The sequence below is a fragment of the Polaribacter sp. HA6-7 genome (assembly GCF_055693625.1).
In genome coordinates, this window is the sequence record NZ_CM146338.1 from 2,830,071 (window position 1) to 2,887,741 (window position 57,671).

Consider the following 57,671-nt stretch of genomic DNA (forward strand, 5'->3'; position numbering starts at 1 on the left):
CATCTTCTAATGTTTTATATTGATTAAACTCGGATACGTCTTGACAAGAAATCATCAAAAAGAAAAAACCTACAAAAAGTAATATTTTATTTTTCTGAATCCTTTCCATTCTTAGGCGTATTGTTTTTACGATTTCTATTATTTCTTCTTGGTTTGTTTAGTCTTTTACCTTCTACCTTTGGTTTGTTTGTATTTGCATTCGCTTTTGCAACAGATTTTGTAGCATCTGTATTTTTAGCAACAGGTTTTTGCCTTGGCTTAGATTTCTGCTTTGGTTTATTTGGTTTTTGCTGCCCTTGTGCTTGCCCTGGTTGTTGTGGCTTATTTTTTTGTGGTTGCCTGTTTCCTTTTTTTGCGGCGGGTTTTGCTTGCGGTTTCTTTCTAGCGTTTGGTTTTTGTTGCGTTGTGCTTGCCGCAGCTGCAACAGGTTTTTCTTTTTCTTGTTTCTGTTATTTCTTCTTCTTTTGCTAGTTTTTGGCGCATCAAACCTTGTTAAACTATCTTGCCCAACAGCATCTTCAAAATCTACTTTTACAGGAATTTCTACATCAGACTCATATTCTTCTAACGTAGCAGATTTTTCGTTATTTTTATTTAAATCTATAATTTCTAAGACTTGATCTAAAGTCAAACGAAACCACTTGAAACGCTCTTCTTTATAAGTGTACCAAAGATGTCCTTTAAAAATATCCATCTTTACAAAAACGGCATCTCCTTTTTCTGTCTTTAAAACTACATCTTGTTTCGGAAACGCTTTTAAGGCATCTAAATACGTATCTAATTCAAAATTTAAACAGCATTTTAATTTTCCACATTGTCCTGCTAACTTTAGCGGATTTAAAGATAATTGCTGATAACGCGCTGCAGATGTTGTTACTTTTCTAAAATCTGTTAACCAAGTAGAACAACACAATTCTCTACCACAAGAACCCACACCACCAAGTCTTGCTGCTTCTTGTCTTGCACCAACTTGTTTCATTTCTACACGAATAGAAAATGCACTTGCCAAATCTCTAATTAATTGTCTAAAATCTACTCTTGCATCTGCTGTGTAATAAAAAGTAGCTTTGTTACCATCTCCTTGATATTCTACATCAGATAATTTCATTTGCAAACCTAAGCGACCTAAGATTTCTCTTCCTCTTCTTTGAGTTTCTTCTTCTTTACCTCTTGCTTGTTGCCAAATATCGATATCTCTTTGACTTGCTTTTCTGTAGATTTTTTTAACGTCTTCGTGATCTGCGGTAATTTTGCGCTTTTTCATTTGCACTTTTACCAATTCTCCTGCTAAAGAAACGGTACCAATATCGTGCCCAGGATTTCCTTCTACAGCAACAATATCTCCCATTGTTATGGGTAAATTATCTACATTTTTATAAAAATGTTTTCTTCCGTTTTTAAAACGGACTTCAAAAATATTAAAACGTTCTTGTCCGGTTGGTAACGTCATGTTAGAAAGCCAATCGAAAACAGCTAATTTATTACTACCACTTCCGCAGGTTCCACTACCACAATTACCATTACTCTTACATCCTTTTGGTACACCATTTTCTGTTGTACCGCAACTTCCACATGCCATGTGATTTATATTTTATAATTTTTAACTCTTAGTAATTAAACGTTTTACATCAAAAAACCTCTTTAAATTACATAAAAATTAAGAATCTTTAAGTTCATAATTTTGATTATCAAGCAAGTATAAAAACACCACTTAATTTTGTCTAATTCGTAAATATACGCATTCTTAAAGAATGAAAAAATAGCTTTTTATAAGTTTAAGAGAACTGATATTTAATTTTAAAACGAAATTACTATAAACAGAAGCTTTAATTTATCTGTTATTAGAATTTGTAGGTAAATAATTAGTAAGCGTATAATTTAATTTCACTGATAATCTTTTTTGAATTCAGATATATTTTAAAATTTAATCCATAAAAAAAGCTCTCAAAAATTGAGAGCTTTCAAATATCGTTTTTAACTTTACTTCTTAAACTTTAATTTCTCAGAACGTCCTTTTTTAAAGATTTTATTGCTATTTCCCTTCCCTTTTCGAAGTTCTTTTTGTTCTTCGTAAGATAACTGAATAATTTCTTGGCAATCTGTAGAACAGGTGTTTTCCATCTTTTCTGAACATTCATCACATTGTATAAACAATAAATGACATGCTTCATTGGCACAATTTGTATGCTCGTCGCACGCTTTACCACACTGGTGACAATTAGAAATTACATCATCTGTAATACGTTCTGCTCTTCTATGATCGAATACAAAGTTTTTACCAATAAATTTATTTTCGATTCCTTCTTCTTTTACCTGACGCGTATATTCTATAATACCGCCTTCTAGTTGAAATACGTTTTTAAAACCTTTGTGTTTGTAATATGCAGATGCTTTTTCGCAACGAATTCCGCCGGTACAATACATCAATAAATTCTTATCTTCTTTGTTGTCTTTTAAATCTTCTTCTATAATATCTAAAGAATCTCTAAAAGTATCTACATCTGGCGTTACAGCACCATCAAAATGTCCAATTTCACTTTCGTAGTGGTTACGCATATCTACACAAACCGTGTTTGGGTTTGCTAGCATTTGGTTAAACTCCTTTGCGTTTAAGTGCACTCCTTTGTTAGTTACATCAAAAGTCTCATCATTCAATCCATCGGCAACAATTTTGTTTCTAACTTTTACCTTTAACTTTAAAAACGATTTATTGTCTTGCTCTACCGCAACATTTAAACGTATGTCTTTTAAAAATGAAATACTATCTAATTGTTCTTTTAAAGCATAAAAATTTTCTGATGGTACCGATAATTGTGCATTGATACCTTCGTAAGAAACATAAATTCTACCAAGAACATCTAAGGCGTTCCATTCTAAAAATAATTTATCTCTAAATAATTGTGGATTCTCTATCTTGAAGTATTGATAGAATGATATTGTAAGACGGTCTTTACCAGCCTCATCTATTAATGCAGCGCGTTCTTTTGCGCTTAACTTATTGTACAGTTGCATGCTATACTTTTTAGGTTAAACTATATATTTTTTGCAAAGTTAGTTTTTTAAACAATCATTTCAAAGCAAAGACTGCAATAGAAAAGACCAATTGTATGCAAATAGTTTAGCCCTGATAGAGCGGTCTGTTTGAGCTCTTTTTTGCTTTTTCTGCAAAAAAAGCGAGTAGCGAAAGCAGGAAATAGCTTCAAAATTAACTTACAAATATAATTTTATATCAATTTGTTTAATTTTAAACAACAGGAATTATATTGGTAAATTTTTATTAAAAGAATGGCTGGTTACTAATTTGTTAGCATCTTTGTAGTATCATAAAAATTATTAAATAGAAATACCGATGAAAATAGCTGTAGTTGGAGCAACTGGAATGGTTGGAACTGTAATGTTACAAGTTTTAGAAGAACGTAATTTACCTATAACTGAGTTAATACCTGTAGCATCTGAAAGATCTGCCGGTAAAAAATTATCTTATAAAGGCAAAGAATATACTATTGTAACCTTAGCAGATGCTGTGAGTTTAAAACCGGATGTGGCTTTATTTTCTGCCGGTGGCGATACTTCTTTAGAATGGGCACCAAAATTTGCAGAAGTTGGTACAACGGTTATAGATAATTCTTCTGCTTGGAGAATGGATCCGACAAAGAAATTAGTAGTTCCGGAAATTAATGGTGATGTTTTAACTGCTGATGATAAAATTATTGCTAATCCAAACTGTTCTACAATACAATTGGTAATGGCTTTAGCGCCGTTACACTCTAAATATACCATGAAACGTGTTGTAATTTCTACGTATCAATCTGTTTCTGGTACTGGTGTAAAAGCAGTACAACAACTAGATAATGAAGAGGCTGGTGTAGACGGAGAAATGGCGTATCCGCATAAAATTGGTAGAAATGCTTTGCCACATTGTGATATTTTCTTAGAAAACGGATACACTAAAGAAGAAATGAAATTGGTTAAAGAGCCAAAGAAAATTTTACGTGATGATTCTTTTTCTGTAACTGCAACCGCTGTTCGTATTCCTACTGCTGGTGGGCATTCTGAAGCTGTTAACGTGCAGTTTGAAAATGATTTCGATTTAGCAGAAGTTAGAACTATTTTAAGCGAAACACCTGGTGTGATTGTAGAAGATGATTTGGCCAACAACGTGTATCCGATGCCAATTAATGCGCATAATAAAGACGAAGTTTTTGTTGGTAGAATTAGAAGAGACGAATCTCAAGAAAATACCTTAAATTTGTGGATTGTTGCAGACAACCTTAGAAAAGGTGCTGCTACCAACACAGTTCAAATTGCCGAATATTTAATTGCGAATAATTTGGTATAATACATATTTAAATGGCAACATTTTACAAAGTAAACATACAAGAAGTAAAACATGAAACCGCAAACGCGGTTTCTGTTTTATTAGAAATACCTCAACATTTAAAAAACAGTTTTAATTTTGTTGCAGGACAATACATTACTTTACAAAAAGTAATTAATGGTGAAGAAATAAGAAGAGCATATTCTATTTGCTCTGCACCAAAAAGCGGAGAAATTAGAGTTGCGATTAAAGCTGTAGAAAACGGTGTGTTTTCTACCTACGCAACATCTAAATTAAAAGCTGGCGATGAAATAGAAGTTTCTGAGCCAGAAGGTCGTTTTTTACTAAATCCGCAGGCTAATAAAAACTATATCGGTTTTGCTGCAGGTTCCGGTATTACGCCAATTTTATCGATGGTAAAATCAGTTTTAGAAGAAGAAAACACTTCTAACTTTACTTTAGTTTATGGTAATAAATCTATTGCAGACACTATCTTTTTTGATGAATTAAACGCTTTAAAAGAAACGTATTCAGAACGTTTAAATTTGCATTTTATATACAGTAGAGAAAACGTAAAAAACGGTTTGCGTGGTAGAATAGACGAAAACGTAACAAAGTATTTCGTTAAAAACATGTACAAAGAAACTAGTTTTGATGCTGCTTTTTTATGCGGACCAGAACAAATGATAGAAGAAGTTTCTAAAACTTTAGCTGCTAATAAAATTAGTAAAGAAAATATTCATTTCGAATTATTTACAACTTCTATTGATAAAGAAGCTGCTGCAGAAGTTAAAGAAGGCGTTACAGAAGTTAAAGTTCTTTTAGACGATGAAGAAACTACTTTTTCTATGCAACAAACAGACGATCTTTTAGCGGCAAGTTTACGCAATAACTTAGATGCACCTTACTCTTGTCAAGGTGGTGTTTGTAGTTCTTGTATGTGTAAAGTTACCGAAGGAAAAGCTGTAATGGTAAAAAATTCTATACTTACAGATAGTGAAATTGAAGAAGGTTTGGTTTTAGCATGTCAAGCATATCCAACAACACCAAAAATTACAATTGACTTTGATGATGTTTAAATTTCCGTATTTTTGCCAATATGGATATTTACGACTTTAAAAATGCTTTTTTAATAGGTTTTTTCATGGCTTTCATGATAGGACCTGTTTTTTTATGTTAATACAAACTAGTATTTTAAAAGGCGCTAGAGCTGCAATTGTTTTTGATTTAGGTGTTATTTTAGGCGATTTATCCTTTATTCTAATTGCTTACTACGGAAGTAGATCTCTGCTAGAAAAAATTAAAGACGATCCGCGATTATTCTTTCTTGGCGGCTTGGTACTTATAATTTATGGTTTAATTACGTATTTAGAAAAAGAGAACAAAAAAGAAGCATTAGAATCTGCTAAAATTGTAGATGTACCCATAAAAAACAACTACTTAAAATTATTTTTTAAAGGATTCTTTTTAAACTTTATAAACGTAGGTGTTTTAGCTTTTTGGTTAGGTACTGTTCTTGTAATTGGCCCTACCTTAAAAATGGATCAAAATGCTATATTTTGGTATTTTGGTACTGTTTTAATAGGTTATTTTGTAACCGATTTAGGTAAGATTTTTTTAGCCAAACAATTAAAATCTAAAATGACACCACAAGTAATTTTTAGAGTGAAAAAAATTATGGGAATTATATTGATAATTTGTGGTGTATTCTTAATGTTGAAAGGTTTTATACCAAATGATAGAATTGAAGATTTTATCAACTAGATAACAATAAAAAAGCCTCATCATAAATTATGATGAGGCTTTTCTCTTTTTTGTAGAAGTATTATTTTACTTCGTAAAAGTTATTATCAGCATTAACATCTGCCATTAGTTTACTTTTATCTATTGTTACAGATTTAACCGCTTTCGATGCGTTAAAAGTATATGTTGGCATTGCCCAACCCCAATCTGTAATAACAGTTGCTGTTGTTGGCTTATTACCTCTCATTATTCTTAATGGTATATTAAAGTTTTCTACAGAACCATCAACATAAGTAACTTCTAAATCGATAGGCATTGGCATTTTACCAATTCTCTCTAAAGTAATCGTTTTATTGTTTACAGATTTTACACCATAATCTATTGTATGTATAGTTTGTGTCCACTCATTTAAATACCAATCTAAATGAATACCGAAACTTTTTCCATAGAACGCTTTACATCGTTTGGTGTTGGGTGTTTAAAACTAAAATCTGTAAAGTATTTTTTTAATCCTTTTGCTACATTATCTGCACCAATTACATATTCTAATTGCGATAAAAACATGCTTCCTTTACCATAACTACCAGTACTATAAGCTGCATTAGTATTATATCTATCTGCATGTGTAGTTAAAGGTTCTTCTATATTATTTTTTACTAAATAGTTGTAACCTCTATATGGACCTGCATTTGGATTTTTGTTTCCTCTTTTTAAAATTTCATAAGATGCTTTGTTAGAAATATAAGATGTAAAACCTTCGTCCATCCAAGGGTGTTTACTTTCGTTGGTAGCTAACAAAAACTGAAACCAAGTGTGTGCCATTTCATGAGAAGTAACACCAAAAAGACTACCAAAACTTCTTTTTCCTGTAATTAAAGTAGACATTGCATATTCCATACCACCATCTCCACCTTGTATAACAGAATATTGTTTATATGGATATTGACCAACATGCTTACTAAAATAAGACATTAATTCAGCTGTTTTTGGCTGTAATTCTTTCCAGTTTCTTAAATACTTTGCCTCTAAATCTTTCTTATATAAAAAGTGTAAATCAATTCCGTTTGCCATTTTTAAAACATCATGATTGTAGTTAGGATCTGCTGCCCACATAAAATCATGTACATTTGGTGCTTTAAAATGCCAAGTTAATTTCTCTGTACTTGGCACGTTTAACTGCTTTGTTTTGTCTTCATAACCGTGTCCTATTTCTTGCGGATTTTGTAAGTAACCTGTACCACCAACAACGTAATCTTTATCAATAGAAATCTTCACATCAAAATTACCCCAAATTCCGTGGAATTCTCTAGCAATATAAGGTGGAGTATGCCAACCTTCAAAATCATATTCTGCCATTTTAGGATACCATTGAGACATTGAAAGTGCGACACCTTCTTTATTATTTCTACCAGTTCTTCTAATTTGAACAGGAACTTGTGCATCAAAATCCATATCTAAAGTAACTGTTTCACCGGATTTAATTGGCGTATTTAAAGTTACTTCTAAAATAGTGCCTACAGTTTCATAAGTTACCGCTGTTCCGTTTTGTTTTAGAGAGTTTACTTTAATATAACCAATTTCATCAGCATTTAATTTGCTAATTCTATCTCTAACTCTTCTATCTGGATCTTTGATGTTTAAAGATCTAACATCCATTTGAGAACCTGGTTGAAAAGCATTAAAATATAAGTGGTAATAAACTTTATCTAATTGATCTGGAGAGTTGTTTGTGTACACCGCTTTTTGTGAACCTTTATATTGATACTTTTCTGTATCAACATCAATATCCATTGTATAATCGATGTGTTGTTGCCAATAAGTAGTAAACTTAGTGTCTTCTTTTTGCTGATATGTTGCTTCTTTTGTTTGGGTACAAGAAGCAATTATAGCAATTGCAAAAAATAAAAGTAGGTTTTTTTCATGTGATAGTTAATTAAATTTGAATATAAAAGTAAAAAACAGCAATCAAAAGATTGCTGTTTGTAATTATTATTTTTTTCCGTTTACAATTCTATCTGCCATAATTAACGCATTATAAGCATTAACTACTCTACCGAAAACTGATAAATCTGAGAATGAAACTTTTTCGTCTTTAGTACCTGGTTTGATAACATCAAAATTAACTTTTAAACCAGAGTTCATTAAAATATGCTTTACTTGACTTGCAGATAACTGCGGATAATACGAACGCACTAAAGCCGCTACACCAGCACTTGAAGGTGCTGCCATAGATGTACCACTAATAGCTTGATATTCGTTTTTAGGAAATGTTGCATAAATATCTACACCTGGTGCAAATACATCTACATTCATTTTACCATAATTAGAAAAAGTAGCTGGCAAGTTTTCATCATAATGTAAACTCATTGCTCCTATTGTTAAAACATTATCAGCAATTTCGTTTACTAAATCTTTAGAATCATTTGGGTATGTTTTTTCGATATCAATATTCTTACCATCATTACCAGCAGCATTTACAATTAAAACATCTTTACTTTCTGCATATTTAATAGCGTCATAAACCCATTGTTTATTTGGTGAATATGCTTTACCAAAACTTGTATTTATAATTTTTGCACCATTATCAACTGCATAACGAATTCCTAAAGCAATATCTTTATCGTGTTCATCGCCATCCGGCACAACTCTTACTGCCATAATTTTAACATTGCTAGCAACACCGTTTACACCTTTATTATTATTTCTAGAAGCTGCAACTATACCTGCAACGTGTGTACCATGACTTTCTAAATCTTTAGAACCAATTACATTATTGTTACCGTAGAATTTATCGTTAATATCATATAAATCATCGTCTAAAGTTTGTCTAGCATTAAAATCTAAATCGTAACTTTTAGAAGCGTCTTTACCTTTCTTATAATCTAATAACTGCTTCTTATAATCTAGCAAACCTTTTTCGCTCATACCTCTAGATAACATGTTAGAAACATCGGCAATTTTTGCTGCTAATTGTGCACTTTCCGGTTTTGCACTTTTTAAATCTTCTATAGTAAAATCTTCTTTTCCTAAAAATTCTTTTACATCTTTAAAATTTTGCTCTATTTGTGTAATTCTTGTCTCTGTTTGCTCAAGATTGAATAATTCTTGTTTATGAGCAGCCACAGATTGTGTATACTTTTCTTTTAACTTTAAAAATTCTTGAAATTCAGCTTTATCGGCATCTGCAATCTCAGATGCTTTTTTATCGCCAAATTTGTCCATTCCTTTTTTAACAATTCTAGTTAGTTCTAGTTGATCTGCATTTACAATTTTACCTTCTTTATTTCCAAGAAAATTCCATCCGTGTACATCATCTACATAACCGTTGTTATCATCATCTTTATTATTATTTGCTACTTCTTTAGGGTTAACCCAAGCAACATCCTTTAGATCTTCATGCTCTACATCTATACCGGAATCTGCAACAGCAACAATTACCCGCACTCCTTTTTTACCTTCTAAAAATTGATATGCTTTTGCAATACTCATACCCGGAATCGAGTCTGTTTGTAAATCCATATGACTCCAAACCTGCACTTCTTCTTCTGTTAATGCTCCTTTTTTAGCAGGAATATTTATTACATTTTCTGCACCATTTGGTACCGGAATTGTATTTATTGATGTTTTACAACTTGCAAAAACAACACTAGCAACCGCTGTATAAATAATTGGCTTTAATACTCTCATCTCTCTTCTCTTAATTAAATATATCTGTAAATTTATGTGTATTTTTTAATCTTACTCCTTTTTCTGTATGCTTAACCGTACAAAGTTCGTTATACGCATCGTGTTCTAAAAAAGGTAATAATTATTGTCTGCAGCTTCGTTTAAAAAAGCTGCTTTTTCTTTAATTGTTAATAAAGGTCTTGTATCATAACCCATTACATATGGTAAAGGAATATGCCCAATTGTAGGTAATAAATCTGCCATAAAAACAATTGTTTTACCTTGATATGTTATTTTTGGTAACATTTGTTTTTCTGTATGACCATCCATAAACAAAACATTAAATCCTATTTGGTCAATTGCATTTCTATGGATAAAATTAAGCTGACCACTTTCTTTAATCGGATTTATATTTTCTTTTAAAAATGAAGCTTTTTCCCTGGCATTTGGTTCTGTTGCCCATTGCCAATGATTATCGTTCGACCAAAATTTTGCATTCTTAAAAGCAGGTTGTAATAAAGTTTTTTGTGAATTCCATTCTATTACACCTCCACAATGATCGAAATGTAAATGTGTTAGAAAAACATCTGTTACATCGTCTCTATGAAAACCATATTTAGCCAAAGAACTGTCTAAAGAAAAATCTCCAAACAAATAGTAATAACCAAAAAATTTATCCGATTGCTTAACACCTAATCCTGTGTCTATTAAAACAAGTCTATCTCCATCTTGTATAAGCATACAACGCATGCTCATGTCTATTAAATTATTTGAATCTGCAGGGTTTGTTCTTTGCCAAATACTTTTAGGTACAACACCAAACATTGCACCACCATCTAGCTTAAAATTACCTGTTTCTATAGGATATATCTTCATTATATAAAATTAAAAAAATCATTAAAAATTAATATTTAATGATTTTATAAATAGTAAACTACAAAAAATATAATTTACAGCCTACAAATATGAAGAAAAAAGTGTAATTTTCTGTTAATAAAAATCTAATTCTTAAGAAGTAAAACTTGGCTTTACAATTTTAATTTTACTTAAAACCTTAGCAACTTTAATTATTGCAAAAACTCCTATTGCTAATCCTAAAACAACAAAAAGTAATTGATTATCTATTACGGTTTCTGTAGCTGTTGTTGCGTATGCATCCGGTGGTAAAATTTGTAAAAACATAGTTTGCAGTGTTTTGGTTTGGTTGTACAAATGTACATTTACAAGCCACCCAAATTTTTAATTTTTCGACAAACGACTATTTTCTTACGTTAAACTGCATTTAATAAATTAGTTCTTGTGATTATCATCAAAAAAATAAAAAAGCCTTAATCAAAAGATTAAGGCTTTTTAGAGGTGTCTAGCGGATTCGAACCGCTGTACATGGTTTTGCAAACCATTGCCTAGCCACTCGGCCAAGACACCTTTTTATTAAAACAATATAAATATATATCGTTTTAAGGATTGCAAATTTACGCAAATTTACAAGTATTGCAAGTATTTTTTTATCTTATCTCTTTTTTGTTAAAATAATAGCTACTTCTTCTACGTTTCCGCCTATTGGTGGGTTAATTTTTGCTACAGAAACTTTAGCTCTTCTAATCATTCTAATTTCTCTAAAAAATCGATCTAAGATTCTTTGTGCAACCTCTTCTAATAATTTAGATCTAATTGCCATTTCTTCTTTTACAATGTGATTTAGATGTACATAATCTACAGTATCTGCTAACTCATCTGTTTTTGCAGATTTTCTTAAACTTGCCTTTACCTCTACATCTACTCTATATTCGCTACCAATTTTTGCTTCTTCATCTAAACAACCATGATAAGCGTAAAGCTTAATATTATTTACTTGTATTATTCCCATTTTAAGCTTCGGCTTTGTTTCTGTTGTTACTTTTTCCCACATTTTATCAGAATTTAATCTAAAAGAACCTTTATACTCTAAACTCCATTCGCTTGGTTCTATTATAGACAAAAATAATTCATCTTTTTTATTTAAGTAAAGATGATATGTTTCGCCAATTATTGGTTCGAAACCAAACTTTGCATTATAAAGCATATCATTGTAATGAAATTTCTCCATTAACAATTCGTACTCTCTTCTTACTTCTTCAAATTTTCCCTTTAAAATTTTATTTGTGCGTCTTACACCATCGGCGGTCCAAGTTGCCGTGTTTGTAGGCTTAATTACTGGCGAACTTGCAGATGTACCATATGGTTTTAAAGCTGCATCGTATTTTTGAGTTTCCTCATTAAATACAACTAAATCGGGCTTTTTTTCTCCGTCTTTCTTCATATTACAAAATTACGACAAAAAAGAGGCAATTTTATAGCTTTTGAAAAAAATTAGTTGGTGAAAAAGTCAAAAACATTACTAATAGCACTTGTTTTTGTTTTGTAAAATTCTGTGTATGTGCAACGCTCGCAAGTAACACTTGTAAATTTCTGATTTTGAATATCAAAAATTTTAGACAATGTACCACCGGTTGCCCTCATTTGTCCTAGTTTATAAGTTTTACTGTTACATTTAGGGCAAGTGTAATTTTTAATTTGATCGCTCATAATAAATTGTGTTTATCTATTAGATGCAAATTTTACAATTTTGTTACAAAACTCTTAATACCAATGAAGTATTTTATGTAATTTTGTTTCTTAATTTTTTCATATAAAACGATGTCTGAAGAGAAAAAATCGCTCAATTTTTAGAGCATATTATAGAAGAAGATTTAGCAAACGGAATGCCAAAAGAAAATTTACGTTTTCGTTTTCCGCCGAGAACCTAACGGTTATTTGCACATTGGTCATACAAAAGCTATTGGTATTAGTTTTGGTTTAGGTGAAACTTATAATGCGCCTGTTAACTTACGTTTTGATGACACAAATCCTGCTAAAGAAGAGCAAGAATATGTAGACGCAATTAAGAAAGACATTTCTTGGTTGGGTTACACTTGGGCTAATGAATGTTATTCTTCAGATTACTTTCAGCAATTATATGATTGGGCAATTTTATTAATTAAAGACGGTAAAGCTTATGTAGATTCTCAATCATCAGAAGAAATGAGAGTACAAAAAGGTACGCCAACTTCTGTAGGTACAAATAGTCCTTTTAGAGATAGAACCGTAGAAGAAAACTTAACCTTGTTTCAAGACATGAAAGATGGTAAGTTTAAAGAAGGCGAACATACATTGCGTGCAAAAATAGATATGAGTTCTCCTAATATGTTAATGAGAGATCCATTAATGTACAGAATTATGTACAAAGCACACCACAGAACTGGTACAGATTGGTGTATTTACCCAATGTACGATTGGACGCATGGTGAAAGCGATTATATAGAACAAATATCACATTCTTTATGTTCTTTAGAGTTTAAACCTCATAGAGAATTGTACAATTGGTTTCGTGATAATGTATATGATTTTAGCAAATCAGAATATCCAAATCCACCAAAACAAAGAGAGTTTTCTCGTTTAAACTTAAGCTATACAATAATGAGTAAGCGTAAGTTATTAACTTTAGTAGAACAAGGTATTGTATCTGGTTGGGATGATCCAAGAATGCCAACTATTTCTAGCTTAAGAAGACGTGGTTATACACCTGCTTCTATTAGAAGTTTTGTAGAAACTGTTGGGGTTTCTAAACGTGAAAACGTAATAGATGTTGCTTTATTAGAATTTAAAATTCGTGAAGATTTAAACAAAACAGCACCTAGAGTAATGGCTGTTTTAGATCCTGTTAAAGTAGTAATTACAAATTATCCTGAAGGAGAAGAAGAATTACTAGATGCTAATTACAACGATTATGAAGATGGTTTTGGTAGCAGAAAGGTTCCTTTTTCTAGAGAAATTTATATCGAAAGAGAAGATTTTAGAGAAGAAGCAAATAAAAAGTTTTTCCGTTTAAAATTAGGTAAAGAAGTTCGTTTAAAAAACGCTTATTTTATTACTGCAAATAGTTGCACTAAAGATGCAGATGGTAATATTACAGAAATACAGTGTACTTACGATCCGTTAACAAAATCCGAAGTGGTACACCGTGAAAGCTTGCGTAAAGTAAAAGGAACTTTGCATTGGGTTTCTGTAAAACACGCTATAAAAGCAGAAGTAAGAGCGTATGATAGACTATTTTTAGATGAAGCACCAGATTCACATAAAGACAAAGATTATATGGAGTTTATCAACCCAAATTCTTTAGAAATTATTGATGCTTATTTAGAACCAAGTTTACAAACTGCAAAAATAGGAGAGCGTTTTCAGTTTCAAAGAATGGGATATTTTAATGTTGATGATGACTCTACAACAGAAAATTTAGTTTTTAATAAAATAGTTGGTTTAAGAGATTCTTGGGCTAAAAAATAAAGCATGAAAAAAATACTTTTAATAGCAATCTTAATTTTTACAATTTCTTGTTCTAATAAAAAAGAAGTTAAACAAGTGGCAGCTATTTCTTGCGGACAGTGTAAATTTGATTTAGATTCTGAAGAAGGTTGCAGCTTAGCTGTAAAAATTGATGAGAAAGCCTATTTTGTAGATGGTTTTAATATTGATGATTTTGGCGATGCACACGACAAACATAATGGTTTTTGCGAAGTTATAAGGCAAGCAGAAGTTACTGGTGTAGTAGAAAACAATAGATTTAAAGCTACAGAAATAAAGCTTTTAGAGATAAAATAATTGTATTTTAAAGCATAAAAAAATCCGAAGTAATAATTACTTCGGATTTTTTTACGCTAATATTTAGTTCTATTAATTAAGGTGCAGGATTTGGTATTGCCGCATGTACTGCTTCAATTTCTTTTAAAACATCTTCAGATAAATTAATATTTATTGAATTAATATTTTCTTTTAACTGACTCATTTTTGTTGCTCCAATAATATTACTAGTTACAAACGGTAACTGATTGATAAAAGCAAGTGATAATTCTGACAAGGTTAAATTGTTCTTTTTCGCAATCGTTTCATACCTCTTAACTGCTTCTAAAGAACCATCGCCCATATAACGAGCAATAAATCTAGGAAACAAAGTTCCTCTTGCTCCTTTTGGTTTATTACCGTCTAAGTATTTACCGAGACAAAACACCTTGCGCCAATGGCGAATATGCCAACAACCCAATATTTTCTCTTAAAGAAACCTCACTCATTCCGTATTCGTAAGCTCTATGAATCATAGAATATGAATTCTGTATTGTAACGGGTCTTACTAAATTATTTGAATCTGCCGTTTGCAAATACTTCATTGTTCCCCAAGGAGTTTCATTAGAAAGCCCGATAGCTTTTATAGTACCAGCTTTTACAAACTCATTTAAGGTTTCTAAAATTTCTAAATGATTTTCTGCCTCTTTAGATGATGTTTTATATGGATAGTCTCTAGTACCAAAACAATTTACACCTCTATCCGGCCAATGCAGCTGATATAAATCTAAATAATCTGTTTGTAATCTTTTTAAACTAGCTTTAACAGCTTCTGTAATATTTTTTCTATTAAAACCACCTGTTCTAATATGTTTTGTATAATCGCCACCACCAGCAATTTTACTTGCCAAAACTACTTTTTCTCTATTGCCTGTTTTTTGAAACCAATTACCAATAATTCTTTCGGTTTCTGCATAAGTTTCAGGCGTTGCTGGTACAGGATACAACTCTGCAGTATCAAAAAAGTTTACACCTTTTTCTAAAGCATAATCCATTTGTTCAAATGCCTCTTCTTGTGTGTTTTGTTTTCCCCAAGTCATGGTTCCTAAACAGATTTTAGAAACTTTTATCGATGTATTACCTAGTTTTGTATACTTCATTTGTATGAATTGTAAATTTTAAATTAAATGTTTTAAAACAATAAATTATGCACGAATTTAAAGCTTAATCTATAAAAAAACAATAAGCGTATAATTTTAAAAATTATACGCTTATCAATAAAATATATTAGTTTCTTATTTTAAAACAGCTTCTATACCCGGTAATGTTTTTCCTTCTAACATTTCTAGCATAGCGCCACCACCTGTAGACACGTAACTTACTTTTTCTGCAAAACCAAATTGCTTAACTGCAGCTACAGAATCTCCTCCACCTACTAAAGAGAAAGCTCCGTTTTTAGTTGCATTATCAATAGAATGTCCTAAGGCAATTGTTCCTTCAGAAAATGTTTCCATTTCAAAAACACCTAACGGCCCGTTCCATAAAATGGTTTTACATTTGTTTACAACAGCATCAAAATTTTCTCTAGATTTTGGTCCTGCATCTAAACCTTGCCAACCATCAGGAATTTGAGTAATATCTAAAACTTTAGTATTTGCAGCGTTATTAAAATCATCCGCAGCAATTACATCTACAGGTATATGTACTTCTACACCTTTTTCTTTTGCTTGCTTTAAAATATCTAAAGCTAAATCCATTTTATCATCTTCACAAATAGAGTCACCAACTGTGCCACCTTGTGCTTTGATAAATGTAAAACTCATACCACCACCAATTATTAAGTGATCTACTTTGTCTAAAATGTTTTCTATTACTGTAATTTTAGATGAAACTTTTGCGCCTCCTAAAATTGCCAAAACAGGTTTTTCTGAATTGTTTAATACTTTATCTATACTTTCGATTTCTCTTGCTAATAAATTTCCGAAGCATTTATTTTCTTCAAAAAATTGTGCAATAATTGTTGTTGATGCATGCGCTCTATGTGCAGTACCAAAAGCATCATTTACATAAATATCACCAAACTTAGATAGTTTTTCTGCAAAAGCAACATCTCCTTTTTTCTCTTCTTCGTAAAAACGTAAATTTTCTAATAATAAAATTTCACCAGATTCTAAATTTGCAACTGCCTCTTCTACTTTATCACCAATACAATCTTCTACAAACTTTACATTACAACCTATAATATCTACTACAGATTTAACAATATGTTTTAAAGAAAATTCTTCTTGAAAACCTTTTGGTCTTCCTAAATGAGACATTAAAACACAACTTCCTCCTTGTTCTAAAATATCTATAATTGTAGATTTAGCTGCTTGAATTCTTGTAGTGTCTGTAACTTCAAATTTATCATTTAAAGGAACATTAAAATCTACACGAATAATTGCTTTTTTATTTTTGAAATTAAAATCTTTTAGTGTTTTCATTATTGTTTGTTTTTAACAAAAATACCTAAATCTTTAGGTTTATAGAAATTGATTACTGAAAAATTAAGATATCGTTTGCGTAGATTATACGCTACACCAATTTTAAGATTTAAACTTGTTTTTAAGTTTATTAACAGGGCTAGTTGCTCTATTTTGATATGCGTGCAATGTGCTGCTTAAAATTAATATAGTTGCTGCTACAAAAGCAATTGTTTCTATAGTATTGTTTTTATTGGCAACCCCAATTGCTATTAAAGCCCAAGCACCAACTAAAGCAAACTCTCTTAAGTTTCTAGACCATGTAACTATTAAGTTAATTGTTGTCGCAATAATTATTAGAATAATCGTCCGGATTACAGGAGAAACTCCAAAACCGGACCAATTTATTTTCACTAAATACGATGATACATTTGCAATACTTGCAACCGTTACCCAACCAGCGTATATTACAAAAGGCCACCAAAGAAAAAATATAATTGATAAAGAAGCATCCCAAATTTCCATTTTATTGTTTACAACAATTTTTAAAATAGAAAAGAGCAGAATAAAAATGCAAATACAAGACAAACCGGTAAACTCATAAATCCAACAGAAAACCCAAGCCATGTTTGCTAAACAAGAAATTAAAAACCGAAGCCTATTTTGTCTACAAAATTGTTGTCTTTTACATTAACAAAAAGACTTCTACCTTGATAGATTACAAAACCAAATAATAGTAAATATATAATTCCCCAAATAGAAAAAGCATAACCAGCAGGTGTAAATAAAGTGTTTAAATTTTTAGACACACTACCTATTGTTGTGTTATTCATGGCACCTGTATTTGATAAATAATTTATAAACACCATGGCTACAAAGGCAATACCATTTGTTATTTGTAAAAACTTTTTCATACTTTATTTTTGATTATTGTAATCATTAAAAATACAAAAATTTCTAATTAAAAATTCAAGAAACACTTATATTTGCTTATGCTTTTTAACCAAGTTATAGGTCAAGATCACATAAAAAACCATTTGCAAGTTTCTGCAAAAAATGGTAGAATACCACATGCTCAATTGTTTGTAGGAAAAGAAGGTAGCGGTACTTTACCAATGGCTATTGCCTATGCGCAATATTTATTATGTAATTTTTCTGATAATGTAGAAGCTTGTAATATTAAATGCGAAAAACTACAACACCCGGATTTACATTTTGCTTTTCCGGTAACCACAAATAACACTGTAAAAAAACATGCTGTTAGTAATTTATTTCGGAAGATTGGCGAGATTTTACAAAAAATCATCCCTACGGAAGTCTCTTTAATTGGTTGCAATTTATTGGTGTAGAAAATAAACAAGGTAATATTGGTGTTGATGAAGCAGAAGCTGTTGTAAAAAAATTACAGTTAAAATCTTACGAAGGTGGTTTTAAAGTGATGATTATTTGGATGGCAGAAAAAATGAATATTGCAGCATCAAATAAACTTTTAAAGTTAATAGAAGAGCCACCAAATAAAACTGTTTTTTTACTAATTACAGAAAGTGAAGAACAGATAATAAACACCATAAAATCTAGATGTCAGGCCTTGCATTTTCCTGCTTTAAGTGAAAGTGATATTGCAAATGCTTTGATTGAAAGAGAAAATTGTTCTGAAAACGAAGCCGCTAAAATAGCGCATCAAGCAGAAGGAAATTATAATAAAGCCGTTCATCTATTACATAATGATTCTTCTGATATGGTATTCGAAGAATGGTTTATTGCTTGGATTCGTACTGCATTTAGAGCAAAAGGAAATGCTGCGGTTGTACAGCAATTAATAGAATGGTCTGAAACTATTGCTAAAACAGGTAGAGAAACTCAAAAACGATTTTTAGAGTATTGCTTACAGTTTTTTAGACAAGCTTTGCTACTTAATTACAAAAGTGACAATTTGGTTTTTATGGAAACTAAAACAGGTTTTGATCTTTCTAAATTTGCTCCTTTTGTACACGCTGGTAATATTTTAGAGATTGAAAAAGAACTAAATGATGCAATGTATCATATCGAAAGAAACGGAAATGCTAAAATTATTTTATTAGATCTTTCTATGAAATTAACAAGATTTCTTCATAAGAAGGAAGAAACTTTGTAAGTTTTAAATACCTTTTGCTGCTCTTTTTGCTATATATAAGTCTGCAATTGTAGGGTTTTCTGGACACGACTTTATTTTTTCGAAAATATCACCCGCTTTAACTAACCCTGTTTTAAGTACTTTAAAATAAATACCGCAATAGGTTGTGTTCCAAAATTGTTTTACAATTTGCATATCGTTAAAACGAACTCCTAATTTCATACAAGGATTTCTTTGAACAGTAGCCTCTAAAACAGTTTCGCCAACTTTAAAAGTATCTCCTTGATGTATTTTTGTTTCATCTAAATCATCTACGGTTAAATTTTCGCCAAACATGCCCATTTCAAAATTCAAATCAGGATATAACTCCTTAAAGTACGCGTAATGTTTTAAAGAATAGCCATAAACTGCTTGTAAAACGCCACCATGATGCTCTCTATCACAAATTGCATCTTCTTTTACTTCTTCAATATCTAAAAAAATAGGTTTATCTACAGCATATTTAAAAATACCTGTAGTTACGTTTTTACCTTTCCAGTTAACCTCTTTTTTTCACCAATATTTGTAGTAACAATTTTCATGAAAAAGAATTATTTTGTGAATTTAGATAATGCTTTCTTTGTAAAATCAGACAAAACTAATTCACCTGAAACAGCAGCTCTTGCTTCTAATAAAGCAGACCAATTTTCTGTACCTTTCCATAAAGCTTTTTTCATTTCTGCTAAAGCCATCGGATTATAACTAGCCAATTTTGAAGTTAAAATATCTATTTCTTTATCTAATTCTTTCTGATTTTCTAGAACTTTAGCATACAAACCTTTTTCTTTAGCCCAATACGCGTTTTTCCAGCTTGTGGCGTCTAAAGTTAATTCTGCCGTACCGTAAACACCAATTTTTCTAGACACTGCAGGTTCTATAACAAAAGGACCAATACCTATTGTAAATTCAGATAATTTTATCGAAGCACTTTCTGTTGCCAAAACATAATCACAAGCCGCAGCAATACCAACACCACCGCCAACTGTTTTACCTTGAATTCTACCAACTATTAATTTACCACAAGTTCTCATGGCGTTAATTACATTTGCAAAACCAGAGAAAAACTGTTTTCCTTCATTTAAATTAGATACAGCAACCAACTCATCAAAAGAAGCGCCTGCACAAAAAGCTTTTTCTCCTTCCGACTTTAAAACAATTACGGAAACATCATTATTTGATCCAACAGACAATAATTCTTTGGTTAATCTAGCTAATAATTCTCCAGGAAAAGAATTACTTGCAGGATGCCCAAACTCTATTGTTGCAATATTATTTTGAATATTAGTGTATAAACTTCCGTTTTCTCTAGTTGTAGCCATAATTGTAAATTTTGAGTAAAAATAAGTTTTAAAAAATTAATAAAAGAATACTAATTTCTGATAAAATTAAATTTTCGAACTGTTTTCTGCCAACGGAATAAATTTATTTCTAAACTTAAAAACCAAAGGCAAACCTCTAGCAATAATCCATAGTGTAAAAGCGATCCAAATAGCAACTAATTTATATTCTAAATAATCAAAAAAGAATAATGTGGGAATAAAAACAAAACCTGTTGCCAAAATTAAAAGGTTTCTTAAGTATTTCATTTCTCCCATACCTTTAAACATTCCATCGAAAATAAAAGTTACTGCGTTTATAGGTTGTGTAATTAGAACAATCCAAAAAACAGCATAAAACTGTTCTAAAACTGCAGTTTCTTTGGTAAAAATTTCCCCAATAAAATTGTAAAAAAGAAGACCTATTAAGCCAATACAAACACCTACAATTAAACCATATTTAAATAATTTATTACTTAATTCAAGCAAACTTTTATAATCTTTTGCACCTAATAATTTACCGAGACAAAATATTACCTGCACTAGAATAACCATCAATCATAAAAGCACCCAATAACCAAATATTTAAACTAATTGTATAGGCGGCAATATATTCTTTACCGTAACCTGTTGCGTAAGAAGTAGCAAAATACAAGGCTACATTTAATGCAATTGTTCTAATAAAAAGGTTACCAATCATACCCAATAATCTTGGAATTTCAACATGAAAAGGCAATCTAACTTTTAAAGAAATAGGTGTTTTTTTAATTAACAAATACAAAGAGATTATAGCCATAGAAACCTGTGCAATTACACTTGCATATGCAGCACCTTCTATATGCATTGCAGGCACAAAACCCTCTATACCATAAACCAGTATTAAATCTAAAATAATATTTATTGATGCGCCAATTATAGCAATAATCATTGGGTAAAAAGTATTTTGTAAACCTCTAAAAGTACCAAATATGGCAAATACAAATAATGCAAACGGAAAACCAAATATTCTAATATTAAAATAGGTGATACAAAATTCTAAAATTTCTCCTGAAGCATTATAAAATTGAAAAATCTGTCTAGAAAACGGATATGATATTGCTAATACAATTAAGCTACCAAAAACAATTATTGCAATTGCTTGTGCTGGTAATTCTTTAATATCATTAATCTTATTAGCGCCTACATATTGAGAAACTATAGATGAAATTGCACTTCTAATTTGCCCAAAAACCCAAACAAGCATCGAGATAAATGCACCAACAATACCAACTGCAGCAAGACTTTCTGTGGCATTTGTATCTATATTACCAATTATTGCAGTATCTGTAATCGATAAAACAGGTTCTGCAATACCAGCAATTAAAGCAGGAATTGCTAATTTATTTATATTTTTAAAGCTAATATTTACATTCAAAAGATAGATGTTTTTGCAAATGTACATTTCTAAAAAATGAAATCGAAAACGATTCTATTAAAATTAACTAACTTTGTAATAATAAAAACAAACCATTATGAAACACATTTTAGTACCCATTGGATCTACAGAAAACGCACAAAAAACCTTACAATATGCTATTGATTTTGCTTCAGAAATTAATGCAAAAGTCTTTGTTTTTAGAGCGTACAGTGTGCAGTCTAAAGCAGGAACAATGAAAAATGTAGATGCAATTATAGAAAAAGAAACTAATTTGTATTTAAGAACTATGGTTAATATTTGCGATGTTAAAAATGTTGAAATTAAACTGATTTCTGCTAAAGGTAGCGTTGTAGATAGTGTTGAAGCTATAGATCAAGAATTGGGTATTGACCTAGTAATTGTTGGTACAAAAAGTAATTCTATAAAAGAGGGATTATTCTTAGGTAGAACCGCTGGTAGTTTGGTAAAAAAATCTAATTTGGCAATATTGGCTGTACCGAGAAAATTATGAATATAAAACTGTTTCTAATATTTTAATGGCTTTTAAATCGGTGTTGTAAAAAGTAAAACAGTTTTAAAGCCTTTAGAGTTTATTGTTAATAAATACAAAGCACAAGTAAACTTATTATTGGTTAAAACACCAAGTTATAAAGAAGAACACTTAGTGCTTCATAAAGATTTAGAAAGCTTACAAAGCACATTAACGGTTACCGAAAATGCAACTACTTTTCAAGGTGTTTTAGAGAACATAAAAACACACAACCCGGATATGTTATGTGTTTTTAGAAGAAAAAGAGGTTTCTTTAAAAAATTATGGGAAAAGAACACTATTCTTAAAGAAGAGTTTTATTCTAACGTACCACTATTAGTTTTAATAGGTAAGTAAATTAATACCTTAAATCTGCAGGCTCTAAAAAATCTATTTTAGAGCTGTAGATTTCTTTAATATATATTTTAATCTCTTCGATAAATTCATCTAGTTTTTCTTGTGTGATTTTAGTTTCTGCCTTTCTTCTTGGCAATGCAAAGTCTATTGGTAAAAAACCACTGTTAAGATTTTTAAAAGAATAAATACCTGCTTCTAAAGGTTTAGAAAAGTCATAATTTTTACCTTTAGTAAATAGATAAGTATACAATAAAACTTGTATCGCTTTTAAGTGCTTTTCATCTCTTAAATATTCAAATTCTGGCACTCTAAGATTACCACCGGTTACCATACCCGTTTTATAATCTATAATTCTTAACACTCCGTTTAACTCGTCTACTCTATCAACTTGCCCATGTAATTTAACCTTAAAATCTAACCCTTCAATTTCTATTTCTGCTGCCAAGTTTTCTTCTGTAGCAATTATTTTAAGTTGATTCTTATCGTCTTCTAACAATTCTTTTTCTTTCGTTAGAAAATTAGTTACAAATCGATTCGCAACTTCAAAAATCAATCTGTTTTTACCTTTTGTTAAATCTCCATTTTTAAATTGAAGTTCAAAGTGTTTTGTTACCAAATCTTTTGCTTCTTTTTGCATTTGTTTGATATTCGCCACAGATAAAAACTGGTTTACAAATGGTGTATACAGCTCATCTAAAGTCTCATGAACAACGGTTCCTAAAGTATTAAAAGCTACAGTTTCTTCAACATCATCAAACTCTTTAATTTTTAAAACTTTTTGCTTGTAAAAAGAAATAGGATTGTACAAATAATTAGTTAAAGCAGATGGCGATATTCCTTTTTTTGCCAATTCTTTTAATCGAGCAAAAGTGGCTTCGGTTTTATATACTTCTTTTAATTGTTGCTTGTTAGAAATTACTTTTGGCGAGATATTTTTATGAACTACATCTTGTCGCATCATTTCTAACTGCGTAACAAACCTACTTTTTCTCCACTTCCAAAAGCATCATGTTCTGTATTGTAAAGTATAAAAACATTCTTTGCTCTTTGCATCAATCTAAAAAAATGATATGAAAAAATAGCATCTTTTTCTCGATATGTTGGCAATCCGAAGTTGACTTTTACATCAAAAGGTATAAATGTATTTTGCTGCGAACTTGCTGGTAAAACACCTTCGTTTGTAGATGTTAAAATGATGTTTTCAAAATCTAAAACACGTGTTTCTAACATTCCCATAAGTTGTAAACCTCTTAGCGCTTCACCCTGAAAAGAAAGTGTTTCTGATGTTATTAATTGTCTAAAAAATAACATTAACGTTTTTAAATCTGTAAAATAACTGTAAGTGCTTTGTAATGTCTTTAACTGTGTAAAAGCGGTATAAAATCTAAATAAATATTCTTTTTCTAGATCTGTAACATCTTCTTTTAAAAGATCTATTACGTCTAAAATTCTATCTAAAAAATTTGCAACTGTTGTAAAACTGCTAAACAGTGATAACAGAACTTTTTGTACATTTTCTCCGGATTTTTTTAAGAGCTGAACCAGCTTATCTTTATCTATAAAAATAAGATTTTCTTTACCAATTTCTTCAGTAAAATCATCTACTAAAGAAGCATTATTTTGTGATAATAACTTATAAATTGATTGATGTTTTAAAAACCGTACAACATCTTTATGGTAAAATTGATTCTCTGCTGTTTTTTGGAGTTTTTCTTGAGAAATAAACAATTGAAAAATAGAAAACAGCAAGCTAGTTGTTGGTATATCTTTTAAAGGATATCCCATAGTTATGTTTATAGCATTGATGTTTTTAGGCAAAGAATTTAACGTAATTGGCAACAATGTTTCGTCTGCTAAAATTAGTGCCGTATTCTTAAAGTCAGAAAATTTTTCTAAGATTTCTCCTGCATATTTAACTTGTGTTGTGTTTTTTGATGCACCAATTACTTGAATATTTTTTGGTTGAGATAATTTATTACTTAAGGTTTTTAATGAATTTTTCTCGTAAAACTTCCATTCCTTTTTATACTTTCTGATAAAGTTTCCTGCTTGATGGTTCGAGTTAAAAAGTTGCTCATCTAAATCCCAATAAATATCAGAATTGTTGGTTTCTAGTACTTTTTGAAATAAGAATTCTTCTGCTTTATTTAATGCATTAAATCCTATAAAAAAGTATTTTTTTTGCTGATTCTTCTCTAGATAAACATCGATATTATTGCAAGCTTCTCGATACATTAAACCCTGGTAACCAATCTTTTTTTCTAATAAAAATTGATACAAAGGATTGTAAAAATTATTTAACTTTTCTAAAAAAGCATAATGATCTTTTATAAATTCTGTTTCTTTAAATGTGCCTGTTACAGACCATTTTTTTAATCGCTGAATATCTCTTATGTACACAAAAATTTCTCTTGTGTTTACCAAGTGTTGATCTATTTCATTAAAATCTTGCAAAACCGTAAATGCCCAAGAAGAAAATGTATCAAAAGAATCTGGTTTTTCTTCTAAACTCTTATAAATTGTATAAAAATGGAATAGCAATTGTATGCTATCTGCTTTGTCTATGCCGAAACTTGTTCAATAAATTGCTCTATATTTAATGTTTCCGGTAAAAAACCAACAGATATTTTGTCTTTTAATGTTTGCTTTAAAAAAACTTTTGCTCTTTGTGATGGTAGTATAAACACCACATCTTCAAAAGATTTTGTAGTTTTTAAAATTGCGTCTAAAGTTTCAGAAATAAAAGATTGCATAGCTTTTTTTGAGATTCAATTGGTTTTCTAAATTACAAAAACTTACTTTTATAGCGAGTACAACTTTCTAATTAATTTCTATGAAAAATGAATTAAAAGTAACCGGAATTCAAGCAGATTTATATTGGGAAAATCCAACAAAAAACATAGCTTTCTTCGAAAACAAAATAAACAACTTAGATAAAGACACAGATCTTGTTGTTTTGCCGGAAATGTTTACTACTGGTTTTACAATGCAACCAAAAAACGTAGCCGAATCTATGGATGGATACTCGGTTTCTTGGATGCAAGAAATAGCTGAAAAACATCAAATTGCTATTTGCGGAAGCTTGGTTATTGTTGAAAACGATAAATTTTACAATCGCTTTGTTTTTGTACATCCAAATAAAGAATTAGAAACTTATAATAAAAGGCATTCCTTTACTTTGGCCGGAGAAAATAAAGTTTATACTTCGGTTTAGAAAGAATAATTATCAATTACAAAGGATGGAAAATTTGTCCGTTAATTTGTTATGATTTACGCTTTCCTGTTTGGGCTAGAAACACAGACAATTACGACTTATTACTTTTTATGGCAAATTGGCCGGTAACTAGAATAAAAGCTTGGGAAACGCTTTTAAAAGCGCGTGCAATAGAAAACATGAGTTATGTAGTCGGCGTTAATAGAACAGGCAAAGATGCTAGTAATTACGAGTATTACGGTAATTCTTTAATCGTAGATTTTTTAGGGGAAGAATTATCTAGTTTAAACAACAATGAGATTGGTATTGTAACTTCTGTAATTACACTAGATAAACAAAACATAATAAGAGATAAGTTAGGTTTTTTACATGATAAAGACTCTTTTACAATAAATTAAGACTAAAAAAAAGCCACTAATATTAAATATTAATGGCTTTTTTTATATGCAGTGTTGCTTACAAAAATGTTTAGCCCTGATTGAAGTGACATCCTTTTTGTTTTTTCTACAAAAAGATATAACGGAAAGCAGGAAATAGCTTCTTAAAATTCTAAGCTGGTAACATCCATTTAAAGTTGAACTTTGTGTCCGGCACAACTATTCTTTCTGTAATTCTGTACATTCTGTCCGGCAATTTCATTAAATAATCTCTTGCCTTTTCTGCTTACGGTGTTAGGTTTGTAATCTTATCTATTTCCCAAGCAGTGTTTAATTTCTTAATAATATCTACATAATCGAACCCTGTGTAAACACCAATTCTTTGCGCTACAGAAGAAAAATCATCAAATAAACTTCCTTTTGCACCAAAAGATTCTCTTAAATGCATTGCAGGCATTACAATTTTATATTTCATCATGTGTTGAAACGCCAACATCATTTCTGATGGATCTATCTTAAAGATTTCTTTTACAAACTCTGTATAAGCTTGGTGATGACGCATTTCATCTCCTGCAATAATTTTAGACATTTTAGCCAATGCTTTGTGCCCTTTTTTACGTGCAATTTTTGCTACGTTATTATGCGAAACATAGGTTGCTAATTCTTGAAAACTTGTATACACAAAGTTTTTATAAGGATCTGTAGATGTACCTATATCAAAACCATCTGCAATTAAATGCTGTGTAGATATTTCTACTTCGCGCATGTTAACTCTACCAGATAAATACAAGTATTTATTTAAAACATCTCCGTGTCTGTTTTCTTCTGCTGTCCAGGTTCTTACCCATTTTGCCCAACTATTATCTGGGTCTTGGCTAACACCATCTAAGTCTAACAACCAAGATTCGTATGTTGGCAAAGCTTCTTCTGTAATAGTATCTCCAACTAAAACCACCCAAAAATCGTCGTGTAATTCTTTAGACAATTCTCTAATTTCTTCTACTTCTGTAATAAAAGAATCTTTTTGTGAATTTGGAAGAAAATCTGTTGGCTGCCAAATTTTTTCTGCAGGAATTAAGTATTTCTCCATAAAGCGGTCCATACTTTTTTCTAGCGTTAGCATTACTTCTTTTCTAATATTATATATAGACATAAATTTCTATTTTATATGTTCTTTAATAACTGTTTCTGTTTTTTCTAATAGTTCTTCAAACGGTAAAGAGTCTATTTTTATTGGCTCGTGGGTAGTAATTGTTATAGGACTTCCTAAACCTAACGGAAATTTACCGTATTTAAACACTTTCCAAGAATTATTGATAGTTAAAGGTACAACATAACCCTCTTTATTTACCTTTGTTATTACTTTTAATCCGTTAGAAGCAAATTTTTTAGGCTTTCCGTTTCTACTTCTTGTTCCTTCCGGAAAAATAATAGCACCCCAATTATTTTCTTTTATTCTTTTAGAAAAATTTATCAACTCGCTTATTGCTTGTTTTGGATCTTTTCTATTGATTAATGCCGCACCACCATTTCTTAAATTATAAGAAACACTTGGTATGCCTTTACCTAACTCTATTTTGGCTACAAACTTTGGATAATGTTTTCTAAAAAACCAACCTATTGGCGGAATATCGAAAGTAGATTGATGATTTGAAACAAATATAATTGTAGTATTTTCTCGGTAATTTATACTCGTTTTTTAGCTTAACACTAACACCAAGTATTAGCATCGATTTAACCAAAAAGTAATTTAAGGCGTCTACTACTTTACCATGCGCGCTTTGCCCAAAAAGATGCAAACTTAACCATTGTAATGGATGGAAAATTAGCAAAAAAAGAAAAAATACCAATATAAAAATTGGTGATACTATATAACTAAGAATCTTCACGAGATGTGATTTAGGTTTTAAAATAAATGAACTTTACAAGAATGTTATTAGAACCAATTGCTCCAAGGAATTCTAGATAATATCAATAATAAACCAATTCCGTAAAAGATTACAAATGTTTTAAACTTTGCAGCATCTTCTGTTTTCTTTTTATGTTTAGACCAACCAATTGTTATAAATACAATTGCCAAAATCATTGTAATAGGATGTTCTACGGCTAATAAACGCGTTGCAGGTTCTTTCATTACAGCACCAGCGTCTGCTTTTAAGGCTTGAAACCAAGGTGACATAAAATACCACGCTAAACCTATTAATAATTGAATATGGGTTAAGATTAACGTAAATAAACCTATACGTAAATCTTTATCTGTAAATTGTTTTTTCTGAGTTAAACCGATAATTGCATTTGCTACAGCAAAAATTAAAATAGCCAATACAAGGTAAGCCCAATAAGAATGTATATCCTTTATCATAATATAAGTAGTTAGTTTTTTGTTGTTACAAAGTTACTAATTTTTATGCACAAAAAAACCACCTCAATTGAGGTGGTTTTCTTAATTTATAAGATAAAATTGATTACTCTACAAATTTTACAAAATCTGTACCATCAAAAGTAACTTCTATAGTAGCGTTACCATTAGTACCATCATAAAAAGCATAAGTAACAATTACATTTTGATCTACTTCAATATCTCGGAAAGTTGTTTTTTAAGATTGTATTAATCTTTTCTAAACGAACTTCTTCAGTTTCTTCATCTGCACCAGATCTAGTGTCAAAATTATTATATCTGTCATTACCAACTAATGCATAATCTGCAGAAGTTAAAGTATATCTAATTGTGTTATCTGGAACCCAGTTAGAACCTTCATATGCAAACTGTGTTGTGTTCTCGATAACATTTGTGTATTGAGACCAAGCAGCACCGTCGTATATAAAGAATGCAACAAAGCTATAAACAGTTCTATCTGTTGTAGAACCATCTTCGTCGATATCTTGAGTATCTGTTACGTATAACTTGTACATTACACCTTCAACATCTCCAGCTTCTTTACCTTCAAACTTTAATTTTTCACTTAAATAAACTGGTATTTTAGTTAAAGCTTCTTCTTCATTAGAAAATTGAGCTCTTCCTTCTCCCATTGCAGTGTATTCATCATCAGAGATACCTATAGACATTTCCCAAGTTCCATCATTATTGATAAAACCATTGTTACGAGTAGTTGTTGAACCATCATAATAATCGTAAGTTAAATCTACTAATAATCTATCTGCTGCATCTGGATATTTAGCATCTAAAAAATCTGTAATTTGATCAGAACTAGAAAAGTTTGGAAATCTTAAACCTTGCGCAGTATAATCTGCAGCAGTAACAGTATAAATAGTTAAACTTTTTTCATCTCTTTTAGGAGCGTATAACTTATAAGTTATGTTTAATGCAGATCCTTCTCCTAAAGATGGGAATTTTGCACTTAAAAATCCTGGTAATTCTGCTTTAGCATCATCTTCTGAGCTAAAGTTACCAAAACTTAAACCTAAAGTTGTATAATCTTCTTCTTGTAATGTATAATCGAAACCATCTACATTTGGTAATGCATCAATAACCTCGTTTACATCTTCTAATGGCGTACAGCTACTTAAAACTGTAAGCGCAACTGCGAATAAATAAATTATTTTTTTCATCTTGTGTTTTTTAGAAATTAATTTTTGCACCTACGCTAAAAGTTCTTCCTGCTCCGTAATATACACTTGCTGTTTGAGCATTAGAACCAGTAACCATCTTGTGCGTCTGAAATATATACTGTATCGAATACGTTGTTAACTCTAGCAGTAATTGCTGTATCGAAGTTACCAAACTTAAATTTATGTCTTATTGAAGTATCAAATAAGCTATAGTTAGGTACTTTCCATGCATCAGGACCAACTTCTCCTCTAGAACTTGGGTCAAAATCTGCATATAAATCTCCATAGTAATTATAATCTACTGTAAAAGTAGTTTCTGGCGTTAATTTATAGTTTGTACCTAAAGCAAAAGTAGTTTGTGCAGCATCACCAACGTGTAAACCTTTAATAAGGATATCTACTTCATCAACCTTTGTGTTAGTTTCGTCAAAGATTTCAACATTTTCTACGTTACTATCCCATTTCCAGTCTCCTAAAGAAGCCATACCTGTAATAGTAAGTTTGTCTGATGGTCTATAGCTAAAATCTAACTCGATACCTTTATGTAATGCATTTACACCTAAAATGTTAGCAAATGCAATTGTACCATCTTGTAATTGGAAACGAGCAACCTCTGTTCTATCTTTCCAAGAAGTGTGGTATAAGTTTAAGTTAGCAGAAAACTTAGCGCTTCTAAAAGTATAACCTAACTCGTAACTTGTAATTTTTTGATTTTCTGCATCTGCGTTAACATCTACGTTATTACGGTTTGCAAAAACTGAGTTAAAGAATGGTGCTTTTTCAAAATAACCTAAGTTTACAAAAACACCGTGGTTTTCATCTAAGTTATAGTTAACACCACCTTTAATACCATATCCTAAGAAATCGTATTTATCTGAAGTTTGATTTGGATCTGAATCTAAGTATAAGAAACGATCTACTCTTTGATAAGTTGTATTAGATACGTTTGCAGAAACAAATGCAGAAATAGCATCTTTAGAATACTCTAATTGAGCAAAACCACCTAACCAACCAACTTTACCGTCGTTGTCATAGAAAATTACGTCTCCTACTTGTGCTTGGTTGTTTGGGTTATTTACATTAGAATCATCAGCTAAAAACTGACCTCCTAATAAGTCTGTTACTTCTGTATAGTGAATACCTGTATAATTTCTGTAATCTAAACCAGCTAATAAAGTAAACTCATTTGTTAAATCTGTTTTTAAAGTAGATAAAACACCGTACCAGTTATGGTCGTTTCTAGAAGCTCTTAAAGCAGAGATAGAACCATTTACACCGTTTTCTATGTTTTCGTCAACAATTTTATCGAAGTTGATCGTTCCTAATGGTCCGTCTCTATATTCAGAATTGTCGAAACCAAACTTGTTAGCTCCAGCAGTTCCACCACCACCACCTGTACCAAAAGATACATAAGCTGCAGTAGAAATAAAAGTTTTATCAGAAAGTGTCCAGTAGTGATTTAAAGAAATCTGTGGCTTGTGATAAAAGTTATCTTCTGAGTTAGTTAACTGACCGTTTTTATAACCCCAATCTGAGTTATATTTTCTACCTCTTTCACTATCTCTAAAAGTTTTGATTAAGTGTCTGTTTTGTCTTTGACCATGTCTTTGTAATGCACCAAATGCAGTAAAAGATAATTTATGCTCGTCGTTTAACTCTTTAGAAACATTTAAAAAGTAGTTAAAACCTGTAAAAGGAGTTCCGTCTACATAACCTCTACCGTAAGTTTGTGCAGCAGAAACTGTTACAGCAACATCATTATCCATTAAACCTGTAGAATAAGTAAGACCGTATTTAGTGTAACCATCGTTACCTAAAGTGTAACCAAAGTTACCACCTTCTTCGATATCTGTAGTTTTAGAGATAATGTTAATTGTACCACCAATTGCAGGTACAGCAACTTTAGAAGCTCCTAAACCTCTTTGAACTTGCATTGCAGAAGTAACATCTCCTAAACCAGCCCAGTTAGACCAATATACTCTACCGTTTTCCATATCGTTAACAGGTACCCCGTTAATCATTACAGCAACGTTTTCAGAATTAAATCCACGTAAATTAATTCTACCGTCTCCGTATCCACCACCTGCTTTAGTAGCGTATACACCAGGAGTAGATTTTAAAATCTCTGGAAATTCTTGAGTTCCTAATTTTAATTCAATTTCACTTGCTTTAATTGTAGAAACAGCAACAGGTGTTTTTCTATCAATTGCAAATGAGTTAGATACTACAACTATTTCATCTAATGAACCAGCATCTTCCATTAACATTACTGTTAATTTGTTGTTTGAAGAAGAATAAGCAGCTTCTTTAGATTTGTATCCAATAAAAGACACTACTAAAACACCAGAGTTAGATTTAGATTGTAAAGTAAATTTACCATTAAAATCTGTTGATGTTCCGTTTGTTGTTCCTTTTACAAGAACACTTGCTCCTGGCAATGGTTGATTTGTTTCATCGACAATTGTACCAGTAATTTTAGTTTGCCCTAAAACTGTAGCTGTTATAAAAAACAGTGCTACAAATAATAAGTTTTTAAAATTTTTCATTGTATAATTTTATGTTATTAAATGTTTTGCAAAACTCTTGCTTTTACAGAGTTCTAAAGTTAACTTAATGTTAAGTTTAACAAAGAATTAAGATTTATAAATATATGTAAATAAAACCTTACTATATAATAATCAAACATTTAAATAAAAAAATACTATTAACTAATTATAAATAATTAATTAATAGTATAAAAAATTGGTATTATTAGTCTTAATTTAATGCTTATTCAATAATTTTTTAGCCAACTCTTTTCCTAGCTCTACACCAAATTGATCGTAGCTATAAATGTTCCAAATTATACCTTGTGTATAAATTTTATGCTCATATAAAGCTATCAATTTACCTAAAGATTTTGGTGTTAGTTTATCAAATAAAATGGCATTACTTGGTCTGTTACCTTCAAACACTTTAAAAGGTAGTAATTGTGCTATTTTATCTTTATCACCGTGAAAATTTTAATTCTAAATGAACTTCTTCTTTTGTTTTACCAAATGCTAAGGCTTCTATTTGACCATAAAAGTTTGCCATTAATTTTTTATGATGATCTGTTAACCCGTGTAAAGATTCTTTATAACCAATAAAATCAGCAGGAATTAACTTTGTACCTTGATGCACCAATTGCATAAATGCATGTTGCATATTTGTACCTGTACTTCCCCAAACAATTGTACCGGTTTGGTAATCTATTTTGTCTCCGTTTCTATCTACACCTTTACCATTACTCTCCATAATAGCTTGTTGTAAATAATCCGCAGCTTTTTTAAATACTGTGTATATGGTAAAACAGCTTCAGTTTCTGCATTGTAAAAATTATTATACCAAATACTTAACAATGCTAAAATTACTGGGATGTTATTTTCAAATTCTGTGTTTCTAAAGTGCAAATCCATTTCTTCTGCACCATCTAATAAGGCTCTATAATTATCGAAACCTACAGATAAACTGATAGACAAACCAACAGCAGACCAAAGTGAAAAACGCCCACCAACCCAGTTCCACATAGGAAAAACGTTTGCTTTATCTATCCCAAAACTATCAACTGCTTCTAAATTTGTAGAAACTGCAACAAAGTGCTTTGGTATATCGAAAATTGTTGCCGACTTTAAAAACCAATTTTTAAGTGTTTCTGCATTTGTTATGGTTTCTTGTGTTGTAAATGTTTTAGAAACGATTACAAATAAAGTAGTTTCGGATTTAATTTCTTAATAATTTCTGAAACATGATCACCATCTACATTAGAAACAAAATGTGTTGTTAATTGATTTTTATAATACTGTAGCGATTCTACAACCATGTCTGGCCCTAAATCTGACCCACCAATACCAATATTTACAACATCTGTTATAGATTTACCTGTGTAACCTTTCCATTTACCGAAATTACTTTATTACTAAAACTTCTAATTTTACGTAATGCAGTTTGAATTTGTGGCTTAATATTTTTACCATTAACTAAAACAGCTTCATCAGAATTACTTCTTAAAGCAGTATGTAAAACTTCTCTACCTTCTGTCGCATTTATTACTTCTCCGAAAACTGCTTTTCTATAGCATCTTTTAAGTCTACTTCTTTTGCCAACTCAACTAATAAAGAAAGTGTTTCTTCTGTAATTCTATTTTTAGAAAAATCTACGGATAAATCTCCTAATTCTAAAGAAAAATCATCTTTTCTATTTGTGTCTTTGCACAAATCTTTAATACTAATGTCTTTGTTATCATTAAAGTGGTTTGTAAGTTTTTCCCAAGCTTGAGTTTTGGTTGGATTGATGTTTTTTAAAGCCATTTTATTAATTTTGTGCTACTATTTCTTTTGTTATTGTAGGTTCTTCTATTACTGGTATATTGTTATCTAATTGATTTTTTAAAAGATACATATGTTTAAAAAATCTAGGTTTTAGACTATCTTTTAAAGGTTCTGCTTCGGTAATTTTGTTTTTGGACTTAATGGATCTACTTGCCTTCCGTTTTTCCGAAACGATAACAAACATGTGGTCCTCCGCTGTTTCCTGTCATACCAACTAAACCAATTACATCTCCTTGTTTTACATAGTCTCCTTTTTTAACTTTTCGAGTTTTCATATGTAAATATTGTGTAGAATAGGTGCTATTGTGCTTAATTTTTACAAACTTACCATTACCACCTCTTCGGTAGACTCTACAACAGTACCACTTGCAGTGGCAATAATAGGCGTACCAATTCTTGCCGCAAAATCTGTTCCTTTATGTGGTTTTACTTTATTACCGTAATATGCAATTCTTCTCTTTAAATTATATCTAGAAGAAATTCTATATTGAAATTTAATAGGACTTTTTAAGAACTGACTTCTTAACATATTTCCTTTTTCATCATAATATTCTTCTATTCCTTTTATAGAATCTGCTAAGAATCGAAATGCATATAAATCTTGATCTTTGTGTTTAAAAACTGCCGACTTAATCTTACCATAACCTGCAAACAGACTATCGTTTATAAATTTTTCTTCGAAAACAAGTTTAAAAGAATCTCCTTTTTGTAGTTTGTAGAAATCTAAGGTCCAAGCATAAATATCTGCTACAGCATAGGTTAAATTTGGTGATAAATGCAAACTATCCATAGCATTAGAAAGATTCGAATAAATTTTTCCTTCGACTACTTTTTCTACGGTTTTTATAGGTTGCAAATAAGTATAAGCTTCTGTTATAGAATCTTTAAAATCTACAACTGTTGCTTTAATTTTATCATTTTTATAAATAAATACTTTTGCTTGTTCTAAAGAGTCTTTGCTAGATAAAATCATGTATGGTTTACCGGCTCTTACTTTTCTTACATCGAAAACATCTTTTATAGAACCTGCAATACTGTTTATTTTCGGGTAACTAACATGATGTCTATCTAATATAGCTCCAAAACTTTCTCCTGATTTAATCGTATCTAAAACAACCTTGTAATCATCTACCTTAAAACCATATTTGTATACAGGTTTTGGTGCTGGTTTTTTTACAGGTTCTTTAATTTTTTCTTCACTTTTACAAGCAAACAAAATAATAGTAGTTAGGAGGATGTAGAGTACTTTTTTCAAAAAATTGGGAGCTATTAAATTTAACACCCAAAAGTACAAATAAAATTGATTTATTTTAAATCTTAAACCGGAAGTTCCTAAAACGGTTTCGTTAAAGTTTTAATAAATTAAATAAAATCTATTTAACTCTTTTTAAAATCGTTAGCTAAACCTTTGTAAGCTTCTAGCTCTGCTCTTAAAGAACCCACAGATAAATCTGCTTTCATTTTAATTGGTATTTTATTTAAATCATCAGTAATCCAGATTGTTACACTTTCTTGCGCTTTAAAAACTCTACCAGATTGCACTAACGGCCTAAATATTAAAGAATTAATTTTACCAAACTTAGTTTTTAAAACTTCTCTACCTAAAAAACGGAGCTTAAATGGATAAATTTGAGAATCCATAAACATATCTATTGCTATTTCATCTCCTTTTTCCATATGCTTTACATCTTGATTTCTTAAATAATAAAAAGATGAAAGCATGTCTTGTACATTAGAAAATGCGACTGTTGTATCTTTTTGATTTTCAAAATCTTGAATATAAGCTTTGTTAGTATTGTAATCAAAATTAGTAATTCTATGCTTTTTATAACCACCTTCGTCAATCTTTCTCTTAAAAACATAAGGTTTTACATCGTTTTTATCAAAATAACTTTCGTAAACATCATCTACTTTAAAAACCATTTTATCATTCCGAAGTCCAACCAGATCCTTTTGTATGGTATACTTTTTTACCATTTAAATCTTTTTCATCTACCTCTAAAATTGCAGTTCCTGCTCTTAAAAAACCACTATAACTCATCTTATAGCGCAACCATTCTCCGCTTTTAAATGCTTCTTTTTCTTCTTGAGAAAAAGTAGTAGTTGTTATTATTATAGTAAGTATTAGTAAGATATATTTTTTCATAGTTCTCAAACTTATAAAAAACTAATGACAATTACTGTTCCAAAAAAGAAAAAAGTGATTTACTAATAATTTGTAAATCACTTTTTAACGTTTTCTTTAAATACTAATTTTTAAGAGAATCGTTGCATTGTTATCTAAAATGTTCCCCAATTCTTTAACTCTTCTTCGCTCCATAAATACGGATAAAAAATTCTTCTTTGATACTTTGGATGCATGTATTTACGCCAACTACTTCCGCCAGTTGCCTCTAAATCTTTTTCTTTTCCGCCTAAATATTTCCCAGCAGCGTTATAATGTGCCATTACCCATTTTACATTTACGGTATAATCGTAATGCCTCATTGCCTTTATTAGACTTGGGTTCTGCTGCACATCTTTTGGTAATTCTTTAAATTTTCGAGATAAATTTATATCGTTATAATCTTCCATGAAATCTATAAACTCACCTAAATATTTCTTTTCGAATAAGTTTAATAATGTAGATTTTTGACCTGTTGTGTAGTTTTTACCTGCTGCTTGCCAATACAAATGATTGTATGCATTTTTAAAAGAAGAATTTCTATCAATAGAATCTCTATATCTTGCGTCTATTAGGTTGATCAATTCTGTAGATGCAAATTCTATTTTACGATATTGTGCCGATTGAAAACCACTTGCAGGTGTTAATGTATTTCTAAATTTTAAATATTGTTCTTTCTCCATACCTTCTGCCATTACAGAAAAAGAATTGCAAAGCATATCAAAATACCTGCTAATTCTATTTAAATGCATCGAAAACTTATCTGCAGTAACTTCTATAGTTTTTGATACTTGCGCAATCTCCCACAAAATCATTTTAAAAAGCAACTCGTTTACTTGATGATACATGATAAAAACCATTTCATCTGGTTGCGTTGTTCTTGGTGTTTGCAAACCTAAAAGTGCATCTGTCTGAATATAATCCCAATACGTAATTGGCGTACTATGCAACAAACCTTCTAACATTGCATCTACAGGAACGCCTAATTTATCGTATTTTTCTTCTATTGCTTTAAGTATTTCTTCTCTGTTCATAATTTAAGAATCAAGATATAAGAACAAAGAAACAAGACTTTTTTTGAAAATCTAATTTATTTGCCAAATAAAAAACCAAGAGTAAAATGATAATCATCTTACTCTTGGTTGTAATATTACTTTATAATAAAAACTTTACTTATAAAGTTCCTCTTTTGCTTGTTCTCTTTCTATAGACTCAAACAACGCCTTAAAGTTTCCTGCTCCAAAACCTTTTGCTCCCATTCTTTGGATGATTTCAAAAAATAAGGTTGGCCTATCTTCTACTGGTTTTGTAAAAATTTGTAACAAATAACCTTCTTCATCCGCATCAATCATAATACCTAAACCTTTTAGTTTTTCGATATCTTCTTTTAACTCATGACTAAACTCTTCTAAACGACCAGGAACAGATTTATAATATTCATCCGGTGGAGTAGATAAAAACTCTACTCCGTTTGCTCTTAATTGCGATACTGTTTTTAAAATATCATCTGTTGCAACCGCGATATGTTGTACACCTGCACCTTCATAAAAATCTAGATATTCTTCTATTTGAGAACGTTTTTTACCTTCTGCTGGTTCGTTTATAGGAAATTTGATTCGTCCATTTCCGTTAGACATAACTTTACTCATTAATGCTGAGTATTCTGTATGTATTTGCTTATCATCAAAAGATAAAAAGTTTTCGAATCCCATAACGTCTTCGTACCATTTCACCCAAACATCCATTTGATTCCAACCAACATTACCAACCATATGATCGATATATTTTAAACCAGCAGTTGGCGGATTGTAGTCTGATTCCCATTTTTGAAAGCCTGGTAAAAATGCGCCGTTGTAATTTTTACGTTCTACAAACATATGAACAGTTTCACCGTAAGTATAAATTCCGGCTCTTACAACTTCACCGTGTTCATCTTTTTCTACGGTTGGTTCTAAATAAGATTTTGCACCTCTAGATGTTGTTTCTTCGTATGCTTTTCCGGCATCTTCAACCCAAAGCGCAACTACTTTAACTCCGTCACCATGTTTTACAATATGGTCGTTAATTGGCGACTTGCTATTTAACGGCGTTGTTAGCATCAACTTTATTTTGTCTTGTGTAAGTACATAAGACACAGAATCTGTAGATCCGGTTTCTAAACCTTTGTATGCATGCGATTGAAAACCGAAAGCTGTTTTGTAAAAATGTGCTGCTTGTTTTGCGTTACCTACGTAAAACTCTACGTAATCTGTTCCTAAAAGTGGAAGGAAATCTTGTGCTCCTTCAAATATTTTTTCTAAACCGTAGTTTACTGATTTTATTTCTTTTTTACTCATCTGTTTATTTTATAGAAAAGAGAGAAGAGATACAAGAGAAAAGATTTTTAGAGCTTATCTTGAAAACCCATGGTCATCTTTTGAAATTCTTGAATTTTTACTTCAATCTTTATTAATTGTTCTTTTTTTATATAATTTCTATTGCAAGCTATTATTAATTGGGTTTCAAGTTCGAAAGAAGAACCTAGAGAAATATCTAAAAAATGCGAAAATGATTTATCAGTTCTAGATGAACCTTCTGCAATATTACTAGGAATTGAAATAGAGCATCTACTTAATTGAGATCTTAACCCGAATTTTTCATCTTTAGGAAACTCACTCAAAAGCCCAAAAACATCATCAACAATTTCAATTCCGATTTTCCAAATCTTTAAATTCTTGTAATTATGTCTTTTTCGCTTCTCCATTTTCTTTATTCTTTCATCTAACTTCTTTTCTCTAATTTACTCCAACCACGATTTGTAATAATCTTCATCGGCAATTTTCATGGCTTCTTCTGTAACCATTAAAGGTTTAAAAGTGTCTACCATAACTGCCAATTCTTCGGTTTTTGTTTTTCCGATACTTTTTTCTGTTGTTCCGGGGTGTGGCCCATGCGGAATACCTGCTGGATGCAATGAAATGTGACCTTGATCGATATCATTTCTACTCATAAAATCGCCATCTACATAATACAGAACTTCGTCAGAATCTATATTACTATGATTGTATGGCGCAGGTATTGAATTTGGATGATAATCATACAAACGCGGTACAAAACTGCAAATTACAAATGCATTTGTTTCAAAAGTTTGATGTACTGGTGGCGGTTGATGAATACGACCTGTTATTGGTTCGAAATCGTGAATAGAAAATGCGTACGGAAAATTATATCCATCGTAACCCACAACATCAAAAGGATGAGATGCGTATACCATTTCTATAATTTCGCCTTGTTTTTTTACTTTGATTAAAAAATCTCCTAATTCGTTATTTGTTTCTAACTCGTAAGGTCTTCTTAAATCTCGCTCGCAAAAAGGAGAATGTTCTAACAACTGACCAAACCAATTTCGGTAACGTTTTGGTGTATAAACGGGAGAGTATGATTCTACAATAAACAAACGATTGTTTTCATCATCGAAATCTAATTTATAAATAACGCCACGTGGTATTACTAGATAATCGCCGTATTTAAAATCTAGATTTCCAAGATGAGTTCTTAATTTCCCGGTTCCTTTATGGATGAAAATTACCTCATCTGCATCTGTGTTTTTGTAAAAATATTCTGTAGTAGATTGTTTTGGTGCTGATAAAATTATATTACAATCAGAGTTTGTTAAAACTACTTTTCTACTTTCTAAATAATCATTTTCTGGCGGAACTTGAAATCCGCGAAAACGATATGATTGAATATTGTTTTCTTTTGCAATTTTAGGTTTTACAGAATATTGCTTGCGTATTTCTTTGACCATTGTTGGTCTGTGCTCGTGATATGAGTTGGTAGACATTCCATCAAAACCAATGGTACCAAACAATTGTTCGTAATACAAACTACCGTCTTCTTTACGAAACTGTGTGTGTCTTTTTGGAGGGATTTCTCCTAATTTATGATAAAAAGGCATGTTTTTCTTAAAATTTAAATTAATAAAATTGATTAAAATAAAGATTTAAGAATAGTTATTCTGGATTGCGTTTGATAAGAAATTTTAAATGTGATAGTAAATCTGAATACATTTCAATCGATTTAGTGAACTACACAAATATACAAAAAGCAAAGGAGATTTTAAGTAATTATACAATAGTCTAAAAATCTATTTATAATATTACTTAAAATCTCCTTATTTTATTAAAAAAGTAGCTTACTTTTTTATTCTATCTTTTTTACGACTGCTTTTGGCGCTTCTTTTCTTGTACCGTCGAAACCATCAATTCCTCCTACAGTTGTGTACTTCATCACATATTTTTTATCAGGAAAAATTCTTTTATAAGCGCTTTGGCACATTAAAGTTGCTTCGTGAAAACCACAAAGAATTAACTTTAACTTACCAGGATATGTGTTTACATCTCCAATAGCATAAATACCTGGTATATTTGTTTGATAATCTAACGCATTGTTAACTTTAATTGCATTTTTTTCGATTTCTAAGCCCCAATTTGCAATTGGACCTAGCTTTGGAGACAACCCAAATAAAGGAATAAAATGATCTGTTTCTATAATAAAAGGTTCTTCGCCATTTTTAACAACAGAAACACCTTCTACTTTATCTGCTCCAATAATACCTTTAACTTCTGCTGGTGTTATAAGTGTAATTTTACCAGCATCTTTTAATTCTTGTACTTTGTCTACAGAATCTAAGGCGCCTCTGAATTCGTTTCTTCTATGTATTAAAGTTACAGAAGATGCAACATCTGTTAAGAAAATAGACCAATCTAGCGCAGAATCTCCACCTCCGAAATTACTACTTTTTTATCTCTATAAAACTCTGGATCTCTAATAATATACTCAACACCTTTGTCTTCAAAATCTTTAATGTTAGGAATCGGTGGCTTTCTTGGCTCAAAAGAACCTAAACCACCCGCAATTGCAACTACTTTTGCATGGTGTTTTGTCCCTTTATTTGTGGTAACAATAAAAGTACCATCTTCTTGTTTTTCTACAGTATCTGCTCTTTCACCTAAAGTAAAACCCGGCTCAAATTGTTTTATTTGCTCCATTAACCTTTCGGTTAAATCTCCTGCTAAAATTTCTGGATAAGCAGGTATGTCATAAATAGGTTTCTTCGGATAAATTTCTGAACATTGCCCACCAGGTTGTGGCAAAGCATCTATTAAATGACAACGCAATTTTAACAAACCTGCTTCAAAAACGGTAAACAAACCTGTTGGTCCTGCGCCTATTATTAAGATATCTGTAGTAATCATTCTTTATTATGTTTTAAAACCTCACAAAGTTTTATTCTTGTGAGGCTTTTATTTTTATTGTTTGCGTTAGGGATTGCAGCATTTGTTTGAGCTCTTTTTTACTTTTTCTGTAAAAAAAGCGAGTGCAAAAGCCCGACCTTTTTAGGGAACGCCCAAAATTATATTATAGCTTTAATTTAAAAACTGATTTTTGTCAGTTTACGCCACATTTATAACTTCTTCTATTTGCGGTGCATACTTTTTAATTGTAGCTTCTACACCATTTTTTAAGGTCATTTGGTTTACAGAACAACCCGTGCAAGCGCCTTCTAATTGTACTTTTACAATAGCATCTTCTATAGATAAAAGTTTAATATTACCGCCATCACTCATTAAAAAAGGGCGAATTTCTTCTAACGCTTTTTCTACATTGTCTAATGTTTCTTGTGCTGTCATATAAAATGAATTTATTTTGAACTACAACCACTCATTGTTGTTATTCTAACAACTTCTGTTGGTGGTAAGTTTTCGTTTCTTTTTAATAATTCTGAAACCATTTCTTTGGTAATCTCGTTAAAAGATTCTTCTAAAATTGTTCCGTTTTGTAATGCTACCGGATGACCAACATCACCGGACTCTCTAATACTTTGCACTAAAGGAACTTCTCCTAAAAACTTGGTATTAATGTCTGTTGCTAAATTTTTTGCGCCATCTTGCCCAAATATATAATATTTATTGTTTGGTAACTCTTCGGTGTAAAATATGCCATGTTTTCTATAATTCCTAAAACTGGCACATTAATATTTTCTTGCTGAAACATTGCAACACCTTTTTTAGCATCTGCTAAAGCAATGTTTTGTGGCGTACTAACTACTACGGCACCGTTAATTGGAAGTGCTTGTACTATTGATAAATGCACATCTCCGGTTCCTGGAGGCAAGTCTATCAATAGAAAATCTAATTCACCCCAATCTGCATCAAAAATTAATTGATTTAATGCTTTCGAAGCCATTGGTCCACGCCAAATAACTGCTTGATCTGGGTTTGTAAAGAAACCTAACGATAATAATTTTACTCCGTAATTTTCAATAGGTTTCATTTTAGAACGACCATCTACATTAACAGAAAGTGGTTTTTGCTTCTCTACATCGAACATAATATGTTGCGACGGACCATAAACATCAGCATCTAAAACACCAACATTAAAACCCATTTTTGCTAAAGAAATAGCTGTATTTGCTGTAATTGTAGATTTACCAACACCACCTTTACCAGAGGCAATGGCAATTATATTTTTTATGTTAGGTATTTCTTTACCTCTAATTTGATTCGGGTTTTCTTTAACTGCTGGTTTTTCTACCTTAACATTAACCTTTACAGTTATCTCTTCTGAAACATTTGTTTTAATTGCTTTAGAAATCTCTGACTCGATTTTCTTTTTTGCCTGCAACGTTGGGTTGCTAATAGTAACATCTACCTCTACTTCGTTACCAAAAGTAACAACATTGGTAATGTTATTGTTTTCAACTAAACTTTTACCTTCTCCTGGCGCGGTAATAGTTTCTAATGCCTTATATATATCTTGTTTCTTAAAACTCACGTCTTATTTTTATTTAATCTTGATTGCAAAGATACGTCTTACTGATTAGAAATTAAAGCTTGTAGATACTCAATATTTATTACCGAATAAAGCATTCTTATTTTTAAAAATAAATTTTTATCACACAACTACGATTTTTTACAATAAAACAAATTTGTTTATCTTTAGATTTGAGTATATCAAAACCCCCTAATGATGAAAAAACTCTTATTTACCTTAAGTATTGTAACTTTATTTTTAACTTTTACCAATGCTTTTTGTCAGGATGTAGCTTATGCTTTTGAAGAAAACAACTCTTCTGAAACTACCTTTAGCTCAAGCAACACATCTAATACAATTTTAGAAAACGGTACTTATTCTTATAAGTTAGGTTCTAAAAAAGTAATTGTATCTATTAAAAATGGATATTACACAGAAACTTATGCTAACAATGAGTTTATTAAGGCTAAAATAGATTGGCTATCAAAAAACCAATATACTTTAACAATTGTAGATTTAAATAAAGATAACCTTCCTTTTAAAGAAGGCACCAAATTAACAACTAAAATTACCAAAGTTAAGGGCAATCAATATTTTTATAAATCTGATTTAATTGATACTCATAAAACTTCTTGGACAGGAAAATTTAAGAAAGCAGAAACTCTTTAAAAAATAACTCAAAATAACCCAAACCCAAATTAACCCCAAAAGTATTTATTATTTCTAAAATTTATTAGTGATGAAATACTTTTAAAAAATCCCTCAATTATGAAAAAAACTACCATTAAAACCCCAACTTTTATTGCCTTATTATTTTTAGGATTAAGTACTGTATTCGCACAAGACGTTGCAATGAATTCGAATGAGTTAGAATTATTTGAAACCGATTACAAAGCAGATCCAGAAGATAAAGAAGTTATTAAAGAAACAGCTTTAGAAGAAGGAAAATACGCTTATACAAGTAAAGGTAAAGAAGTAATTGTTGAAATAAAAGATGGTTTCTACACAGAATATCATGGTGAAAACGAATTTATTAAAGCAAAAATAAAATGGTCTACAGAAAACAACTATAAACTAGTAGTTACAGAAATAAATAAAGAAAACTTACCTTTTAAAGAAGGTACAGTTATGGAAACTGAGATTATTAAAGTAAAAGGAAATAGGTTTTATTACGAATCTAATTTAGAAGGACTAACTTGGTCCGGTAGATTTAGAAAAATAGATTAATTGCTATAAAAACAGAGATGTTCTAATTTGTTATTTGAAGCCTATCATTTTTATGATAGGCTTTTTTATGCTAGTTATTTTCGTTTTAACTGTAGTTAACACAATATTAGTTGCAATTAAATAGTAAATCTTAAAATAATATAACAAATTCAAAAAATCATCTAAAAGACTATAATAAGGAGTTGCTATATTTAATACGTAATCTTACAGAAAAGATTACTAAATCTCCCCATTTATTATGAATAACTAAATTAATAAAATTAACTAGTTGCACCTTTTTTATGCTTTTAGGCTTACAAACATTAAAAGCACAAAATTCTGATGTTGCTTCTAACTTTAGAAACAATTATTACCAATCTAGTTTACAAAACAGCAACACTACTTCTTTAGAAATTAAAGAAACTCTTTTAGAAGAGGGGAAATATGTTTATACAAGTAAAGGAAACGAAATTATTGTAGAGATTAAAGACGGTTACTACACAGAATATCATACAAATAATCAATATACAAAGGCAAAAATAGAATGGTCTGCAGAAGACAAGTATTCTTTAGAAATTATTGATATTAATAAAGACAATCTTCCTTTTGAAGTTGGTACCAAAATGGATACCAAGATTGTAAAAATTAAAGGATCTAGAATATATTATGAGTCTAATTTAGAAGGACTAACTTGATGCGGAAAATTCAGAAAAATTTAAATTGACTTTCTATAAAAATAGAAATGTTTAAATTAGTTAAGACACCTATCATTTATTTGGTAGGTTTTTTTATTTCAATAATTCAAAATTGATTTATAACTCGGCAGAAGGATTCCGAGAGAACTTTATCAAAATCTATAATTTGATTCTCTATTACTTTTATACCTTCATTTTCTAATAACTGTTGCATTAAATTAGTACCATCAAAATGATGTTTGCCAGTAAGTAAACCTTTTCTATTTACAACTCTGTGTGCTGGTACATCTTCTAAATTATGCGCTTTGTTCATTGCCCAACCAACCATTCTTGCAGATCTTGCTGCACCTAAATACGTTGCTATTGCACCATACGTTGTTACTCGACCAAAAGGAACTAAACGTGTTACTGCATAAACTTTTTCGAAAAAATTATCGGTTTCTTTCATCGCGTGAATTTACAAAATGAAATTAAGAAAAAACTAAATTTAACTTAACATGACATTTATCATGTTTTAAATAACTGATTTTAAGTATATTGAGTTATAACTTTAAAATCCCTCAATATCATGAAAACTTTAACACTATTTTTCGCCTTAATTTTTATTATTAACACAAATCAAACCTTTTATTCTCAAAATGTAAATTATCAACAAACATCTATTACAAATGATTATATGCAAGATGGTACTTACAAATATTGCAATGACACGTGTGATGTTATTGTTGAAATAAAGAATGATGTTTACACTGAATTTTATCCTAATAACGAGTTTATTAAAGCAAAAATACAATGGATAAATAGAAAAGAATACAGACTAGTGATTACCGAAATTAAAAAACCTGATTTACCATTTGGTATTGGTACCATTATGAAAACAAAAATTGTAAGAAAAAAGGAAGTACTTTTTATTATGAGTCTAACCTACAAGGTCTTTCTTGGTCCGGTAAATTTGAACTAATAAATTAATATAAATTTCAAAAAAAACATCAATTTTACAAAAATTGATGTTTTTAATACATTTTAATATTTTAATTTAAACTTTATGTAAGTTATAGGTTTTCCTATTTCTAAATACTGATTCTCGTAAAAAGTTTGAGTTTCAGTAACTTCTTCGGGCGCACCTTCGTTTTTATAAACGGTATGATTTGCATACAAAACCTCATGACCTTCACCGTGTAATAAACCTAAAGTATAACCGTGCATAAATTCGCTATCGGTTTTTAGATTCATTATTCCGTCTTCACTTAAAATAACACTGTATTTTTTAAGGAATTTAGAATTTGTCATTCGGTGTTTAGTTCGTTGATATTTTATTTGCGGATCTGGAAAAGTTATCCGATTTCTGACACTTCATTTTCTGCAAATATATAATCTACCAACTCTATTTGGGTTCTAACAAAAGCAACATTAGGCAAGTTTTCTTCTATTGCAGTTTTAGCACCTCGCCAAAAACGAGCCCCTTTAATATCTATACCAATATAGTTTTTATCAGGATTTTTTCTTGCCAATGCAATTGTATACTCTCCTTTACCACAACCAAGTTCTACAACTATTGGGTTGTTGTTTCCAAAAAAAGAATGCCATTTACCTTTGTGAGAAAAGTTAGTTATAACTTCTTCTCTTGTTGGTTGAATGACATTTTCGAACGTTTCGTTTTCTTTAAAACGTTTTAGTTTGTTTTTGCTTCCCAAAATAATGAATTAAGCTCTATCTTCTGTTCCTTCTTTCACAAATCGACGAGATTCTCCCATCCAATATGCAAATAAAACTAAAAGAATTACTAAAAAACCCCAGTTTAAGGCATTAGAAACCCACCAACCAAGATCTGCATTTGCTACAGTTAATCTTAACCAATCGAATGGTAAGAATAATATATCTGTAAATAAACTACCAATCCATCTAAAAATATTGCTTGCTATCATAACTTAATTATCTTTACACTGCAAAAATAACAAAAGAAACAATGCTAGCCAATTTTTTAGGGAAATCTAAACCAATCAATTTCATAATTCTTTTAAGCGTTTTTATTTGTCTATTTTTATTTACAACACTACCAATCTATTTAGGGCAAGATTTTCAATTTAAATTAGTGTTTGAAGTTACTGGTTTAATTGCACTTTTTTTATTTCTTTTTTTCTTTTACAACTTTATAGTAACTAAGAATAATCTAACATTCGATAATTCTTATGCTTTCTTTGTTTTTACAGTTTTACTTGCATTTTTTCTACCGCTTATAAATAACTATAAAACACTAACAATAATACTGTTATATATTCTATTTCTAAGAAAAATTTACAGTTTAAAATCTCCAAAAAAGATATTGCAAAAACTTTTTGATAGCGGTTTTTGGTTAAGCATTTTATTTATTTTAGAGCCTTTTACAGCAATGTTTGCCATACTTATTTATGCTGGTATTTTTGTGCATCAAAAACCTGTAATTAATCGTCTAATAGCACCTTTAATAGGTTTTGCGTGTCCTTTAATTATTTATTTTACGTATTGTTTTTGGCAAGATCAATTGTATGTTTTTACAAACCTTTTTTACTTTAATAGCTTTAAAAGCTTACTCTTATACTCTAAAAACAACTTTAATTGGATTATAATTTTGATAATTATACTTTCTGTGGTTTCAATTATTATGAAATCTCCAAAAACGCTTTCTGTAAATAATTCATTTAAAAAAAGTTGGTTATTACTTTTATTAAACTTTACAATATCATTGTTTTTTGCACTATTAATTCCTAATAAAAATGGCTCTGAGATGCTATTTTTACTTTTTCCTGCAAGTGTAATTTGTGCAAACGGTATAGAATTAATTAAAAACAACATTATTAAAAATGTTGTATTATCAGTATTAATTTTAAGTTTAGTAGTTTTTCTATTTCTTTTATAATTTTTTACCAAAAGCTAAATCTCCGGCATCACCTAAACCCGGAATTATATATCCTTTCTCATTTAAAGTTTCATCCAAAGCAGCTATCCATAAATGTGTGTTTTCTCGGAAAATGTTTAGAAATATAATCCACTCCTTCTTTAGAGGCAATCACAACTATAATATGCAATTCTTTTGGCACGCCATATTTTTTAATCGCCTCATAAACAGCAACTAAACTTTGGCCAGTTGCCAACATAGGATCTGCAAGTAATAACGTTTTATTTTCTATGGATGGTGACGCAAAATACTCTACAATAATTTCTGATGGAACGCCATTTTCTGGATGATTTCTATAAGCAGAAATAAAAGCATTTTCTGCATCATCAAAGTAATTTAACAACCCTTGATGCAAAGGCAAACCAGCTCTTAAAATAGAACATAAAACAATTTTGTTGGTAAGTTGATCTATTTCCTTAGTTCCTAAAGGAGTTTCTACTTTATTTACAGAGTAATTAAGTTCTTTACTTAATTCATAACTTAAAACCTCACCTATTCTTTCTATATTTCTTCGAAACCGTAAAGAATCTTTTTGAACATTTACATCTCTAATTTCTGAGATGAATTTATTTAAAATTGTATTGCTAGAAGATATATTATGAATATGCATTTTATAGAAATTTGATAAACAAATGTAGCATAATTAAGTAAAATTTGTATCTTGCTCTAAGAATTTAGTTAATTTAATCACTAAAAAATAAAAAAAATGGGAATTTTTTCATTCATTAAAAATGCCGGAGCCAAAGTTTTTGGTATTGGAAAAACTACAGAAGAAGAAAATGCAGAAAAGTCTGAACAGTTAAGAAATGCCATTACTGCATTAGATTTACAGGTTACAGATTTATCTATAGAAGTAAATGATGACGTAGTAAAGTTGTGGGGAGAAACTGCCGATTTAGCTACAAAAGAAAAAGTAGTTTTAGTGGTAGGAAACACAAACGGAATTTCTTCTGTAGAAGATAATATTACTGTTGCAGAAGTAGAAGAGATTGAAGAAGAAGCAATGGCACAATTTCATACCGTAGAAAAAGGAGATACTTTAGGTAAAATAGCAAAAGAATATTATGGTAATGCTATGAAATACCCTGTTATATTCGAAGCAAACAAGCCTATGTTAACGCATCCAGATAAAATTTATCCTGGGCAGGTATTAAGAATACCACCATTAGTAGACTAACTAAAAGTTAATCAACCAAACCATAAGAGTTTCAAAATTATTTTTGAAGCTCTTTTTTTATGCTTAAAATCTAAATTTTATTAGCAACTTTGCAAACTAATATAGATTACATTTTTAAAAATGAATAAAAGAATACTAGCTCTTTTTGCAGTTTCTATTGCAACATTAATTTATGGTTTAACATTTACCATTGCTAAAGATGTTATGCCAATTTATTTAAAACCTTATGCTTTTATATTGGTAAGAGTTATTGGCGCAACAACTATTTTCTGGACGATAGGTTTGTTTATTAAACAACAAAAAATAGGAAAAGAAGATTACAAAAAAATACTTTTAGCTTCTTTTTTCGGAATTGGTTTAAACATGTTAACTTTTTTTAAAGGCTTAAGTATTACTACACCTATAAGCGCATCTGTAATGATGGTTACATCACCTATTATGGTACTAATTTTCTCTAGTATTTTAATAAGAAAAAGAATAGGTAAACAACGAATTTTAGGTGTTTTTATAGGTTTAATTGGCACCATATTATTAATTACTTATGGTAATAATTCATCCGAAGGAACCAACAATAACTTTGGTAACTTTTTAGTTTTTGTAAATGCAGCATCTTATGGTTTGTATTTGGTTTTGGCTAAAGATTTAATTGTAAAATACAACCCAATTGTTTTTGTAAAATGGCTATATTTATTCGGTTCTATTTTTGTAATTCCGTTTGGTTATAGCGAGATATTAGAAGTCTCTTGGCGAGAAATACCTACCAACATTTATTGGAATATTGGTTTTGTTGTAATTTTTACATCTTGTGTTACCTATCTTTTTAATCTTTATGGTTTATCAAAATTAAAACCAACAACCGTTAGTGTTTTTATTTATTTACAACCTGTAATAGCTACAATTTATGCATTAATTGTTGGTAGCGATTCTTTAAATACAGTTAAAATAAGTGCAACAATCTTAATATTTATTGGTGTGTATTTAGTAACCAAACAAGTAGAAAAATCTACCAAATAAAACTATATTTGCAACTTATTTAAAATGATGATTTTATGATTCAATCTATGACGGGTTATGGTAAAGCAGTATTACAATTGCCTACCAAAAAAGTTACTATAGAAATTAAATCTTTAAACAGTAAAAATTTAGATTTAAACGTTAGAATTCCTTCTTATTACAAAGAAAAAGAATTACCTGTGCGTAAAAAATTAGCAGCTGCCTTAGTTCGTGGAAAAGTAGATTTTTCGATATTTGTAGAGATGACTGCAGATGAGACTTCTACAACTGTTAATCATGGTGTTGTAAAAGAATACATACAACAATTAAGAAATGTTGTGCAAACTGGTTCTACAGACGATGTAGAATTGTTAAAAATGGCTGTTAGAATGCCGGATGCATTAAAAACAGAAAGAGAAGAATTAGATGAAAATGAATGGAATCTAATTGATGAACATATAGATGTTGCCATAAAAGAAATTGTACAATATAGAACAGACGAGGCCGCTTCTTTAGAAATAGATTTTAAGCAAAGAATTGCAAATATTAAGATGTATTTAGAAGAAGTAAAAGCTTTAGATGGCGATAGAATAGCAAACGTAAAAGCACGTTTAAAAAAGGCTATAGACGATTTAAAAGTAGATACAGACGAAAATCGTTTTGAGCAAGAGTTAATCTATTATCTAGAAAAATTAGATATAAACGAAGAAAAGGTTCGTTTAGCAAACCATTTAGATTACTTTTTAGAAACATTGGCTACACCAGATTCTAACGGTAAAAAGTTAGGTTTTGTAATTCAAGAAATGGGTAGAGAAATTAACACTACAGGTTCTAAAGCAAATTTTGCACCGATGCAAAAAGCGGTAATTCAAATGAAAAACGAATTAGAGCAAATTAAAGAGCAAATCTTAAACGTACTTTAAGCATCAAAATAAACCAAAATACTGGTTTAAAACTAATAACATATAATTCTGAAATCTATTCAGAATGACAAAAATTAAACATTTATGTCAGAATTTAAAGGTAAATTATTCGTCTTTTCAGCACCTTCTGGTTCAGGAAAAACAACAATTGTTCGTCATTTATTAAAACAAGAAAAATTTAATTTAGAGTTTTCTATTTCTGCTACTTCTAGAGAACCAAGAGGAGAAGAAAAAAATGGTGAAGATTACTATTTTATCTCTTTAAAAGATTTTAAAAGTAAAATTAAAGGCGACGAATTTTTAGAATGGGAAGAAGTTTATAGAGATAATTTCTACGGAACTTTAAAATCTGAAGTAGAACGTATTTGGGCGCTTAAAAAACATGTAATTTTTGATATTGATGTTGTTGGTGGCCTTAGAATTAAAAAGAAATTTCCAAACGAAACTTTATCTGTATTTGTAAAACCACCAAGTGTAGACGAACTTAAAATAAGATTAAAAAAGCGCTCTACAGAAAGTGAAGACAAAATAAACATGCGCGTAGCAAAAGCATCTGTAGAACTGGCAACAGCACCACAGTTTGATAAAATCATCAAAAATTACGAACTAGATGTTGCTTTAAAAGAAGCAGAAGATTTGGTTAGCGATTTTTTAGATTTAAAGAAATAAAACTTCTATTAAAATGAAAATTGGTTTATATTTTGGCACTTTTAATCCTATTCATATTGGGCATTTAATAATTGCCAACCATATGGTAGAAAATTCAGATTTAGATGAAATCCGGATGGTTGTAACACCTCATAATCCTTTTAAAAAGAAAAGTTCTTTGCTAGACAATCACCATCGTCTAGAATTGGTTTACAAAGCAACAGAAGCATATGACAAAATTAAACCTTCTGATATCGAATTTAAACTACCACAACCAAACTACACAGTACACACCTTAGCACATATTTCTGATATGTATAAAGACAAAGAGTTTTGTTTGATTATGGGAGAAGACAATTTAAAAAGCTTACATAAATGGAAAAATTACGAAACCATTTTAGAACATCATAATATTTATGTTTACCCAAGAATTGCAGAAGGCAAAATAGATTCTCAATTCGATAATCACCCAAAAATCACAAAAGTAGCTGCACCAATTGTTCAAATTTCTTCTACAATGATTAGAAACGGAATTAAAGACAATAAAAATATGAAACCGCTTTTAACCAATGAAGTTTGGCAGTACATAGATGAAATGAATTTTTATAGAAAATAATTTCACTTTAAATTCGTTGTATATTTGTAAATATTCAAAATAAATACTTTGGCTAAAAAGGATAAAAAAAAGGAAAATTAAAACAAAAACTAACCGATAAATATAGGTTGGTTGTTTTAAACGAAAATACTTTTGAAGAACGTTTTTCTTTAAAACTGTCTCGTTTAAATGTATTTGTTTTAGGCGGAATTTTCTCTATTCTACTTATTTCTTTAACCACATTATTAATAGCTTTTACGCCAATTAAAGAATACATACCTGGTTATTCTTCTTCAAAACTAAAATCAGATGCATTAAAGCTTACTTTCGAAGCAGATTCTTTAAAGCAAAAGTTGGCTATTTTAGAAAATTATACAAAAGCTTTAAAACCTGTTTTAACGGGAGAGATAAGTTCAGAAGAAATAGATTCTATTCAAATTGAAGCAAGACAAACTACAATAGACGAAAGCAAATTAGATGCAACCAAAGAAGATTCTTTGTACAGAGAAAAAATAGATAGAGAAACTCGTTTTAGTATTTTAAACAACTCTAACAGCAGCGTTAAAATTGTTTTTTTCGCGCCTTTAAAAGGAAATATTTCACAAAGTTTTGATGCTAATTCTAAACACTTTGCACTAGATATTATAGCTAAAACAGGCACACCTGTTAAAGCTGCCGCAGAAGGAACCGTTATTTTTTCGGATGGAGCGCAGAAACTGGTTATGTAATTATTTTAAAACATAACAAAGATTTTATTTCTGTTTACAAACACAATGGTAATTTACTAAAACAACAAGGTGATTTTGTAAAATCTGGCGAAGTAATTGCTAGCGTTGGTTCTACAGGAGAACTTTCTACCGGACCACATTTACATTTCGAACTATGGAAAGGTGGTTACGCTATAAACCCAACAAACTTTATAGATTTTAAATAATGAGTATTAAATCTTTTTTTGCCATTCCTTTTGCTAAAATTGCAACCAAAAAGGTTTATAAATGGGCTAATAAACCCCATAAAACACAAGATAAAGTTTTTAAAAACTTAATTTCTAAGGGTAAAAAAACTGCTTTTGGTATTGATCATAATTTTGATACTATTTCTAATTACGAAGATTTTAAAAAACAAGTTAAAGTACAAGATTACGAAGGACTAAGAAAGTATGTAGATAGAATTGTTGACGGAGAAGAAAATGTACTTTGGCCAGGGAAACCATTATATTTTGCAAAAACTTCGGTACAACTTCGGTGCTAAATATATACCAATTACTAAAGAATCGATGCCAACACATATTACAGCGGCAAGAAATGCAATGCTGTTTTATATTGCAGAAAAAAATGATGCAAGTTTTGTTGATGGTAAAATGATTTTTTTACAAGGAAGCCCAGTTTTAGAAGATAAAAATGGCGTAAAACTTGGCAGACTTAGTGGTATTGCTGCTCATTACGTACCAAACTATTTACTTAAAAACAGATTACCAAGTTGGGAAACCAATTGTATAGAAGATTGGGATACAAAAGTGAATGCGATTGTAGATGAAACAGTAAACGAAGATATGTCTGTAATTAGCGGTATACCGTCTTGGGTGCAAATGTATTTCGAAAAACTGATTGAAAAAACAGGGAAATCTGTATCAGAATTATTTCCTAATTTTAATTTCTTTATTTACGGTGGTGTTAATTTTGAGCCTTACAAAAATAAATTTGAGAGTTTAATTGGTAAAAAAATAGATTATATAGAATTATATCCTGCATCCGAAGGCTTTATTGCTTACCAAGATTCTCAAACAGCAAAAGGAATGCTTTTACAGCTAGATTCACGGTATTTTTTACGAGTTTATTCCGGCAAATGAATTCTTTGATGAAAACCCAACAAGAATCTCTTTAAAAGACGTTAAAATTGGGGTGAATTATGTAATTATATTAAACACCACTGCAGGTCTTTGGGGTTATAATATTGGCGATACGATTGAATTTACATCAACAAAACCTTATAGAATTAAAGTTACAGGTAGAATTAAACATTTTATTTCTGCATTTGGCGAGCATGTTATTGGTAAAGAAGTAGAAAAGGCATTGAATGATTCTATAAAAGGAACAACTATAAATATAAGCGAATTTACGGTTGCACCACAAGTAAACCCAAGTTACGGCTTGCCATATCACGAGTGGTTTATAGAATTTGAAAACGAACCAGAAAACATAGAAGAATTTGCTGCAAAAGTAGATGCATCTATGCAAAATCAAAACATCTATTATTTCGATTTAATAGAAGGCAAAATACTACGTCCGTTAATTATTAGAAAAGTTAAGAAAGGAGGTTTTCATGAATACATGAAATCTATTGGTAAATTTGGCGGACAAAATAAAATACCTCAACTTTCTGACAACAGAAAAATTGCAGATGTTTTAGATAATTTTATAATTGAAAAATAAGAACATATATACAAAATGGGAGGAGATTATTTATTTTTAGTTTTAGCTGTAGTACTAGTAATTGTTTACTTTTACAACAAATACAGAAACAGACGACGTTAACATAAAACCAAATATCAAATTTTAAATTTGGTTAGATTTAGTTATTACACTAAAAAACAGCAATAAAATACAAATGAGTACAATTAGAATTACAAAGCAATTCAATTTTGAAACAGGGCACGCATTATATGGTTATGATGGTAAATGTAAAAATGTACACGGTCATTCTTATAAATTATCTGTTACCGTTTACGGACAACCGATTTCTGACAATACAAATGTAAAATTTGGAATGGTAATCGATTTTGGTGATTTAAAAAAGATTGTTAATGAAGAAATTGTAGACATTTTTGATCATGCAACTGTATTTAATAAAAACACACCTCATTTAGAACTTGCAAAAGAACTAATAGACAGAGGTCATCATGTTTTATTAGTAGATTACCAACCAACAAGTGAAATGATGGTAATTGATTTTGCTGAGAAAATTAAAAATAGATTGCCTAACAATATCAAATTACATTCTATAAAATTACAAGAAACAGATTCTAGTTTTGCAGAATGGTACGCTAACGAAAACTAAACTATTTACCGTTATAAGCGTTCATAGTATTTGATAAGCCCGCTGTACCAAAAGAAGTGATAACTTTTGCTGATGTTGGCAAACGCTCTATCAATTGACTGGTTTCTTCTTTATTCCATTCTCCTAAAACAAAATCTACTTGTCTTCCTTTAGGATAATTTGCACCTACACCAAATCTAAATCTTGGGTATTTTTGAGTGTTTAATTTTTCTTGAATATCTTTTAAACCATTATGTCCGCCAGCAGAACCTTTCGCTTTTAAACGTATGGTTCCAAAATCTATATTTACATCATCTGTAACAATTAGAATATTTTCTACAGCAATTTTCTCTTTATCCATCCAATATTTAACTGCTTTCCCACTTAAATTCATAAATGTACTTGGTTTTAAAAGGATAAAAGTTCTTCCTTTAAACCTAAAATTAGCAATATCACCTAACTTTTCTGTTTCGAAAGTAGCTTTATGTTCTTCTGCAAGTTCGTCTAAAATTTTAAAACCAATATTATGACGTGTATTATCATACTTAGTACCAACGTTACCTAAACCTACAATTAAAAATTTTTTCATTAGTTGTTCTTTCGTTTCTAAATTTAAACAGAATAGATTTTTAAAAAACCTTAAGATATTCACACTTCAAAAGTAAGAAGAAATTAAAAGGTATAAAAAAAGCGTTACAAAATTGTAACGCTTTTATATTTATTTTTGTTGCTAAAATTTATTCAGCAGCAGTTTCAGTTTCTTCGTCTTCATCTGCAGAAACAGTTGCATTACGAGAAGTTCTAACTTGTACAACAACCGTGTTATCTGGGTGCATAAAAGTATAATCATCATTAAATAAAGAAGTAACAAATAATTTATTACCAATTTTTAATGAAGAAATATCTGCTGATATAAAGTCTGGTAAGTTAGCTGGTAAAGCTTTTACTCTTAATTTACGGTTTGTAAAACGTAAAGAACCACCATTTAATACACCAGGAGAAGTACCTGTTAATTTTACAGGAATATTCATTGTAATTTCTTTATCATCAAATAACTGATAAAAATCTACGTGTAAGATTTTATCTGTTACTGGGTGAAATTGGATATCTTGCAATACAGTTGCAATTTTTTGTCCATCAACATCAATAGTTGCAGTGTATACATTTGGAGTGTACACCAAGTTTTTAAACGCTTTTTCTTCTGCAGAAAAATGCACTGGCTTATCTCCTCCGTATATAACGCAAGGAACCATACCAGCATTACGTAAGGCTTTTGTTGATACTTTACCTACGCTTTCTCTTTTTGATCCTTTAATTGTAATTGATTTCATTACTTTTTTTATTAATTATTTACATTAAAAATTGTCCGCTAATCGATGTGTTATCTTGAACTTTGTGCATAACATCAGCGAATAAGGGCGCGCAAGATACAACTTTTATTTTTGAAGTCTCCTTTTTTAGAGGAATTGTATCTGAAACTATTAATTCTGTTAAACCGGAGTTTTCTATTTTCTCGTATGCACCGCCGGAAAGTATAGGATGTGTACATATTGCACGTACACTTAAAGCACCTCTTTTCATCATTAAATCTGCTGCATGTGCTAATGTTCCTCCTGTATCTATCATATCATCAACAAGAATAACATTTTTACCTTCTACATCACCAATTAACTCCATATGAGAAATTACATTTGCTTTTTTACGTTGCTTGTAACATATTACAACATCAGAATGTAAGTGTTTAGAATATGCGTATGCTCTTTTAGAACCTCCCATATCTGGTGATGCTATTGTTAAGTTTTCTAATTTTAGACTATTTATATATGGCATAAAAATAGTTGACGCAAAAAGATGATCTACTGGCTTTTCGAAAAAACCTTGAATTTGATCTGCGTGTAAATCCATTGTCATTATTCTAGTAGCACCTGCAGATTGTAATAGGTTTGCTACTAATTTTGCACCAATTGCAACTCTTGGTTGATCTTTTCTATCTTGTCTTGCCCATCCAAAATATGGCATTACAGCAGTAATGTGTCTTGCAGATGCTCTTTTGGCAGCATCTAACATTAACAACATTTCCATTAAATTATCTGCGTTAGGAAAAGTAGAACCTATTATAAATACTCTTCTTCCTCTAACAGATTCTTCGAATGCTGGCTGAAATTCTCCGTCGCTAAAGTATGTTGTTTTAACTTTTCCTAGTGTTGTATTGTATTCTTTTGCAATTTTTTCTGCCAAAACTGTACTTTGTCTGCAGGCAAAAAGTTTTGGTGCTAATTGATTTGTAGGCATTTAGTTGTTATTTAGATTGTGTTGTTGTAAGGGCACAAAAGTAGAAATTATTTATTTAGTTTGAAATTAATTTATATACTTTAAAATAAAATAATTTAATACATTTG

Annotated in this window: 47 protein-coding genes, 1 tRNA gene and 19 pseudogenes (1 of these 67 only partly in view); 23 read left to right on the top strand and 44 right to left on the bottom strand. The window is 30.3% G+C overall.

All coding sequences use genetic code 11. The features are described 5' to 3' along the window. The 3 genes from ACZ1HD_RS15790 to trhO form a co-directional block, all read right to left on the bottom strand. Nucleotides 1–109 carry the 5' end (the start) of a gliding motility lipoprotein GldH gene (locus ACZ1HD_RS15790; RefSeq protein WP_472687984.1) on the bottom strand. The gene continues 326 nt to the left of window position 1, outside the view, so the window shows 109 of its 435 coding nt (coding positions 1–109); it begins with the start codon at nucleotides 107–109; the stop codon falls past the left edge of the window. A gap of 63 nt (nucleotides 110–172) precedes the next feature. After that, the gene (locus ACZ1HD_RS15795) at nucleotides 173–1,579 is read right to left on the bottom strand and encodes a PSP1 domain-containing protein (RefSeq protein WP_472687985.1); all 1,407 of its coding nucleotides are present in this window, start codon (nucleotides 1,577–1,579) and stop codon (nucleotides 173–175) included. 401 nt (nucleotides 1,580–1,980) lie between these two features. Further along, nucleotides 1,981–3,012 (bottom strand): oxygen-dependent tRNA uridine(34) hydroxylase TrhO, encoded by a 1,032-nt coding sequence (gene trhO / locus ACZ1HD_RS15800; protein WP_079737537.1) that lies wholly within the window; start codon nucleotides 3,010–3,012, stop codon nucleotides 1,981–1,983. Between the two features lie 337 nt (nucleotides 3,013–3,349). On the opposite strand from trhO, the gene ACZ1HD_RS15805 reads away from it, so the two are divergent. The 3 genes and pseudogenes from ACZ1HD_RS15805 to ACZ1HD_RS15815 all read left to right on the top strand — a co-directional run bounded on the left by ACZ1HD_RS15805 (nucleotide 3,350) and on the right by ACZ1HD_RS15815 (nucleotide 6,082). Beyond that, on the top strand, nucleotides 3,350–4,339 hold the full coding sequence (locus tag ACZ1HD_RS15805; protein WP_340932125.1) for an aspartate-semialdehyde dehydrogenase: 990 nt from the start codon (nucleotides 3,350–3,352) through the stop codon (nucleotides 4,337–4,339). Between the two features lie 11 nt (nucleotides 4,340–4,350). Then, nucleotides 4,351–5,397: a ferredoxin--NADP reductase gene (locus ACZ1HD_RS15810; RefSeq protein WP_079737539.1), complete on the top strand. Its 1,047-nt coding sequence runs from the start codon at nucleotides 4,351–4,353 to the stop codon at nucleotides 5,395–5,397. Between the two features lie 20 nt (nucleotides 5,398–5,417). Beyond that, nucleotides 5,418–6,082: pseudogene (locus ACZ1HD_RS15815) on the top strand (LysE family translocator). A 61-nt stretch (nucleotides 6,083–6,143) separates the two neighbouring features. Here the strand turns inward: ACZ1HD_RS15815 and ACZ1HD_RS15820 are convergent. From ACZ1HD_RS15820 to ACZ1HD_RS15855, 8 genes and pseudogenes are all read right to left on the bottom strand, one after another. Continuing rightward, a pseudogene (locus ACZ1HD_RS15820) lies at nucleotides 6,144–7,852 on the bottom strand (M1 family metallopeptidase). A 198-nt stretch (nucleotides 7,853–8,050) separates the two neighbouring features. After that, nucleotides 8,051–9,748 (bottom strand): S8 family peptidase, encoded by a 1,698-nt coding sequence (locus ACZ1HD_RS15825; protein WP_472687986.1) that lies wholly within the window; start codon nucleotides 9,746–9,748, stop codon nucleotides 8,051–8,053. A gap of 10 nt (nucleotides 9,749–9,758) precedes the next feature. Next, a pseudogene (locus ACZ1HD_RS15830) lies at nucleotides 9,759–10,603 on the bottom strand (MBL fold metallo-hydrolase). A 132-nt stretch (nucleotides 10,604–10,735) separates the two neighbouring features. Next, nucleotides 10,736–10,909, bottom strand: a complete 174-nt coding sequence (locus ACZ1HD_RS15835) for a hypothetical protein (protein ID WP_154066937.1) — start codon at nucleotides 10,907–10,909, stop codon at nucleotides 10,736–10,738. Between the two features lie 172 nt (nucleotides 10,910–11,081). Continuing rightward, nucleotides 11,082–11,152 (bottom strand) — tRNA-Cys (locus tag ACZ1HD_RS15840). An 85-nt stretch (nucleotides 11,153–11,237) separates the two neighbouring features. After that, nucleotides 11,238–11,594, bottom strand: coding sequence for a dihydroneopterin aldolase (gene folB, locus ACZ1HD_RS15845; protein ID WP_340932118.1), 357 nt, complete (start codon nucleotides 11,592–11,594; stop codon nucleotides 11,238–11,240). Nucleotides 11,595–11,675: 81 nt separating this feature from the next. Continuing rightward, nucleotides 11,676–12,026: pseudogene (locus tag ACZ1HD_RS15850) on the bottom strand (DUF2452 domain-containing protein); the annotation flags it as partial. 50 nt (nucleotides 12,027–12,076) lie between these two features. Further along, nucleotides 12,077–12,292, bottom strand: coding sequence for a zinc ribbon domain-containing protein (locus ACZ1HD_RS15855; RefSeq protein WP_079737545.1), 216 nt, complete (start codon nucleotides 12,290–12,292; stop codon nucleotides 12,077–12,079). A gap of 111 nt (nucleotides 12,293–12,403) precedes the next feature. Here ACZ1HD_RS15855 and ACZ1HD_RS15860 point away from each other — a divergent pair. Then, nucleotides 12,404–14,089 (top strand): annotated as a pseudogene (locus tag ACZ1HD_RS15860) (glutamine--tRNA ligase/YqeY domain fusion protein). A 3-nt stretch (nucleotides 14,090–14,092) separates the two neighbouring features. Continuing rightward, on the top strand, nucleotides 14,093–14,404 hold the full coding sequence (locus ACZ1HD_RS15865) for a DUF6370 family protein (protein ID WP_472687987.1): 312 nt from the start codon (nucleotides 14,093–14,095) through the stop codon (nucleotides 14,402–14,404). Nucleotides 14,405–14,480: 76 nt separating this feature from the next. On the opposite strand, the pseudogene ACZ1HD_RS15870 reads toward ACZ1HD_RS15865, so the two are convergent. The 4 genes and pseudogenes from ACZ1HD_RS15870 to ACZ1HD_RS15885 all read right to left on the bottom strand — a co-directional run bounded on the left by ACZ1HD_RS15870 (nucleotide 14,481) and on the right by ACZ1HD_RS15885 (nucleotide 17,738). Next, a pseudogene (locus ACZ1HD_RS15870) lies at nucleotides 14,481–15,522 on the bottom strand (aldo/keto reductase). Nucleotides 15,523–15,657: 135 nt separating this feature from the next. Continuing rightward, complete coding sequence (locus ACZ1HD_RS15875; protein ID WP_472687988.1) at nucleotides 15,658–16,845, bottom strand: phosphoglycerate kinase; 1,188 nt, start codon at nucleotides 16,843–16,845, stop codon at nucleotides 15,658–15,660. 102 nt (nucleotides 16,846–16,947) lie between these two features. Beyond that, on the bottom strand, nucleotides 16,948–17,451 hold the full coding sequence (locus ACZ1HD_RS15880) for a hypothetical protein (protein ID WP_472687989.1): 504 nt from the start codon (nucleotides 17,449–17,451) through the stop codon (nucleotides 16,948–16,950). 17 nt (nucleotides 17,452–17,468) lie between these two features. Continuing rightward, a complete protein-coding gene (locus ACZ1HD_RS15885) occupies nucleotides 17,469–17,738 on the bottom strand; it encodes a hypothetical protein (RefSeq protein ID WP_472687990.1) in 270 nt (89 codons plus the stop codon). Between the two features lie 78 nt (nucleotides 17,739–17,816). On the opposite strand from ACZ1HD_RS15885, the pseudogene ACZ1HD_RS15890 reads away from it, so the two are divergent. Beyond that, nucleotides 17,817–18,958: pseudogene (locus ACZ1HD_RS15890) on the top strand (DNA polymerase III subunit). Between the two features lie 3 nt (nucleotides 18,959–18,961). On the opposite strand, the gene ACZ1HD_RS15895 reads toward ACZ1HD_RS15890, so the two are convergent. The 3 genes and pseudogenes from ACZ1HD_RS15895 to ACZ1HD_RS15905 form a co-directional block, all read right to left on the bottom strand. Next, a complete protein-coding gene (locus ACZ1HD_RS15895; protein WP_472689380.1) occupies nucleotides 18,962–19,447 on the bottom strand; it encodes an MOSC domain-containing protein in 486 nt (161 codons plus the stop codon). Between the two features lie 80 nt (nucleotides 19,448–19,527). Further along, nucleotides 19,528–20,295, bottom strand: coding sequence for an enoyl-CoA hydratase/isomerase family protein (locus tag ACZ1HD_RS15900; protein ID WP_472687991.1), 768 nt, complete (start codon nucleotides 20,293–20,295; stop codon nucleotides 19,528–19,530). 66 nt (nucleotides 20,296–20,361) lie between these two features. Beyond that, nucleotides 20,362–21,706, bottom strand: a pseudogene (locus tag ACZ1HD_RS15905) (MATE family efflux transporter). A 97-nt stretch (nucleotides 21,707–21,803) separates the two neighbouring features. Between ACZ1HD_RS15905 and ACZ1HD_RS15910 the strand changes: the two are divergent. Together ACZ1HD_RS15910 and ACZ1HD_RS15915 are read left to right on the top strand one after the other, a co-directional pair. Then, the gene (locus tag ACZ1HD_RS15910; RefSeq protein ID WP_472687992.1) at nucleotides 21,804–22,220 is read left to right on the top strand and encodes a universal stress protein; all 417 of its coding nucleotides are present in this window, start codon (nucleotides 21,804–21,806) and stop codon (nucleotides 22,218–22,220) included. Nucleotides 22,221–22,337: 117 nt separating this feature from the next. After that, nucleotides 22,338–22,595: a hypothetical protein gene (locus ACZ1HD_RS15915; RefSeq protein ID WP_472687993.1), complete on the top strand. Its 258-nt coding sequence runs from the start codon at nucleotides 22,338–22,340 to the stop codon at nucleotides 22,593–22,595. A 1-nt stretch (nucleotide 22,596) separates the two neighbouring features. Here ACZ1HD_RS15915 and ACZ1HD_RS15920 read toward each other — a convergent pair whose 3' ends face one another. The 3 genes from ACZ1HD_RS15920 to ACZ1HD_RS15930 are packed head-to-tail and all read right to left on the bottom strand — an operon-like array spanning nucleotide 22,597 to nucleotide 25,348. Continuing rightward, nucleotides 22,597–23,556 carry a RecB family exonuclease gene (locus ACZ1HD_RS15920; RefSeq protein WP_472687994.1) on the bottom strand — a complete coding sequence of 320 codons (960 nt, stop codon included), beginning with the start codon at nucleotides 23,554–23,556 and terminating at the stop codon, nucleotides 22,597–22,599. A 2-nt stretch (nucleotides 23,557–23,558) separates the two neighbouring features. Next, a complete protein-coding gene (locus tag ACZ1HD_RS15925; RefSeq protein ID WP_472687995.1) occupies nucleotides 23,559–25,136 on the bottom strand; it encodes a hypothetical protein in 1,578 nt (525 codons plus the stop codon). 20 nt (nucleotides 25,137–25,156) lie between these two features. Continuing rightward, a complete protein-coding gene (locus ACZ1HD_RS15930) occupies nucleotides 25,157–25,348 on the bottom strand; it encodes a hypothetical protein (RefSeq protein WP_472687996.1) in 192 nt (63 codons plus the stop codon). Between the two features lie 80 nt (nucleotides 25,349–25,428). Between ACZ1HD_RS15930 and ACZ1HD_RS15935 the strand changes: the two genes are divergently transcribed. After that, the gene (locus ACZ1HD_RS15935) at nucleotides 25,429–25,809 is read left to right on the top strand and encodes a nitrilase-related carbon-nitrogen hydrolase (protein WP_472687997.1); all 381 of its coding nucleotides are present in this window, start codon (nucleotides 25,429–25,431) and stop codon (nucleotides 25,807–25,809) included. A gap of 44 nt (nucleotides 25,810–25,853) precedes the next feature. Beyond that, nucleotides 25,854–26,207, top strand: a complete 354-nt coding sequence (locus ACZ1HD_RS15940; protein WP_472689381.1) for a nitrilase-related carbon-nitrogen hydrolase — start codon at nucleotides 25,854–25,856, stop codon at nucleotides 26,205–26,207. A 151-nt stretch (nucleotides 26,208–26,358) separates the two neighbouring features. Here the strand turns inward: ACZ1HD_RS15940 and ACZ1HD_RS15945 are convergent. From ACZ1HD_RS15945 to ACZ1HD_RS16020, 16 genes and pseudogenes are all read right to left on the bottom strand, one after another. Continuing rightward, a pseudogene (locus tag ACZ1HD_RS15945) lies at nucleotides 26,359–27,339 on the bottom strand (acyl-ACP desaturase). Nucleotides 27,340–27,345: 6 nt separating this feature from the next. Next, nucleotides 27,346–28,075, bottom strand: a pseudogene (locus ACZ1HD_RS15950) (lysophospholipid acyltransferase family protein). 47 nt (nucleotides 28,076–28,122) lie between these two features. Then, complete coding sequence (locus ACZ1HD_RS15955) at nucleotides 28,123–28,545, bottom strand: hypothetical protein (protein ID WP_079738978.1); 423 nt, start codon at nucleotides 28,543–28,545, stop codon at nucleotides 28,123–28,125. 215 nt (nucleotides 28,546–28,760) lie between these two features. After that, nucleotides 28,761–29,756, bottom strand: a complete 996-nt coding sequence (locus ACZ1HD_RS15960) for a hypothetical protein (RefSeq protein ID WP_472687998.1) — start codon at nucleotides 29,754–29,756, stop codon at nucleotides 28,761–28,763. 80 nt (nucleotides 29,757–29,836) lie between these two features. After that, nucleotides 29,837–32,302, bottom strand: coding sequence for a TonB-dependent receptor (locus ACZ1HD_RS15965; protein WP_472687999.1), 2,466 nt, complete (start codon nucleotides 32,300–32,302; stop codon nucleotides 29,837–29,839). 216 nt (nucleotides 32,303–32,518) lie between these two features. Beyond that, nucleotides 32,519–34,084, bottom strand: a pseudogene (pgi, locus tag ACZ1HD_RS15970) (glucose-6-phosphate isomerase). A 4-nt stretch (nucleotides 34,085–34,088) separates the two neighbouring features. Further along, nucleotides 34,089–35,360 (bottom strand): annotated as a pseudogene (locus ACZ1HD_RS15975) (peptidoglycan DD-metalloendopeptidase family protein). Between the two features lie 122 nt (nucleotides 35,361–35,482). Next, nucleotides 35,483–36,028 carry a DUF3108 domain-containing protein gene (locus tag ACZ1HD_RS15980; RefSeq protein WP_472688000.1) on the bottom strand — a complete coding sequence of 182 codons (546 nt, stop codon included), beginning with the start codon at nucleotides 36,026–36,028 and terminating at the stop codon, nucleotides 35,483–35,485. Between the two features lie 4 nt (nucleotides 36,029–36,032). Then, on the bottom strand, nucleotides 36,033–36,251 hold the full coding sequence (locus ACZ1HD_RS15985) for a hypothetical protein (RefSeq protein WP_472688001.1): 219 nt from the start codon (nucleotides 36,249–36,251) through the stop codon (nucleotides 36,033–36,035). 134 nt (nucleotides 36,252–36,385) lie between these two features. Beyond that, on the bottom strand, nucleotides 36,386–37,303 hold the full coding sequence (locus ACZ1HD_RS15990) for a tryptophan 2,3-dioxygenase family protein (protein WP_472688002.1): 918 nt from the start codon (nucleotides 37,301–37,303) through the stop codon (nucleotides 36,386–36,388). Nucleotides 37,304–37,442: 139 nt separating this feature from the next. After that, nucleotides 37,443–38,605, bottom strand: a pseudogene (hppD, locus tag ACZ1HD_RS15995) (4-hydroxyphenylpyruvate dioxygenase). Between the two features lie 47 nt (nucleotides 38,606–38,652). Beyond that, the gene (locus tag ACZ1HD_RS16000; protein WP_472688003.1) at nucleotides 38,653–39,012 is read right to left on the bottom strand and encodes a four helix bundle protein; all 360 of its coding nucleotides are present in this window, start codon (nucleotides 39,010–39,012) and stop codon (nucleotides 38,653–38,655) included. 36 nt (nucleotides 39,013–39,048) lie between these two features. Continuing rightward, complete coding sequence (locus ACZ1HD_RS16005) at nucleotides 39,049–40,206, bottom strand: homogentisate 1,2-dioxygenase (protein ID WP_472688004.1); 1,158 nt, start codon at nucleotides 40,204–40,206, stop codon at nucleotides 39,049–39,051. 245 nt (nucleotides 40,207–40,451) lie between these two features. After that, nucleotides 40,452–41,506 (bottom strand): annotated as a pseudogene (locus ACZ1HD_RS16010) (NAD(P)/FAD-dependent oxidoreductase). Nucleotides 41,507–41,704: 198 nt separating this feature from the next. Then, complete coding sequence (locus tag ACZ1HD_RS16015) at nucleotides 41,705–41,941, bottom strand: NifU family protein (protein WP_077810428.1); 237 nt, start codon at nucleotides 41,939–41,941, stop codon at nucleotides 41,705–41,707. Nucleotides 41,942–41,952: 11 nt separating this feature from the next. Beyond that, nucleotides 41,953–43,085 (bottom strand): annotated as a pseudogene (locus ACZ1HD_RS16020) (Mrp/NBP35 family ATP-binding protein). Between the two features lie 192 nt (nucleotides 43,086–43,277). Between ACZ1HD_RS16020 and ACZ1HD_RS16025 the strand changes: the two are divergent. From ACZ1HD_RS16025 to ACZ1HD_RS16035, 3 genes are all read left to right on the top strand, one after another. Next, entirely contained in the window at nucleotides 43,278–43,733 is a 456-nt protein-coding gene (locus tag ACZ1HD_RS16025) for a prefoldin domain-containing protein (protein ID WP_375241205.1), read from the top strand. Nucleotides 43,734–43,832: 99 nt separating this feature from the next. After that, complete coding sequence (locus ACZ1HD_RS16030) at nucleotides 43,833–44,291, top strand: hypothetical protein (RefSeq protein ID WP_340932075.1); 459 nt, start codon at nucleotides 43,833–43,835, stop codon at nucleotides 44,289–44,291. A 281-nt stretch (nucleotides 44,292–44,572) separates the two neighbouring features. Continuing rightward, on the top strand, nucleotides 44,573–44,965 hold the full coding sequence (locus tag ACZ1HD_RS16035; protein WP_472688005.1) for a hypothetical protein: 393 nt from the start codon (nucleotides 44,573–44,575) through the stop codon (nucleotides 44,963–44,965). Between the two features lie 106 nt (nucleotides 44,966–45,071). Here ACZ1HD_RS16035 and ACZ1HD_RS16040 read toward each other — a convergent pair whose 3' ends face one another. Then, nucleotides 45,072–45,413, bottom strand: a complete 342-nt coding sequence (locus ACZ1HD_RS16040) for an MGMT family protein (protein WP_472688006.1) — start codon at nucleotides 45,411–45,413, stop codon at nucleotides 45,072–45,074. A gap of 120 nt (nucleotides 45,414–45,533) precedes the next feature. Between ACZ1HD_RS16040 and ACZ1HD_RS16045 the strand changes: the two genes are divergently transcribed. Next, a complete protein-coding gene (locus ACZ1HD_RS16045; protein ID WP_472688007.1) occupies nucleotides 45,534–45,926 on the top strand; it encodes a hypothetical protein in 393 nt (130 codons plus the stop codon). Between the two features lie 62 nt (nucleotides 45,927–45,988). Here the strand turns inward: ACZ1HD_RS16045 and trmB are convergent. Both trmB and ACZ1HD_RS16055 read right to left on the bottom strand, forming a co-directional pair. Further along, nucleotides 45,989–46,659 (bottom strand): annotated as a pseudogene (gene trmB / locus ACZ1HD_RS16050) (tRNA (guanosine(46)-N7)-methyltransferase TrmB). A gap of 9 nt (nucleotides 46,660–46,668) precedes the next feature. Then, entirely contained in the window at nucleotides 46,669–46,890 is a 222-nt protein-coding gene (locus ACZ1HD_RS16055; RefSeq protein ID WP_077810436.1) for a DUF6341 family protein, read from the bottom strand. A 41-nt stretch (nucleotides 46,891–46,931) separates the two neighbouring features. On the opposite strand from ACZ1HD_RS16055, the gene ACZ1HD_RS16060 reads away from it, so the two are divergent. Next, nucleotides 46,932–47,861: a DUF6427 family protein gene (locus ACZ1HD_RS16060; RefSeq protein WP_472688008.1), complete on the top strand. Its 930-nt coding sequence runs from the start codon at nucleotides 46,932–46,934 to the stop codon at nucleotides 47,859–47,861. On the opposite strand, the pseudogene upp reads toward ACZ1HD_RS16060, so the two are convergent. Then, nucleotides 47,856–48,510, bottom strand: a pseudogene (gene upp, locus ACZ1HD_RS16065) (uracil phosphoribosyltransferase). The gene ACZ1HD_RS16060 and the pseudogene upp overlap by 6 nt on opposite strands. Before the next feature lie 96 nt (nucleotides 48,511–48,606). Between upp and lysM the strand changes: the two are divergent. The 8 genes and pseudogenes from lysM (at nucleotide 48,607) to ACZ1HD_RS16105 (ending at nucleotide 55,293) form a co-directional block, all read left to right on the top strand. Beyond that, nucleotides 48,607–49,077, top strand: coding sequence for a peptidoglycan-binding protein LysM (lysM, locus tag ACZ1HD_RS16070; RefSeq protein WP_077810439.1), 471 nt, complete (start codon nucleotides 48,607–48,609; stop codon nucleotides 49,075–49,077). 120 nt (nucleotides 49,078–49,197) lie between these two features. Then, entirely contained in the window at nucleotides 49,198–50,091 is an 894-nt protein-coding gene (locus ACZ1HD_RS16075; RefSeq protein ID WP_472688009.1) for a DMT family transporter, read from the top strand. Nucleotides 50,092–50,126: 35 nt separating this feature from the next. Then, nucleotides 50,127–50,993, top strand: a complete 867-nt coding sequence (locus ACZ1HD_RS16080) for a YicC/YloC family endoribonuclease (protein ID WP_340932063.1) — start codon at nucleotides 50,127–50,129, stop codon at nucleotides 50,991–50,993. Nucleotides 50,994–51,077: 84 nt separating this feature from the next. After that, nucleotides 51,078–51,662, top strand: a complete 585-nt coding sequence (gmk, locus tag ACZ1HD_RS16085; RefSeq protein WP_340932061.1) for a guanylate kinase — start codon at nucleotides 51,078–51,080, stop codon at nucleotides 51,660–51,662. 13 nt (nucleotides 51,663–51,675) lie between these two features. Continuing rightward, entirely contained in the window at nucleotides 51,676–52,257 is a 582-nt protein-coding gene (gene nadD / locus ACZ1HD_RS16090; RefSeq protein ID WP_472688010.1) for a nicotinate (nicotinamide) nucleotide adenylyltransferase, read from the top strand. 107 nt (nucleotides 52,258–52,364) lie between these two features. Then, a pseudogene (locus ACZ1HD_RS16095) lies at nucleotides 52,365–53,170 on the top strand (M23 family metallopeptidase). After that, a pseudogene (locus tag ACZ1HD_RS16100) lies at nucleotides 53,170–54,668 on the top strand (GH3 family acyl-acid amido synthetase). The pseudogenes ACZ1HD_RS16095 and ACZ1HD_RS16100 overlap by 1 nt, the downstream one beginning before the upstream one ends. Before the next feature lie 175 nt (nucleotides 54,669–54,843). After that, nucleotides 54,844–55,293: a 6-pyruvoyl trahydropterin synthase family protein gene (locus ACZ1HD_RS16105; RefSeq protein WP_472688011.1), complete on the top strand. Its 450-nt coding sequence runs from the start codon at nucleotides 54,844–54,846 to the stop codon at nucleotides 55,291–55,293. Between the two features lies 1 nt (nucleotide 55,294). On the opposite strand, the gene pth is transcribed toward ACZ1HD_RS16105, so the two are convergent. The 3 genes from pth to ACZ1HD_RS16120 form a co-directional block, all read right to left on the bottom strand. After that, entirely contained in the window at nucleotides 55,295–55,861 is a 567-nt protein-coding gene (gene pth, locus ACZ1HD_RS16110; RefSeq protein WP_340932052.1) for an aminoacyl-tRNA hydrolase, read from the bottom strand. A 148-nt stretch (nucleotides 55,862–56,009) separates the two neighbouring features. Beyond that, on the bottom strand, nucleotides 56,010–56,603 hold the full coding sequence (locus tag ACZ1HD_RS16115) for a 50S ribosomal protein L25/general stress protein Ctc (RefSeq protein WP_079737578.1): 594 nt from the start codon (nucleotides 56,601–56,603) through the stop codon (nucleotides 56,010–56,012). A 19-nt stretch (nucleotides 56,604–56,622) separates the two neighbouring features. Further along, nucleotides 56,623–57,564, bottom strand: coding sequence for a ribose-phosphate pyrophosphokinase (locus tag ACZ1HD_RS16120; RefSeq protein ID WP_079737579.1), 942 nt, complete (start codon nucleotides 57,562–57,564; stop codon nucleotides 56,623–56,625). Between the last annotated feature and the right edge of the window lie 107 nt (nucleotides 57,565–57,671).

What these genes read in the sequence shown, in the direction of transcription:
- ACZ1HD_RS16055 (WP_077810436.1), bottom strand. Translation starts at nt 46,890, where the DNA reads ATGATAGCAAGCAATATTTTTAGATGGATTGGTAGTTTATTTACAGAT.
- ACZ1HD_RS15935 (WP_472687997.1), top strand. Translation starts at nt 25,429, where the DNA reads ATGAAAAATGAATTAAAAGTAACCGGAATTCAAGCAGATTTATATTGG.
- ACZ1HD_RS15930 (WP_472687996.1), bottom strand. Translation starts at nt 25,348, where the DNA reads ATGCAATCTTTTATTTCTGAAACTTTAGACGCAATTTTAAAAACTACA.
- ACZ1HD_RS15825 (WP_472687986.1), bottom strand. Translation starts at nt 9,748, where the DNA reads ATGAGAGTATTAAAGCCAATTATTTATACAGCGGTTGCTAGTGTTGTT.
- ACZ1HD_RS15885 (WP_472687990.1), bottom strand. Translation starts at nt 17,738, where the DNA reads ATGAAAAAGTTTTTACAAATAACAAATGGTATTGCCTTTGTAGCCATG.
- ACZ1HD_RS16040 (WP_472688006.1), bottom strand. Translation starts at nt 45,413, where the DNA reads ATGAAAGAAACCGATAATTTTTTCGAAAAAGTTTATGCAGTAACACGT.
- ACZ1HD_RS16000 (WP_472688003.1), bottom strand. Translation starts at nt 39,012, where the DNA reads ATGGAGAAGCGAAAAAGACATAATTACAAGAATTTAAAGATTTGGAAA.
- ACZ1HD_RS15855 (WP_079737545.1), bottom strand. Translation starts at nt 12,292, where the DNA reads ATGAGCGATCAAATTAAAAATTACACTTGCCCTAAATGTAACAGTAAA.
- ACZ1HD_RS15810 (WP_079737539.1), top strand. Translation starts at nt 4,351, where the DNA reads ATGGCAACATTTTACAAAGTAAACATACAAGAAGTAAAACATGAAACC.
- ACZ1HD_RS15880 (WP_472687989.1), bottom strand. Translation starts at nt 17,451, where the DNA reads ATGGCTTGGGTTTTCTGTTGGATTTATGAGTTTACCGGTTTGTCTTGT.
- ACZ1HD_RS16060 (WP_472688008.1), top strand. Translation starts at nt 46,932, where the DNA reads ATGCTAGCCAATTTTTTAGGGAAATCTAAACCAATCAATTTCATAATT.
- ACZ1HD_RS15865 (WP_472687987.1), top strand. Translation starts at nt 14,093, where the DNA reads ATGAAAAAAATACTTTTAATAGCAATCTTAATTTTTACAATTTCTTGT.
- ACZ1HD_RS16015 (WP_077810428.1), bottom strand. Translation starts at nt 41,941, where the DNA reads ATGACAGCACAAGAAACATTAGACAATGTAGAAAAAGCGTTAGAAGAA.
- ACZ1HD_RS16025 (WP_375241205.1), top strand. Translation starts at nt 43,278, where the DNA reads ATGATGAAAAAACTCTTATTTACCTTAAGTATTGTAACTTTATTTTTA.
- trhO (WP_079737537.1), bottom strand. Translation starts at nt 3,012, where the DNA reads ATGCAACTGTACAATAAGTTAAGCGCAAAAGAACGCGCTGCATTAATA.
- ACZ1HD_RS15910 (WP_472687992.1), top strand. Translation starts at nt 21,804, where the DNA reads ATGAAACACATTTTAGTACCCATTGGATCTACAGAAAACGCACAAAAA.
- ACZ1HD_RS16105 (WP_472688011.1), top strand. Translation starts at nt 54,844, where the DNA reads ATGAGTACAATTAGAATTACAAAGCAATTCAATTTTGAAACAGGGCAC.
- ACZ1HD_RS16045 (WP_472688007.1), top strand. Translation starts at nt 45,534, where the DNA reads ATGAAAACTTTAACACTATTTTTCGCCTTAATTTTTATTATTAACACA.
- ACZ1HD_RS15920 (WP_472687994.1), bottom strand. Translation starts at nt 23,556, where the DNA reads ATGATGCGACAAGATGTAGTTCATAAAAATATCTCGCCAAAAGTAATT.
- folB (WP_340932118.1), bottom strand. Translation starts at nt 11,594, where the DNA reads ATGGGAATAATACAAGTAAATAATATTAAGCTTTACGCTTATCATGGT.
- ACZ1HD_RS15985 (WP_472688001.1), bottom strand. Translation starts at nt 36,251, where the DNA reads ATGAAAAAATATATCTTACTAATACTTACTATAATAATAACAACTACT.
- ACZ1HD_RS15835 (WP_154066937.1), bottom strand. Translation starts at nt 10,909, where the DNA reads ATGTTTTTACAAATTTTACCACCGGATGCATACGCAACAACAGCTACA.
- ACZ1HD_RS16080 (WP_340932063.1), top strand. Translation starts at nt 50,127, where the DNA reads ATGATTCAATCTATGACGGGTTATGGTAAAGCAGTATTACAATTGCCT.
- ACZ1HD_RS16115 (WP_079737578.1), bottom strand. Translation starts at nt 56,603, where the DNA reads ATGAAATCAATTACAATTAAAGGATCAAAAAGAGAAAGCGTAGGTAAA.
- ACZ1HD_RS15875 (WP_472687988.1), bottom strand. Translation starts at nt 16,845, where the DNA reads ATGAAAACACTAAAAGATTTTAATTTCAAAAATAAAAAAGCAATTATT.
- ACZ1HD_RS16120 (WP_079737579.1), bottom strand. Translation starts at nt 57,564, where the DNA reads ATGCCTACAAATCAATTAGCACCAAAACTTTTTGCCTGCAGACAAAGT.
- nadD (WP_472688010.1), top strand. Translation starts at nt 51,676, where the DNA reads ATGAAAATTGGTTTATATTTTGGCACTTTTAATCCTATTCATATTGGG.
- ACZ1HD_RS16035 (WP_472688005.1), top strand. Translation starts at nt 44,573, where the DNA reads ATGCTTTTAGGCTTACAAACATTAAAAGCACAAAATTCTGATGTTGCT.
- ACZ1HD_RS15990 (WP_472688002.1), bottom strand. Translation starts at nt 37,303, where the DNA reads ATGAACAGAGAAGAAATACTTAAAGCAATAGAAGAAAAATACGATAAA.
- gmk (WP_340932061.1), top strand. Translation starts at nt 51,078, where the DNA reads ATGTCAGAATTTAAAGGTAAATTATTCGTCTTTTCAGCACCTTCTGGT.
- ACZ1HD_RS15795 (WP_472687985.1), bottom strand. Translation starts at nt 1,579, where the DNA reads ATGGCATGTGGAAGTTGCGGTACAACAGAAAATGGTGTACCAAAAGGA.
- ACZ1HD_RS16030 (WP_340932075.1), top strand. Translation starts at nt 43,833, where the DNA reads ATGAAAAAAACTACCATTAAAACCCCAACTTTTATTGCCTTATTATTT.
- ACZ1HD_RS16075 (WP_472688009.1), top strand. Translation starts at nt 49,198, where the DNA reads ATGAATAAAAGAATACTAGCTCTTTTTGCAGTTTCTATTGCAACATTA.
- pth (WP_340932052.1), bottom strand. Translation starts at nt 55,861, where the DNA reads ATGAAAAAATTTTTAATTGTAGGTTTAGGTAACGTTGGTACTAAGTAT.
- ACZ1HD_RS15900 (WP_472687991.1), bottom strand. Translation starts at nt 20,295, where the DNA reads ATGGCTACAACTAGAGAAAACGGAAGTTTATACACTAATATTCAAAAT.
- ACZ1HD_RS15980 (WP_472688000.1), bottom strand. Translation starts at nt 36,028, where the DNA reads ATGGTTTTTAAAGTAGATGATGTTTACGAAAGTTATTTTGATAAAAAC.
- lysM (WP_077810439.1), top strand. Translation starts at nt 48,607, where the DNA reads ATGGGAATTTTTTCATTCATTAAAAATGCCGGAGCCAAAGTTTTTGGT.
- ACZ1HD_RS15960 (WP_472687998.1), bottom strand. Translation starts at nt 29,756, where the DNA reads ATGAAAAAAATAATTTATTTATTCGCAGTTGCGCTTACAGTTTTAAGT.
- ACZ1HD_RS15805 (WP_340932125.1), top strand. Translation starts at nt 3,350, where the DNA reads ATGAAAATAGCTGTAGTTGGAGCAACTGGAATGGTTGGAACTGTAATG.
- ACZ1HD_RS15965 (WP_472687999.1), bottom strand. Translation starts at nt 32,302, where the DNA reads ATGAAAAATTTTAAAAACTTATTATTTGTAGCACTGTTTTTTATAACA.
- ACZ1HD_RS16005 (WP_472688004.1), bottom strand. Translation starts at nt 40,206, where the DNA reads ATGCCTTTTTATCATAAATTAGGAGAAATCCCTCCAAAAAGACACACA.